54 protein-coding genes and 2 tRNA genes (2 of these 56 running past the window's edge) are annotated in these 55526 nt (G+C 70.6%); 34 read left to right on the top strand and 22 right to left on the bottom strand.

Annotation, left to right across the window (positions count from 1 at the left end; genetic code table 11):
• On the bottom strand, window positions 1–53 hold the start of the coding sequence (locus FHY05_RS08670) for a 3-hydroxyacyl-CoA dehydrogenase NAD-binding domain-containing protein (protein ID WP_183943954.1). Its footprint begins 1966 nt before the window's first position; only the first 53 of its 2019 coding nucleotides appear in the window; the start codon lies at window positions 51–53; its stop codon lies beyond the left edge, outside the window.
• Between the two features lie 237 nt (window positions 54–290).
• Here FHY05_RS08670 and FHY05_RS08665 point away from each other — a divergent pair, with 237 nt between their 5' ends.
• The 5 genes from FHY05_RS08665 (at window position 291) to FHY05_RS08645 (ending at window position 4363) form a co-directional block, all read left to right on the top strand.
• Complete coding sequence (locus FHY05_RS08665) at window positions 291–2051, top strand: class I adenylate-forming enzyme family protein (protein WP_409321661.1); 1761 nt, start codon at window positions 291–293, stop codon at window positions 2049–2051.
• A 28-nt stretch (window positions 2052–2079) separates the two neighbouring features.
• Window positions 2080–2820 carry a Crp/Fnr family transcriptional regulator gene (locus tag FHY05_RS08660; protein ID WP_260181405.1) on the top strand — a complete coding sequence of 247 codons (741 nt, stop codon included), beginning with the start codon at window positions 2080–2082 and terminating at the stop codon, window positions 2818–2820.
• Between the two features lie 45 nt (window positions 2821–2865).
• Window positions 2866–4080, top strand: coding sequence for an AI-2E family transporter (locus tag FHY05_RS08655; protein ID WP_183943952.1), 1215 nt, complete (start codon window positions 2866–2868; stop codon window positions 4078–4080).
• 53 nt (window positions 4081–4133) lie between these two features.
• A tRNA-Asp gene (locus FHY05_RS08650) sits at window positions 4134–4210 on the top strand.
• Between the two features lie 76 nt (window positions 4211–4286).
• Window positions 4287–4363, top strand: a tRNA-Asp gene (locus FHY05_RS08645).
• Between the two features lie 234 nt (window positions 4364–4597).
• Here FHY05_RS08645 and FHY05_RS08640 read toward each other — a convergent pair.
• From FHY05_RS08640 to FHY05_RS08625, 4 genes are all read right to left on the bottom strand, one after another.
• Window positions 4598–4804: a DUF2842 domain-containing protein gene (locus tag FHY05_RS08640; protein WP_183943951.1), complete on the bottom strand. Its 207-nt coding sequence runs from the start codon at window positions 4802–4804 to the stop codon at window positions 4598–4600.
• Window positions 4801–5352 carry a 5-formyltetrahydrofolate cyclo-ligase gene (locus FHY05_RS08635; protein WP_183943950.1) on the bottom strand — a complete coding sequence of 184 codons (552 nt, stop codon included), beginning with the start codon at window positions 5350–5352 and terminating at the stop codon, window positions 4801–4803. The genes FHY05_RS08640 and FHY05_RS08635 overlap by 4 nt, the downstream gene beginning before the upstream one ends.
• A gap of 185 nt (window positions 5353–5537) precedes the next feature.
• Window positions 5538–5843, bottom strand: coding sequence for a cell division protein ZapA (locus FHY05_RS08630; protein ID WP_183943949.1), 306 nt, complete (start codon window positions 5841–5843; stop codon window positions 5538–5540).
• Window positions 5843–6157: a hypothetical protein gene (locus FHY05_RS08625; RefSeq protein WP_183944057.1), complete on the bottom strand. Its 315-nt coding sequence runs from the start codon at window positions 6155–6157 to the stop codon at window positions 5843–5845. The genes FHY05_RS08630 and FHY05_RS08625 overlap by 1 nt, the downstream gene beginning before the upstream one ends.
• Between FHY05_RS08625 and gap the strand changes: the two genes are divergently transcribed.
• The 3 genes from gap to FHY05_RS08610 are packed head-to-tail and all read left to right on the top strand — an operon-like array spanning window position 6156 to window position 8819.
• A complete protein-coding gene (gap, locus tag FHY05_RS08620; protein ID WP_183943948.1) occupies window positions 6156–7157 on the top strand; it encodes a type I glyceraldehyde-3-phosphate dehydrogenase in 1002 nt (333 codons plus the stop codon). The two genes, FHY05_RS08625 and gap, sit on opposite strands and share 2 nt — an antisense overlap.
• 1 nt (window position 7158) lies before the next feature.
• A complete protein-coding gene (locus FHY05_RS08615; protein WP_311732414.1) occupies window positions 7159–7704 on the top strand; it encodes an MOSC domain-containing protein in 546 nt (181 codons plus the stop codon).
• The gene (locus FHY05_RS08610) at window positions 7629–8819 is read left to right on the top strand and encodes a phosphoglycerate kinase (RefSeq protein WP_183943947.1); all 1191 of its coding nucleotides are present in this window, start codon (window positions 7629–7631) and stop codon (window positions 8817–8819) included. Before FHY05_RS08615 ends, FHY05_RS08610 begins: the two co-directional genes overlap by 76 nt.
• A gap of 117 nt (window positions 8820–8936) precedes the next feature.
• Here FHY05_RS08610 and FHY05_RS08605 read toward each other — a convergent pair whose 3' ends face one another.
• From FHY05_RS08605 to FHY05_RS08590, 4 genes are all read right to left on the bottom strand, one after another.
• Window positions 8937–9386, bottom strand: a complete 450-nt coding sequence (locus FHY05_RS08605) for a MaoC family dehydratase (protein WP_183943946.1) — start codon at window positions 9384–9386, stop codon at window positions 8937–8939.
• 71 nt (window positions 9387–9457) lie between these two features.
• Window positions 9458–10795, bottom strand: coding sequence for an ectonucleotide pyrophosphatase/phosphodiesterase (locus FHY05_RS08600; protein WP_183943945.1), 1338 nt, complete (start codon window positions 10793–10795; stop codon window positions 9458–9460).
• A gap of 83 nt (window positions 10796–10878) precedes the next feature.
• Window positions 10879–12357, bottom strand: a complete 1479-nt coding sequence (locus FHY05_RS08595; protein ID WP_183943944.1) for a hypothetical protein — start codon at window positions 12355–12357, stop codon at window positions 10879–10881.
• Between the two features lie 52 nt (window positions 12358–12409).
• On the bottom strand, window positions 12410–12790 hold the full coding sequence (locus tag FHY05_RS08590) for a hypothetical protein (protein WP_183943943.1): 381 nt from the start codon (window positions 12788–12790) through the stop codon (window positions 12410–12412).
• Here FHY05_RS08590 and FHY05_RS08585 point away from each other — a divergent pair.
• Complete coding sequence (locus FHY05_RS08585; protein WP_183943942.1) at window positions 12789–13046, top strand: hypothetical protein; 258 nt, start codon at window positions 12789–12791, stop codon at window positions 13044–13046. The two genes, FHY05_RS08590 and FHY05_RS08585, sit on opposite strands and share 2 nt — an antisense overlap.
• 66 nt (window positions 13047–13112) lie before the next feature.
• On the opposite strand, the gene ychF is transcribed toward FHY05_RS08585, so the two are convergent.
• Window positions 13113–14213: a redox-regulated ATPase YchF gene (gene ychF / locus FHY05_RS08580; protein ID WP_183943941.1), complete on the bottom strand. Its 1101-nt coding sequence runs from the start codon at window positions 14211–14213 to the stop codon at window positions 13113–13115.
• Window positions 14214–14316: 103 nt separating this feature from the next.
• Between ychF and FHY05_RS08575 the strand changes: the two genes are divergently transcribed.
• Both FHY05_RS08575 and FHY05_RS08570 read left to right on the top strand, forming a co-directional pair.
• Window positions 14317–14913, top strand: a complete 597-nt coding sequence (locus FHY05_RS08575; RefSeq protein WP_183943940.1) for a TetR/AcrR family transcriptional regulator — start codon at window positions 14317–14319, stop codon at window positions 14911–14913.
• Between the two features lie 85 nt (window positions 14914–14998).
• A complete protein-coding gene (locus FHY05_RS08570; RefSeq protein ID WP_183943939.1) occupies window positions 14999–16060 on the top strand; it encodes a hypothetical protein in 1062 nt (353 codons plus the stop codon).
• Between the two features lie 98 nt (window positions 16061–16158).
• Here the strand turns inward: FHY05_RS08570 and FHY05_RS08565 are convergent, their stop codons facing one another.
• The 5 genes from FHY05_RS08565 to FHY05_RS08545 all read right to left on the bottom strand — a co-directional run bounded on the left by FHY05_RS08565 (window position 16159) and on the right by FHY05_RS08545 (window position 22710).
• The gene (locus FHY05_RS08565) at window positions 16159–17691 is read right to left on the bottom strand and encodes an efflux transporter outer membrane subunit (RefSeq protein WP_183943938.1); all 1533 of its coding nucleotides are present in this window, start codon (window positions 17689–17691) and stop codon (window positions 16159–16161) included.
• On the bottom strand, window positions 17691–19271 hold the full coding sequence (locus FHY05_RS08560; RefSeq protein WP_183943937.1) for an MDR family MFS transporter: 1581 nt from the start codon (window positions 19269–19271) through the stop codon (window positions 17691–17693). Before FHY05_RS08560 ends, FHY05_RS08565 begins: the two co-directional genes overlap by 1 nt.
• Before the next feature lies 1 nt (window position 19272).
• A complete protein-coding gene (locus FHY05_RS08555; RefSeq protein ID WP_260181404.1) occupies window positions 19273–20454 on the bottom strand; it encodes an HlyD family secretion protein in 1182 nt (393 codons plus the stop codon).
• 202 nt (window positions 20455–20656) lie between these two features.
• Entirely contained in the window at window positions 20657–21571 is a 915-nt protein-coding gene (locus tag FHY05_RS08550; RefSeq protein ID WP_183943936.1) for a family 43 glycosylhydrolase, read from the bottom strand.
• Window positions 21568–22710: a cellulase family glycosylhydrolase gene (locus FHY05_RS08545; protein WP_183943935.1), complete on the bottom strand. Its 1143-nt coding sequence runs from the start codon at window positions 22708–22710 to the stop codon at window positions 21568–21570. The genes FHY05_RS08550 and FHY05_RS08545 overlap by 4 nt, the downstream gene beginning before the upstream one ends.
• A gap of 245 nt (window positions 22711–22955) precedes the next feature.
• On the opposite strand from FHY05_RS08545, the gene FHY05_RS08540 reads away from it, so the two are divergent.
• Complete coding sequence (locus tag FHY05_RS08540) at window positions 22956–23675, top strand: FadR/GntR family transcriptional regulator (RefSeq protein WP_311732413.1); 720 nt, start codon at window positions 22956–22958, stop codon at window positions 23673–23675.
• Here FHY05_RS08540 and FHY05_RS08535 read toward each other — a convergent pair.
• Window positions 23623–24216: a molybdenum cofactor guanylyltransferase gene (locus FHY05_RS08535; RefSeq protein ID WP_183943933.1), complete on the bottom strand. Its 594-nt coding sequence runs from the start codon at window positions 24214–24216 to the stop codon at window positions 23623–23625. The genes FHY05_RS08540 and FHY05_RS08535 overlap by 53 nt on opposite strands.
• Before the next feature lie 225 nt (window positions 24217–24441).
• Here FHY05_RS08535 and FHY05_RS08530 point away from each other — a divergent pair, with 225 nt between their 5' ends.
• Both FHY05_RS08530 and FHY05_RS08525 read left to right on the top strand, forming a co-directional pair.
• Window positions 24442–25536 (top strand): M23 family metallopeptidase, encoded by a 1095-nt coding sequence (locus FHY05_RS08530; RefSeq protein WP_183943932.1) that lies wholly within the window; start codon window positions 24442–24444, stop codon window positions 25534–25536.
• Between the two features lie 2 nt (window positions 25537–25538).
• The gene (locus FHY05_RS08525) at window positions 25539–26027 is read left to right on the top strand and encodes a polymer-forming cytoskeletal protein (protein WP_260181403.1); all 489 of its coding nucleotides are present in this window, start codon (window positions 25539–25541) and stop codon (window positions 26025–26027) included.
• A 298-nt stretch (window positions 26028–26325) separates the two neighbouring features.
• Here FHY05_RS08525 and purB read toward each other — a convergent pair whose 3' ends face one another.
• Window positions 26326–27639 (bottom strand): adenylosuccinate lyase, encoded by a 1314-nt coding sequence (gene purB, locus FHY05_RS08520; protein ID WP_183943931.1) that lies wholly within the window; start codon window positions 27637–27639, stop codon window positions 26326–26328.
• Between the two features lie 82 nt (window positions 27640–27721).
• Window positions 27722–28411, bottom strand: a complete 690-nt coding sequence (gene radC / locus FHY05_RS08515) for a RadC family protein (RefSeq protein ID WP_183943930.1) — start codon at window positions 28409–28411, stop codon at window positions 27722–27724.
• Window positions 28412–28509: 98 nt separating this feature from the next.
• On the opposite strand from radC, the gene FHY05_RS08510 reads away from it, so the two are divergent.
• The 12 genes from FHY05_RS08510 (at window position 28510) to leuB (ending at window position 41102) form a co-directional block, all read left to right on the top strand.
• Window positions 28510–31608 (top strand): YdbH domain-containing protein, encoded by a 3099-nt coding sequence (locus FHY05_RS08510; RefSeq protein WP_311732412.1) that lies wholly within the window; start codon window positions 28510–28512, stop codon window positions 31606–31608.
• An 8-nt stretch (window positions 31609–31616) separates the two neighbouring features.
• Window positions 31617–31805, top strand: a complete 189-nt coding sequence (locus FHY05_RS08505; protein WP_132909268.1) for a YnbE family lipoprotein — start codon at window positions 31617–31619, stop codon at window positions 31803–31805.
• 5 nt (window positions 31806–31810) lie between these two features.
• The gene (locus FHY05_RS08500; RefSeq protein WP_409321657.1) at window positions 31811–32191 is read left to right on the top strand and encodes a YdbL family protein; all 381 of its coding nucleotides are present in this window, start codon (window positions 31811–31813) and stop codon (window positions 32189–32191) included.
• Window positions 32192–32353: 162 nt separating this feature from the next.
• Window positions 32354–32686: an AtpZ/AtpI family protein gene (locus tag FHY05_RS08495; RefSeq protein WP_132909436.1), complete on the top strand. Its 333-nt coding sequence runs from the start codon at window positions 32354–32356 to the stop codon at window positions 32684–32686.
• Between the two features lie 28 nt (window positions 32687–32714).
• The gene (locus FHY05_RS08490; protein WP_132909269.1) at window positions 32715–33503 is read left to right on the top strand and encodes a F0F1 ATP synthase subunit A; all 789 of its coding nucleotides are present in this window, start codon (window positions 32715–32717) and stop codon (window positions 33501–33503) included.
• Window positions 33504–33545: 42 nt separating this feature from the next.
• Complete coding sequence (locus FHY05_RS08485) at window positions 33546–33773, top strand: F0F1 ATP synthase subunit C (protein WP_019515901.1); 228 nt, start codon at window positions 33546–33548, stop codon at window positions 33771–33773.
• A gap of 63 nt (window positions 33774–33836) precedes the next feature.
• A complete protein-coding gene (locus FHY05_RS08480) occupies window positions 33837–34331 on the top strand; it encodes an ATPase (protein WP_183943928.1) in 495 nt (164 codons plus the stop codon).
• On the top strand, window positions 34324–34941 hold the full coding sequence (locus tag FHY05_RS08475; protein WP_183943927.1) for a hypothetical protein: 618 nt from the start codon (window positions 34324–34326) through the stop codon (window positions 34939–34941). The genes FHY05_RS08480 and FHY05_RS08475 overlap by 8 nt, the downstream gene beginning before the upstream one ends.
• 384 nt (window positions 34942–35325) lie before the next feature.
• Complete coding sequence (locus FHY05_RS08470) at window positions 35326–37143, top strand: DUF885 family protein (RefSeq protein ID WP_183943926.1); 1818 nt, start codon at window positions 35326–35328, stop codon at window positions 37141–37143.
• A 189-nt stretch (window positions 37144–37332) separates the two neighbouring features.
• Window positions 37333–39252 (top strand): excinuclease ABC subunit UvrC, encoded by a 1920-nt coding sequence (gene uvrC, locus FHY05_RS08465; RefSeq protein ID WP_183943925.1) that lies wholly within the window; start codon window positions 37333–37335, stop codon window positions 39250–39252.
• A 38-nt stretch (window positions 39253–39290) separates the two neighbouring features.
• Window positions 39291–40022, top strand: coding sequence for a DNA repair protein RecO (recO, locus tag FHY05_RS08460; protein WP_183943924.1), 732 nt, complete (start codon window positions 39291–39293; stop codon window positions 40020–40022).
• 27 nt (window positions 40023–40049) lie between these two features.
• A complete protein-coding gene (gene leuB / locus FHY05_RS08455) occupies window positions 40050–41102 on the top strand; it encodes a 3-isopropylmalate dehydrogenase (RefSeq protein WP_183943923.1) in 1053 nt (350 codons plus the stop codon).
• Between the two features lie 167 nt (window positions 41103–41269).
• Here the strand turns inward: leuB and FHY05_RS08450 are convergent, their stop codons facing one another.
• Window positions 41270–42511: a glycosyltransferase family 39 protein gene (locus FHY05_RS08450; RefSeq protein ID WP_183943922.1), complete on the bottom strand. Its 1242-nt coding sequence runs from the start codon at window positions 42509–42511 to the stop codon at window positions 41270–41272.
• Between the two features lie 190 nt (window positions 42512–42701).
• On the opposite strand from FHY05_RS08450, the gene FHY05_RS08445 reads away from it, so the two are divergent.
• Genes FHY05_RS08445 through FHY05_RS08430 form a run of 4 tightly spaced genes read left to right on the top strand, consistent with a single transcriptional unit; the run spans window position 42702 to window position 45635 of the window.
• Complete coding sequence (locus tag FHY05_RS08445; RefSeq protein WP_183943921.1) at window positions 42702–43907, top strand: PLP-dependent aspartate aminotransferase family protein; 1206 nt, start codon at window positions 42702–42704, stop codon at window positions 43905–43907.
• A gap of 14 nt (window positions 43908–43921) precedes the next feature.
• Window positions 43922–44320, top strand: coding sequence for a Co2+/Mg2+ efflux protein ApaG (gene apaG, locus FHY05_RS08440; RefSeq protein ID WP_183944045.1), 399 nt, complete (start codon window positions 43922–43924; stop codon window positions 44318–44320).
• Complete coding sequence (locus FHY05_RS08435) at window positions 44317–45108, top strand: LysR family transcriptional regulator (RefSeq protein ID WP_183943920.1); 792 nt, start codon at window positions 44317–44319, stop codon at window positions 45106–45108. The genes apaG and FHY05_RS08435 overlap by 4 nt, the downstream gene beginning before the upstream one ends.
• Window positions 45060–45635 carry a GNAT family N-acetyltransferase gene (locus tag FHY05_RS08430; protein ID WP_183943919.1) on the top strand — a complete coding sequence of 192 codons (576 nt, stop codon included), beginning with the start codon at window positions 45060–45062 and terminating at the stop codon, window positions 45633–45635. Before FHY05_RS08435 ends, FHY05_RS08430 begins: the two co-directional genes overlap by 49 nt.
• Before the next feature lie 289 nt (window positions 45636–45924).
• Here the strand turns inward: FHY05_RS08430 and FHY05_RS08425 are convergent, their stop codons facing one another.
• The 3 genes from FHY05_RS08425 to FHY05_RS08415 form a co-directional block, all read right to left on the bottom strand.
• Window positions 45925–46539, bottom strand: coding sequence for a hypothetical protein (locus FHY05_RS08425; protein WP_183943918.1), 615 nt, complete (start codon window positions 46537–46539; stop codon window positions 45925–45927).
• A gap of 75 nt (window positions 46540–46614) precedes the next feature.
• Window positions 46615–48045, bottom strand: a complete 1431-nt coding sequence (locus FHY05_RS08420) for an AMP nucleosidase (RefSeq protein ID WP_183943917.1) — start codon at window positions 48043–48045, stop codon at window positions 46615–46617.
• Window positions 48046–48256: 211 nt separating this feature from the next.
• Complete coding sequence (locus tag FHY05_RS08415) at window positions 48257–48736, bottom strand: peroxiredoxin (protein WP_183943916.1); 480 nt, start codon at window positions 48734–48736, stop codon at window positions 48257–48259.
• A gap of 97 nt (window positions 48737–48833) precedes the next feature.
• Between FHY05_RS08415 and FHY05_RS08410 the strand changes: the two genes are divergently transcribed.
• The 4 genes from FHY05_RS08410 to FHY05_RS08395 form a co-directional block, all read left to right on the top strand.
• Window positions 48834–49394, top strand: coding sequence for a YqgE/AlgH family protein (locus FHY05_RS08410; RefSeq protein ID WP_183943915.1), 561 nt, complete (start codon window positions 48834–48836; stop codon window positions 49392–49394).
• Between the two features lie 126 nt (window positions 49395–49520).
• On the top strand, window positions 49521–50951 hold the full coding sequence (gene ahcY / locus FHY05_RS08405) for an adenosylhomocysteinase (RefSeq protein WP_409321655.1): 1431 nt from the start codon (window positions 49521–49523) through the stop codon (window positions 50949–50951).
• Window positions 50952–51119: 168 nt separating this feature from the next.
• Entirely contained in the window at window positions 51120–54110 is a 2991-nt protein-coding gene (locus FHY05_RS08400; protein WP_183943914.1) for a TonB-dependent siderophore receptor, read from the top strand.
• A gap of 117 nt (window positions 54111–54227) precedes the next feature.
• Window positions 54228–55526, top strand: the 5' portion of a protein-coding gene (locus FHY05_RS08395) for a PAS domain-containing sensor histidine kinase (protein ID WP_183943913.1). The gene runs 1038 nt beyond the window's last position; 1299 of the gene's 2337 nt are visible here — the first part of the coding sequence; the start codon lies at window positions 54228–54230; its stop codon lies off the right edge, out of view.

Here is a 55526-nt window from a genome sequence, read left to right as displayed (position 1 = left end):
ATGACGAGCACGTCGCCGTGGCGCTCGGTGCGGATCGGGGAAGAGGCGGTCATGCGTGCGTTGCTCCTGGAGCCGGTGTGGGTGCTGGTCGGAATGGGTCAGCGAAGGCGCGGGCGGGCCTCGCGCTGCGTCAGACCGTCGCGCCGGATGGCGCGGCTGGGCTGCGTCAAACGTCTGGCGCACCGGCGTGTCATTGCCTTGCTGGCCATACCTCACCTTCTAAGCGTCTGGCGCTGTATCGCCTTGAGCACGTCGGAAATCAACTCTAGTCTAGTCCTGCGGCGAACCCGATGTTCGAGCGACGAGAGGTGGCGATGGGCATCGAGGACAGGCAGGGCGCCGGCTGGCCGGCGCGGTCGCACGATGAGGTGCGCGCGCTGCTCACCGCGCCGGGCGGCCTCTTCGAGATGGAGACGGTGACGATCCGCGGGGTGCCGACCCGCACGTGGAAGAACGCGCCGCCGACGCTTCGCGCGCTGCTGGACGCCAGCCGAGCGCACGACGAGCGCTTGATGACGATCCATGAGGACGAGCGGGTCAGCTATGCCGCGCATGCGCGGGCGGTGGCAACGCTCGCCGCCGAGCTCGCGGCGCGGGGGGTGCGCGCGGGTGACCGGGTCGCGATCGCGATGCGCAACCTGCCCGAATATCCGGCGGCGCTGTTCGCCATCACTGCGTTGAGCGCGATCGCGGTGCCGCTCAACGCCTGGTGGAGCGGCGAGGAGCTGCGCTACGCGCTCGACGATTCGGGCGCGCAGACGCTGATCGTCGACGCCGAGCGGCACGAGCGGCTGATCCCGCTCTACGGTCTGCTGCGGCACCTCCGCGACGTGCTGGTGGCTCGCGCCGCCGGTACGCTGGCACGGCCGGCCGTCGCGCTCGAGTCGCTGATCGGCGCGCCCGCGCGCTGGGGGTCGCTGCCCGAGCGGAGGCTGCCGGAGGCGGTGCTCGCGCCGGACGACGCCGCGGTGATCTTCTACACCAGCGGCACCACGGGAAGGCCCAAGGGAGCGCTGGGTACCCACCGTAATCTCACCACCAATATCATGAGCAGCGCCTATGCCGCGGCGCGCACCGCGCTGCGCCGGGGCGAGGCACCCCCGCCGTCGACGCCGCGCGTCATGCTGACCGCCATACCCCTGTTCCACGTCACTGCCTGCTCGGCGGCGTTGATGGGCGCGGTCGCGAGCGGCTCGACCTTGATCTTCATGCGCCGCTGGGACCCGGTCGGTGCGATGGAGCTGATCCAGCGCGAGCGGGTCGCGGTCACCGGCGGCGTCCCGACGATCGCGTGGCAGCTGCTCGGCCACCCGGAGCGCGGGCGCTTCGATCTCTCCAGTCTCGAGTCGATCGCGTACGGCGGCGCGCCGGCCGCGCCGGAGCTGGCGCGTCGGCTCCACGAGGAGCTCGGCGTCTGGCCGCAGAACGGCTGGGGCATGACCGAGACGATGGCGACGGTCACCTCACTCGCGGCCGAGGACTATCTCGCGCGGCCGGAGAGCGCCGGCCTGCCGGTGGCGGTGGCAGACGTGATCGTCACCGACGAGGGCGGCGCCCCGCTGCCGCCCGGCGCGGTGGGCGAGGTGCGTGCGCGCGGTCCGATGGTGGTGGCGGGCTATTGGAAGCGCCCCGACGCGACCGCAGAGACCTTCGTGCAAGGCTGGGTTCGCACGGGCGACCTCGGCCGCCTCGACGACGACGGCTTCCTCTACATCCTCGATCGCGCCAAGGACGTGGTGATCCGCGGCGGCGAGAACATCTACTCGATCGAGGTCGAGAACGTGCTGCAGGCGCATCCCGCAGTGAGCGAGTGCGCCGTCATCGGCGCGCCGCATCGCGTGCTCGGCGAGGAAGCGGTGGCGGTCGTGCGGCCGGTCGCCGGCTGCCATGTCGAGGAGGCCGAGCTGCAACAATGGGTGCGCGAGCGGCTCGCCGCCTTCAAGGTGCCCGCGGCCGTCCGTTTCACCGCCGAACCGCTGCCGCGCAACGAGAACGGCAAGATCCTCAAGCGCGAGCTCAAGGGCTTGTTCCGGGAACGTTTCGCGGCGTAGGGCTATTCCCCTTAACGGCGGGGGGACGATGATGCGCGTAACTCGGGATTTCCTGCGCGGGCGCGGCCGCGAGTCGATGAGCGAGGCCGACAAGGACGTCCTTGAGCGCGCGGTCGATCGCATCGACACGCTGCCCGCGCGTACGATCGTCACGCGACGCGGCGACCGGCTTCGCTACAGCACCCTGCTGCTCGACGGCGCGATGTGCCGCTACATGGACGCGCGCGACGGCTTTCGCCAGCTCGTCGCCTTGCAGGTGCCGGGCGACTTCGTCGACCTGCACGGTTACCCGCTGCACCGGCTGGACCATGACGTCGGCACGCTGACCGAGGCACGCGTGGCGGTGATCCCGCATGCGGCGATCGACTCCATCGTCGCCGATCATCCCCGGCTGGCGCGAATCCTGTGGCGTTCGACCCTGCTCGACGCTGCCCTGCATCGCGAGTGGATCTTCCGTATCGGCCGGCTCGATGCCGCCGGACGGATCGCGCATTTCCTGCTCGAGACCTATCATCGGCTCAAGGCGACCGGACGCGGCGGCGACGGCGTGTTCGAGCTCGCGCTGATCCAGCAGGACCTCGGCGAGGCGTGCGGGCTCACCAGCGTCCACGTCAACCGCACGCTGCGGCGGCTGCGCGAGGAGAAACTGGTCGAGGCGGTGCGCGGCACGGTGACGATCCTCGATGAGGTCGGGTTGGCCCGCGTCGGCGAGTTCGATCCCGATTACCTCTACCTCGAGGAAGGACCCTGGCAGGCCGCTGCCGCCTGAACCCCAGCGCTCTCGCGCCGCTTTCCTCTCACTAGGTTTTCCTCGATGGCCGATCACCCGCCGACGTCAGCGCCGGTCACGCTCCCGCCCGACGCCGCCGCTCTGTCGGCGGAGGGGCACCCGCAGGTGGTGTTGCGGCGCGACCGGCTGCTGGCGGCCCTGACGCTGACCGCCGGGATCGGGCTGATGCTCGGCCTGCCGTTCGCGCTCAAGGCGGGCGCCGAATTCTTCATGCCGACCGCGGTGGCGCTGGTGGTTGCGCTCGCGCTGATCCCGTTGCTCGAGTGGCTCGAGCGGCGCCGGCTGCCCTCGGCGGTGGCGGCGCTGGTCTGCGTGCTGCTGTTCCTGGTGATCGCCAACGTCGCGCTCGCCGCGATCGTCGTGCCCGCGACCGAGTTCTTCCGCCTGCTGCCGTCGCGGATCGGGCGCATCCAGGACAATCTCGCGCCGCTGCTCGATCTCTATTCCAGTCTGGAGAAATACGCCAACCGCACGCTGCGCCAGATCGCCAGCACGCCCGTGCGGCCGTCACCCACTGCCGCGGTGGCGCCGCCCAGCTCGATCGTCGAGCTCGCCGCCACCTCGGCGCCCGCGGTGATCATCCAGGTCTTCTACGCGATCCTGGTCGCCTTCTTCTTCCTGTCGGGGTGGACGCGCACGCGCGAGCGCATGATCACCGAGCGTGCCAGCTTCGGCGGCGCGATGGCGACCGCGCGCGTGCTGCAGGAGATGGTCGACGACGTCTCCTCCTATCTGGGCACGATCACGATCATCAACGTCGCTCTCGGAGCGATCATCGCGGGAGCGCTCCACCTGCTCGGCATGCCGTTCCCGCTCATGTGGGGCGGCATCGTCGCGCTGCTCAATTACATCCCGTATTTCGGCCCGGTGGTGGCGGCGCTGCTGCTCGCGGTAGGCGGGCTGATGACCTTCAGCGACGTGTGGACCGCGCTCTCGGCGCCCGCGATCATGTACGGCGCGCATCTGATCGAGGCGAACGTGGTCACGCCGCTGATCGTCGGTCACCGGCTCACCATCAATCCGGTGATGATCCTGATCTCGATCTCCTTCTGGGGTTGGGTGTGGGGCACGGTGGGCGCGCTGCTGGCGGTGCCGATCCTCATCATCGTGCAGACCATCCTGTCGGCCGCGGGACGCCCCGATATCGCCGGCTTCCTGTTCGAGCACGGTACGCTGACTCGCACCCGTGAGGGGCGCCCCGGCGTGCTCGCGCGGCGCGGCGAGAAAGACGCCGAATAGCCGTTGACAGCCCCCGGCGTGCCGCCTAGTTGGCGCGCCTCACGCTTCTGCAAGCGGGTGTAGCTCAGTTGGTTAGAGCGCCGGCCTGTCACGCCGGAGGTCGCGGGTTCGAGCCCCGTCACTCGCGCCACCCCTCGGGGAGGCCGCAGATCCAAGCATGACCGTCGAACGTCGCAGCGGGCCGGTTCGGTCCGGCGCGGCATGTTGCGGGTGTAGCTCAGTTGGTTAGAGCGCCGGCCTGTCACGCCGGAGGTCGCGGGTTCGAGCCCCGTCACTCGCGCCACGGTCGGTGGTATTGGTCCTACGCGGCAGCGCCTTCCCCACACGCCTTCCGAGCTTCATGCTCATTCCCATATACCGAATCCCCGCGCCGGCCGGGATCCAGACGCGCGGGCGCGTCAGCCCCAGCGCGAGCGCGGCGCATCGGGATGCGCGTCTTCGCGGAAATGCCGAATAGGGGCGAACCGCTGCGCGGAAGGACGCGTGAGGTGGAAGACGTCAGCGTCGCGCCGTCACCTCACCGCCAGCGCCCGGTCTCCATCCAGCGCAGCAGCGGCTTGAGCGGCGTGATCCAGACGATCCCGGTGACAAGATAGAAGCCGAGCTGCGCCAGCGCGGGCCAGCGCCCGATCACGCCGGAGAGCGAGGCGATCGCCACGCACCAGAGCGCGATCAGCAGCAGGATGGCGAGCATGCCCACCGGCTTGCGCCACGACGGCGTCATCGCGCCGCCTTCGCGAGCCAGCCGCGCTCCGTGACGATCGCGTCGAGCGGGGCGTCCCAGGGGTCGGGGGTGATCGAGTCGAGCTGCTGCACGCTCCATGCGATACCGATGCGGCGTGCCGCGGGATAGGTCGCGAAGGCGCGGTCGTAATGGCCCGCCCCCTGGCCGACGCGGTTGAGCGCGGCGTCGAACGCCACCAAAGGGGTGAGAACGATGTCGGGGACGAGCGACGGGAGTGTTCCGACGGGCTGTCTCAGGCCGAACGGCCCTTCCGAGAGGGCGTGCTCGGCGGCCCAGGCGAGGAAGCGGATCGGCGTGGCGCGATCGACCACGTGCGGCAGCGCGAGGCGGCAGCCGGCGGCGACGGCGGCGGCCTCCAGCTCGCACGGATCGGCCTCGCTGCCGACCGGCGCGTAGCTCGCCACCACCAGGCCGGGCGCGAGCAGCGCGACGAACTCGCGCGGGCAGGGCAGCGCAGGAGCACCCGCCGCGACGAAGGCGTCGCGCGTGGCCCGCGCGGCGGCGCGGAGCGCGCGCTTGTCAGTCATCGAGGCAAAGGGGGCGGGTGGCGGGACCGCCATGGCCGTTGGCCGATGTATCCACTGACGCCCAGTACGTCAGGTGGGGATCATGTACGTCGGACCAGGATCCGGGCAGGGACAACCCCCATGGAAGATGAATAGCCTCAGGGATATGTATAAGCTCGTACCGGGCAGAACCCGCCGAGCCCTACTTAGGACGTCGGCGGCGCCTGCTCAAGGGCCGCGGCGAGCTTCTCGAGCCGTTCCGACAGGCGGTCGAGCGCGATCCCCTCCGGCGTCTCGGGTGGGGGTGCCTCGCGCGCCTCGATCAGCGCGTCGGCCACCATCAGCGCGGCGAGCAGCATCGTGCGATTGACCCCGCCCGCGCCGGCGGCGCGGCGCGCGTCGTCCCAGCGCTCGTCGATCAGCGCGGCGGCCTGCATCAGCCGCGCCTCGCCGCCGTCGCGACAGCCCAGGTCGTAGCTCGTCTCGCCGATGCGCAGCGTCACGCGTGCCATCAGTCCTGTCCTCCGCGCGCGATGATCTCATCGAGCGCGGCGACCGCCTCGCTCATCTTCTCGCGGAGCGCGTCGTGGCGGCGCGCGAGCGTGGCGGCCGCGGCGAGGCGCTGTTCCAAGACGCGTTCGACGCGGGTGATGGCGGCATCGAGCCGGTCGATCGCTGGGTTGTCCATGTTGAGAGGCGATAGGATCGCGCGCGCGCGCCGACAAGATGGCGCGGAGACGAGTGGATGCACCGCAGCGGTTGACGGCCGCGCGCCGTCCGGCGCAAAGACCCGCGCGACACCGAACTTACGCGGAGACAGGCGCATGACCAAGGTAGCGATCAACGGCTTCGGACGGATCGGGCGGCTGGTGGCGCGCGCGCTGATCGAGCGGGGCAGCGACCTCGAGCTGGTGGCGATCAACGATCTCGCCGACACCAAGTCGAACGCGTGGCTGTTCAGCCGCGACAGCGTCCATGGCAAATATGCGGGTACGGTCGAGGCCGACGGTCAGGACATGGTGATCGACGGCAAGCGCATCCGCGTCACCGCCGAGCGCGATCCCGCCAACCTGCCGCACCGCGAGCTGGGCGTCGACATCGTGCTGGAGTGCACCGGCTTCTTCACCGATCGTGCCAGCGCGCAGAAGCATATCGACGCGGGCGCCAAGAAGGTGCTGATCTCGGCGCCCGCCAAGAACGTCGACCTCACCGTGGTCTACGGCGTCAACCACGACAGGCTCGAGGCCGGGCACACGATCGTGTCCAACGCGTCGTGCACCACCAACTGCCTCGCGCCCGTCGCCAAGGTGCTCAACGACGCGATCGGGATCGAGCGCGGCCTGATGACGACGATCCACGCCTACACGAACGATCAGAAGATCCTCGACCAGATCCACAGCGACCTGCGCCGTGCCCGCGCGGCGGCGATGAACATCATCCCGACGACGACCGGGGCGGCGCGCGCGGTGGGCGAGGTGCTGCCCGAGCTGAAGGGCAAGCTAGACGGCTCGGCGATCCGCGTGCCCGTGCCCGACGGCAGCCTCGTCGACCTCACCTTCACGCCGAAGCGCGACACCAGCAAGGAAGAGGTCAACCAGCTCCTCAAGGCCGCGGCCGAGGGCGCGATGAAGGGCGTGCTGCATTATTCGGACGAGCCGCTCGTCTCGATCGACATCGTCCACACGCCCTATTCGTCGACGGTCGACAGCCTCGAGACCGCGGTGATCGACGGCAAGCTGGTCCGCGTGGTCAGCTGGTACGACAATGAGTGGGGCTTCTCGAACCGCATGGTCGACACCGCGACCGCGATGGCGAAGCTCGGCTGAGGTGGAGCGCGGGGGCGGGACGGGCGTGCTGCTCGGCATCGCGCGTCACGCCCGCCCGCGCGCGCCGGTCGAGACGGTCGCGCGCGCCGAGGTGTCGCTCGCGCGCGGCGTCCACGGCGATTTCCGCGGGGCGATGCGCGGCAAGCCGTACAAGCGCCAGGTCACGCTGATCGAGCGCGGCGACTGGGAGGCGGCGATGCGGCTGGTCGGTCACACGATCGACTGGACCGAGCGGCGCGCCAACCTGCTGGTCGACGCGCTCGACCTGCCGCAGCGCGCCGGCGCGGTGCTCCGCATCGGCGCGGACGTGCTGCTCGAGATCACGCGCGAGTGCGACCCGTGCGAGCGGATGGAAGCGCTCGCCCCCGGCCTCAAGCAGGCGATGACGCCCGACTGGCGCGGCGGCGCCTGCGCGATGGTGATACAGGGCGGCACGATCGCCGTCGGTGACAGGATCAGGATCGAGGACCCATGGCCAAGTCTTTTCGAACGCTCGACGACATCGGCGACGTCGCCGGCAAGCGGGTCCTCGTCCGCGAGGATCTGAACGTCCCCTTCAAGGACGGCCACGTCACCGACGACACGCGGCTGCGCGCCACCGTCGCGACCGTCGCCGAGCTCGCCGACAAGGGCGCGATCGTGCTCGTGCTGGCGCATTTCGGCCGCCCCAAGGGGCAGCCCGCGCCCGAGTTCTCGCTCGCGCAGATCACCCGGCCGTATGAGACCGTGCTCGGTCGGCCGGTGCGCTTCGTCGACTGGGCGGGCGCCGCCGAGGCGGTCGCCACGCTCCAGCCCGGCGACGTCGCGGTGCTGGAGAACACGCGCTACTTCGCCGGCGAGGAGAAGAACGACCTCGAGACGATCGACCGCATCGCCGCGCTCGGCGACCTCTACGTCAACGACGCCTTCTCGGCCGCGCACCGCGCGCACGCCTCGACCGCGGGGCTGGCGCAGGTGCTCCCGGCCTATGCCGGCCGCGCGATGGAGGCCGAGCTCGACGCGCTGGAGAAGGCGCTCGGCGCGCCCGAGCATCCCGTCGCGGCGGTGGTCGGTGGCGCCAAGGTCTCGACCAAGCTCGACGTGCTCAAGCACCTCGTCGGCAAGGTGGATCATCTCATCATCGGCGGCGGCATGGCCAATACCTTCCTCGCCGCGCGCGGCGTGAACGTGGGCAAGAGCCTGTGCGAGCACGATCTCACCGGCACCGCCGAGGAGATTCTGGAGGCCGCCGACCGCGCCGGCTGCACCGTCCACCTGCCCTATGACGTGGTGGTCGCGACCGAGTTTCGCGCCAACCCGCCGGTGCGCACCGTCAACGTCCACGAGGTCGCCGCCGACGAGATGATCCTCGACGTCGGTCCTGCCGCGGTGGAGGCGCTGGGCGACGTGCTCAAGACCTGCCGCACGCTCGTGTGGAACGGCCCGCTCGGCGCCTTCGAGACGCCGCCGTTCGACGCCGCGACCGTGGCGCTGGCGCGCACCGCGGCGGCGCTGACCAAGGAGGGCAGCCTCGTCTCGGTCGCGGGCGGCGGCGACACCGTCGCGGCGCTCAACCAGGCAGGGGTGGCCGAGCAGTTCAGCTTCGTCTCGACCGCTGGCGGTGCCTTCCTGGAGTGGATGGAAGGCCGCGAGCTGCCGGGCGTGGCCGCGCTCCAGCGGTAACGAGGCTGAGGCGAGGGTAACGCCTCGCGCCGCCGTGCGCCTGCGGTTGCGGGGGCCAGCCGCGGGGGCGTCGCTCCGTCGTGCTGGGCTCCTGCGTGCGCAGGAGCATGGCGACCCTCAACCGGTCGGCCGCGTCGCGATCAGCGCGTTGGACACCATCGTCAGCACCGCGACGTCGTGCTGGTTGAAGGCGGTGAGGCGGCTCTTGTAGATCCCCATCTCGGGTCGGGAGCGTGAGACGCGCTTGTCGAGCACCTCGGTCTCGCAGCGTAGCCGGTCGCCCGGATAGATCGGCGTGAGCCAGCGCAGCTCGTCGATGCCGGGCGAGCCGAGCCCGGCCTGCTCGATCGCGCGCAAGTGCTCGACCAGCATCGCCATCACCATCGCGCAGCTGTGCCAGCCGCTCGCCGAGAGCCGACCGAAATGCGTCGCCGCCGCGGCCTCGTCGGAGAGATGAAATGGTTGGGGATCGAACTTGCGCGCGAACTCGATCACCTCGTCACGCGTGACGGCATAGTCGCCGAAGCGGGCGGTCGCGCCGACCGCGATGTCCTCGAAATATTGCACCCGCGCCGCTCTCCTCTCGCGATCTCATATCGCCAGATCCCCGTCCTTGGTTCAAGCGGCTGCGGCGCTCGTCAGCGCCGCAGCACGCGGCGGAACGGCGCGACGTCGCCGTCCAGCCCGACGCCGGCGGGCAGGCCGAGCAGGTCGCGCAGCAGCGGCGCCACGTCGGTGTTGTCGAAGGTCGGCAGCCGCTCGCCCGCGGCGAAGGACGGCCCGTTGGCGATGAACAATGCGCGCATGTCCGGTGAGTCGTTGTCATAGCCGTGCGCGCCGCGATGGGTGGCCTCGTCGGTCGCGTTCCTCGCGAGGATCCAGCCGCCCGCGGCACCGTCCTCGGCCAGGCAGAGGAAGGCGGGCACGCGCGCGTTGCGGCCATAGCGGAAGCGCGCCGGCAGCGCCTCCTTGCGCCAGCATGCCATGTGCGGGTGCGGGCGCAGCAGCGCCTGCGCCACCGCCGCGTCGCGTCCAGGCAGCGGCGCGAACGTCGCATAGGGGCCGCTCTCGACCACCCGCGCGTCGGTCGCCGGGACGATCGACTCGATCGCGATGCGCCGCTCGGGCGCGATCGGCGCCATGCCATGGTCGGAGACGATCACGAGGTTGGCGGACTGACCCAACGCGGCGAGTCCGTCCACCAGTCGACCGACGCTCGCGTCGACAGCGGCGACCGAAGCCAGGGTTCGCTGGTCAGTAGGGCCGTAATCGTGGCCGGCGGTGTCGACCTCGTCGAAGTAGAGCGTGACGAACCGCGGTCGTGCCTCTGGCGGGCGCCGCAGCCAGTCGACCACCGCCTCGACTCGCTGTCGGTCGCTCACCGCCTCGTTGTACTGCTGCCAGTCGCGCGGGCGGACGCCGGCGCGCTCGTGCGGGCGGGCGGGATCGCGCATGCCGCCCCAGGCGACGTTCGAGCCCGGCCAGAACATCGTCGCGGTCGGCATGCCGGCGCGCTCGGCGGTGACCCACAAGGGTTCGGCGGCGTTCCACCAGAACGGATCGTCGGTTGCCATGGTGAAGGTCTCGCCGGGCCGCGCCTTGTCCTCCATTCGATTGGCGACGATCCCGTGCCGGTCCGGCACCAGCCCGGTGACGAGCGTCCAGTGATTGGGGAAGGTCTTGGACGGGAAGGAGGGCCGCATCGCCGCGCTGACCCCGCCGGCAGCGAGCGCCGAGAGCCGCGGGGTGACGCCGCGGGCGAGATAGTCGGGGCGGAAGCCGTCAATTGAGACGAGGATCGTCACCGGGGTGGGGACGGGCGCGCGCGCCGTCGGTGCCGCGGCACCCGCGTGAGCGGCGGGAGACGGGGCAGGCGACGCGGGCGCGGTCACCGGCGGCAAGGACGGCGGCGTATAGGGATAGGCGCAGGCGCCGAGGGTGAGGAGCGCGGCGGCGAGAAGCGGGCGTAGCGTCATGCCGGGCGCTTACGCCGCTGCGATGACGGGGAAAAGTCTCGCGGCGACGGAGCCCGCCGTCGCGAGACGAGGGGCCGCGGCCGCTAGAGGCCGACCGCGAACTTGGCGAACAGCGTCCAGCTCACCGGCGAGTCGCCATAGACGGCGTCGAGCGCCGCCGGCTTGGCATAGGCCGCGACCGTGCCGCCCAGCGCGACGCCGAGCGGCCCGACGATCGGCAGCCGATAGGCATAGCCCGCCTCCGCCTTGGTGACGCGGAAGCGCCGGTCGTGGAGCGAATCGTCGTGGTCGGGGAAGAGTTCGTCGTTGGCGACATTCTCCACCCGCGCGAAGACCGCGTGCCGCGGGGTCAGCTCGTAGGTCGCCTCGGCGAGGAAGGCGTCGAGCACCTCGCCGGGCTGGCGATCCTTGCGCGACCAGGCCAGCGTCGTCGCCAACCCGGCGCGGGCATATTGCACGCTCGCGGTGGTACGATCCTCGTCCTCGCCGGGATGGAGCGCCTCGGGCTCCTTCAGCCGGCCGTGGCTGACCTGCAGTGCGACATAGGGCGAAGGCGTCCAGGTGCCGCGCACGCTCCACGAGTCGAGCCGCACGGGATCGAAGCCCCAGCGCCGCTCGTCGGGCTCGCGGCCCTTAAACCACGAACCCTCCAGCTGGACCTTGGGCGCGGAGACGCCCGCGGTGAGCACGCCATAGGTGATGTGGGTCGAGTCGAACCAATGGTGCGTGATCGGCGACATCGGGAGGTAGCGTGCCGAGCCGCGGTGCATGAAGGCGCTCGGCCCCAGGGCGGGCTCGCCGACGGGGGCGGCGTAGACGAACAGGCTGGTGTCGCCGCCGAGCCGATAGTCGAGCCGCGCGGCCAGCTCCATGAACAGGTCGTGCGGGTGCTGGCGGTCGACCAGCGCGCGGCCGTTCGCGGTCTCGCCGGTGGCGAGGAGGTTGGGGTAGCCGCGCGCGCCCATCGCGGGCTCCAGGCTCCCCATGCCGCGGAGCTGGAGGTGAACCCGATCGGTCAGATCGTTGTCGGCCATGATCATGGCCATGGATTGCACATAGGCGCCGTCACCGCCGCGCGGACCGCCCTGATCGGTGACCATCGTCCAGGCGTAACCGTGCGCCATCAGCATCCAGTCGCCGACGTGAAGCATCGCCCCGCGCATCGGCCCCTCGCCGGCGGGGTTGCGCGCGGTGCCGCTGCCGGGCGTGTACCAGCCGGCGGCGGTGCCCATCGTCATGCCAGGCATGGCGGCACCCTCGGGCGCGTGGGCCAGAGCGGCGTCGGATGCGTCGCGCCACCTGGTCGGTGCGGTGAGCGCCGGCACCATGTCGTCCATGCCGGCGTGATCGTGGGACGTGCCTGAAGCGTCCGGCGTCGTGCCGGCATGACCCAGCGCGTGATGATCCATCGCGCGATGATCCATCGGATCGGCGTCGCCCGGACCGGGGTCAGGCGTGGGCGAGGGCTTCTGTGCGGAGACGGGCGGGTGGTGCTGCGCCGACGCCAGCGTCGGGCACAGGGCAGCGGCCGCGGCGGCGGCACGCAGGGTGTGGCGGAACATCGATATTCTCCGGTTGCAGACATGACGGACCGGGGCGCATCGCCCCGGTGGTTCACGCCGCGCGCGGAGGCGGGGAGAGCGGCACCAGCAGCGCGCCGGCGGTCATGCTCGCGCGCATCGGCGGCCGCTGCCGCTCGGCCGGGCGCCACGGTGACACGACGATGCCGCCCGCGAGATCGAGTGGCGGCACGCAGCCGAGGCAATCGTGCGCCGCCGCCGACGCGGGGGCGGCGGGCCGGTGCTCGTGGTGCTGGACCGGCGCTGACATCGCGACGGTGGGCTCGTGGCACGCCGGTGCCGCCGTCGCGGGGAGCGCGAGCAGCAGCGCGAGGAGCGAGACGAACAGCCGGAGCATCGCCGCGGCCCTAGCCGCTCGCACGCGCTCGCGCCAGCCGGCGGGAACGTGCGGCGCGCTGGCGCTTTGTCCCGTCATGCGCGCATTCCCTCTCCTGCTTCTCCTCTCCCTGGCGGCCTGCGGTGGCGGCGGCAAGGAGAATGGCGGCAACCAGGCCGCGCCCGCGCCCAGCCCGACCGGGCCGGCGCCCAAGACACCGGTGATGCAGATCACGCCCGCACCGGGCAACGAGGCGGAGTGGATGGAACCGCGCGACGCGCCCGGCGCCCCGACCAGCGCGCCCTACGCCAACCTGCTCGACCAGCCCGTCGTGAAGGGCCCGCCCGCCAAATAGCGGTATGTGACAGCAGGTCCACGGCGACGCGACCGACCACCACCAGCGCGACCGCCGGCGGCGAGGTCACACGTTGAAGCGGAACAGCATGACGTCGCCGTCGTGGACGACATATTCCTTGCCCTCCTGCCGCAGCTTGCCCGCGTCGCGCGCGCCCGCCTCGCCGCCGCAGCTGACATAATCGTCGAACGCGATCGTCTCGGCGCGGATGAAGCCGCGCTCGAAATCGGAGTGGATCGCGCCGGCCGCCTGCGGCGCCTTGGAGCCCGCCTCGATCGTCCAGGCGCGCGCCTCCTTCGGGCCGACGGTGAAGAAAGTGAGCAGGTGGAGCAATTCGTACCCGGCGCGAATCACGCGCGCGAGTCCGGTCTCCTCCAGCCCGAGCTCGGACAGAAACTCGCCCCGCTCGTCCGCGGGCATGGTCGCGATCTCGGCCTCGATCGCGGCCGAGACCACCACCGCCTGCGCGCCCTCTGCCCTGGCCTTGGCGAAGACGCGCGCGGAGTAATCGTTGCCCGCCGCGGCATGCTCCTCGTTGACGTTGCAGACGTACAGCACCGGCTTGGCGGTGAGCAGCTGCGCCTGATCGAGCACGCGCGCCTCCTCGGCGTCGTTCGCCTCGGTCAGCCGCGCGGGCTTGCCGTCGCGGAGCAGGTCGAGCGCGCGCCCGAGCACGACCGCGGCGAGCTTGGCCTCCTTGTCGCCCTGCTGACCCTTCTTGGCGAGGTTGGGAACGCGTTTCTCGAGACTCTCCAGGTCGGAGAGCATCAGCTCGGTCTCGACCGTCTCGGCGTCGGCGATCGGGTCGACGCGATTGTCGACGTGCTGGATGTCGTCGTTCTCGAAGCAGCGCAGCACGTGGACGATCGCGTCGACCTCGCGGATGTTGCCGAGGAACTGGTTGCCCAGGCCCTCGCCCTTGCTGGCGCCGCGCACCAGACCGGCGATGTCGACGAAGCCGAGCTGAGTCTCGATCACTTTGGCCGACTTGGCGATCTCGGCCAGCTTGGCGAGCCGCGGGTCGGGCACGCCGACGTTGCCGACGTTCGGCTCGATCGTGCAGAACGGATAATTGGCGGCCTGCGCCGCGGCCGTCTCGGTCAGCGCGTTGAAGAGGGTGGACTTGCCGACGTTGGGCAGGCCCACGATGCCGCAGCGGAAACCCATGGGAAGAACCTGTGTGATGGGGAAAGCGCGCCAGATAGGCGAGGGGCGCGTCGCTGGCTAGGCCATGCTTTCCCCGTTGCCGCGCAGCCTCTAACAGGGGCTCATGAGCGACGAGATCAGCGTGGCGGCGGCGCGCCCCCTGCGGCGCGACGCGCAGGCCCGCCGCGACGCGCTGATCGAGGCGGCGCGGCTCTGCTTCGCGCGCGCGGGCTATTTCGTGCCGCTGGAAGACATCGCCGACGCCGCGGGCGTGGGGCGCGGAACGTTCTACCGCAACTTCAAAGACCGCATGGCGCTGGCCTTGGCAGTGTTCGAGCAGGAGGTCGAGCGCATGCAAGCGCGGCTCGATCCCGCGCTGGCGCTCGACCAGGCGCTGGCGCAGGTGGTGCTGGAGGGCGCCGACGCCGCGACCTTGTTCGCGCGGCTCGCGCTCGATATGCCGCGCGACGGCGCCGATCGAGCCGCCTTCGATGGACTGCGCCGCCGCCTGGAGGAGCTGTTCGAGCCGGTAGCGGCGCGCGCGCGCCGCGACGGTATGCTCGCGCCGGAGCTGGGCGCGCGCGACCTGGTACTGGCGATGCGGATGTTGAGCGGACTGCTGCTCAAGCATAGCAGCGCGGCGGAGCGACGTCAGCAGGTCGAGGATGCGGTGCGACTGCTGCTGGCCGGACTTAGACCGCGACCAATACCAACACCTTAGAAGTCAAGTCGCGATCGGGTCTCGAGCCCGCCCCTCGTGCCTCGACGAGTGTCCCGTGGGCGGCCCCGTCAGATCGGTGAATCTAGTGGCCGCGATCCGACCGCGGACGTGGCGAAGTCCGCTATATAGTTGGACAGCTACGGAGTACCTCGCGCGGCATTGTCCGTTTCTGGTGTTCGTCGATCGTGCTCCGCTGCGTTGGCAACCCCGCCGCGGGCCGGGGACGAATCGGGGAGCGACCATGAGCATCGTGACAGCAGTGAGCGCCGCACGACCGGTGCAGCACGTTCCGGATTATAGTGACCCTTCCGCCTTCGCCCTCGCGCGCGGCGACTGGGGGCGCGCCTCCTATGCCACGCTGTCGGAATCGGCGTCGCGGCCGTCGCGGCTCGCGGCCAGTGGCATGGCGGCGACGGAGACGCCGTTGACCCACCGCGACGACGGCGAGGCCAAGCGCCGCCTCCAGGTGATGGAGGAAGTGGCGGTGCGGATGGCCAAGCTGGCGGTGTCGAACCGCAGGCAACTGGCCGCTCGCGCGCTGGCGGCCCTGCGGCAGAAGCTGGCGCTGCTCAAGATGCAGGCGATGGCGGCGATCCTCCGCGGTGATCGAGGCGCGGCGCTCGCGCTGGCGGACGAACTCGAAGATCTCGCCCGCGCCATCAGCGCCGCCGAGCGTGACTGCGCCACCGCCGGGCGTAGTGGCGCCGACGTGGTCGCCTCGGTGCCGATCGTGGCGCCGCAAGCGTCCCACAAGGACGAGTCGCCGCCGCTTGCCGGCGAGGCAGCGGCCGAGATGTCGCTCCGGTCGGCGCCGATGGCGCTCGATGATCCCTCGAGCGACGCGGAAGAGGTCGCGCGCGCGGCGGCCGCGGTGCGCGGCATCGCAGGTGAACGCAACCTGCGTGGGCTCGGCGCGACGCTGGTGAAGCGCTCGTCCCGGCTTCTCCCGCTGTTCGACACGAGCGACGGTCCCGATGCGGTGGCGGGCGAGGCGGCCAGCCTGATCCGTTCGCTACGACGCGCCGGTCATCGCGGCGAGCGGCGGCACGCGGCGGCCGACGTCGGCGCGCGGATGGAGGCGAGCGCCATCGCCGCCTCGTTGGGACCCTCCGGGCTGCTCAGCGTGGCGGAGGTCAGCATCGCGTGAGACGTTGTCCCGGCGCGTTGCGCCCGTGATCGACGACGACGCTCTGAGAAGGTCGGCCGCCGACACGATCCGTCCACGCGCGATGACGAGGCCCGGCGTCAGCCGCGACCGGCCGGCTCGCTCGCGTCGCCGGGCACCGATCTCTCACCGTCGGCGGGCGGCGGTTCGCTCCACCCCAGCCCGAGGCTCTTCTGCACCGCGATGTAACTGTCGGTGAGCTGCGCCCTCGCCTGCGCCACCGCGATGGCGGCCGAGAGGCGCTGGCGCTCGACATCGAGCTGGTCGATCACGTTGCTCGTGCCGGCGGCGACGCGCTGACCGTTGAGCGTCGCGGCTCGAGCGGCGGACTGTTCGGCGCGGAGCAGCTGCGCATATTGCAGCCGAATGTTGCCGAAGCGCGAGAGGCTGGTCTCGGCATCCTGCAACGCCTCCAGCACGCGCTCGCGGTATTGCGCCGCGGCGAGGTCGCGCTGCGCCTTCGATTGGTCGATCGCAGCGCGGGTGCGGCCGAAATCGAGGAACGACCAGCTCAGCATCGGCGCGACCAAGGCGGTGAGCTTGTCGGGATCGACCACGTCGCCGATGTTGGTGCCGCCGAGCCCGAAGATGCCGAGGAAGCTCAGCGACGGAAACAGCTTGGCGGTGTTCACCCCGATCTGGGCAGTGCTGGCGGCGAGCGCGCGCTCGGCCGAGCGGATGTCCGGCCGGTGCGCGATCAAGGCGGCGGGGTCGCCGATCGGCACCTCAGCGGGCGGCAGCGGCACGGTCCCGGCGGCGGTGAGCGTCTGGTCGAGCGCGCCGGGGGTTCGACCGGTCAGCACCGCGAGCTGGTCGAGATATTGCGCGACCTGTGCGCCCAGCGGGATGCGCTGCGCGTCGGTGCTCTCGAGCTGGTTCTGCAACCGCTCGACCTGGAGCTGCGACGCCGCGCCCGCGGCGTAGCGCTGCCGGGTGAGCTCGAGCTGGCGCTGTTGCAGCCGGCTCGACTCGGCGTTGAGCCGCACACGCTCCTGCACGTCGCGCAAGCCGACATAAGCCTGTGCCACCTGCGCCGAGAGGCTGACCTGCGCGTCGGCGAGGTCGGCGAACCGCTCCTCGACCGTGGCGCGGGCGCCCTCGACTCCGCGGCGGCGCGCGCCGAAGAAGTCGGGCTCCCAGGAGGCGGTACCGCCGAGATTGTAGAAGTCGACGGCGCTGCTGCTGGATCCACCCGATGACCCGGCATCGCCCGCGTCGTTGCCGCCACTGCCGCCACTGCCGCCGAGCGCGGTGCCGGGCAGGCGCGCGTGGAGATAGGTCGCGCTCGGGCTGATGCTCGGCAGCTGGTTGGCGCGCTGGGTGCGCAGCCGCGCACCGGCCTCGCGGATGCGCGCCTCCGCCGCGTCGATGGTCGGGCTGTGCGCGAGCGCGTCATCGACCAGCGCGGTCAGCGTCGCGTCGCCGAGCCCCTCCCACCAGCGCGCCACGCCCGGTCCGGGGCGGAGCGCCGGGTCGCCGGCACGGACGAAGCTGCCGCGCTGCACGGCGTCGGCAGCGGTCGCAGGCGGGCCGTGATAGTCGGGGCCGACGGTGCAGGCGCCGAGCAGAGCCAGCGGCAGCAGCGCGAGAGCGGGGGAGGGAGCGTTTCGCATCAATGTGTCGCCGCCGGAGGGGCGCCCTTGGGTAGCGGGCGGAGGAACAGCACGAGCGGCAGCACCGCCAGCGTCCCCATGCCCATGATCCAGAAGATGTCGTTGTAGGTCATCACCAGCGCCTGGCCCTGGATCTGCTGGCCGAGCGCACGCAGCGCGGTCGACCGGCCACCCAGCGACTGCGCGGTGCCGTTGATATAGTCCTGCACCATCACCGAATTGGCGTTGAGCGTCTCCTCGATGCGGCGGCTGTGGAACCAGCTGCGCTGGTCCTGGATCACCGAGATGCCGGCGAGCGCGAAGCTGCCGCCGAGATTGCGCGCCGAGTTGAACAGCCCGGACGCGTCGCCCGCCTCCACCGGGGGCACCGAGCGCACCGCCGCCTGGCTGAGAAACAGCATCGCCAGGATCTGCCCGACGCCGCGCAGCAGCTGCGACTCGACGAAGTCGGCGCCGACCGCGTCGATCGTCAGCGTCGAGTCGAGCAGCGCGGAGACGCCCATGATCACCAGACCGGTGCCGACCGCTATCCGCACGTCGACGTGGCGCAGCAGGATCGGCACAATCGCCATCATGAAGAAGCTGGGGATGCCCGACAGCAGCACCACCTTGCCCGATTGCAGCGCGTTATAGTCCGCGATCGCGGCGAGGAACTGCGGGATCGCGTAGGAGGTGCCGTAGAGCACCACACCCACCACCATGCCCATCATCGCGACGGAGCCGAACTGGCGATCGAGCAGCAGCCGCAGCTTGATGATCGGCCGGCGCGCGAGGAACTGGCCCGCCATCAGCAGCGCGAAACCGAACAGCGAGGTGGCGGCCATGTAGCGGATCAGCTCGGATGAGAACCATTGCTCGCGCTGGCCCTCCTCGAGGAAGACGGTGAGCCCGCCGAGCCCGAGCGCCAGGCCGAGGATGCCGAGCCAGTCGGCCTCGCCGATCAGGTGCAGCTGCGCCTTCTCGTGCTTGAGCCCGACGAGCAGCAGCACGACGAGGACCGCGCAGATCGGCAGGTTGATGAAGAAGGCGTAATGCCAGCTGATGTTCTCGGTCAGCCAGCCACCAACCAGCGGGCCGAGCACCGGGCCGAGGATCGCGGTCATGCCGAAGGCGGAGATGCCGATCGGCTGCTGCTCGCGCGGAAGCCGCTGCGCGATGATGGTCTGCGCGGTGGGGATCATCGCGCCCCCGGTGAAGCCTTGGCCGATGCGCCCGACGATCATCTGCGGCAGCGTGTCGGCGGTGCCGCACAGCACCGAGAAGACCGTGAACAGCACCGCCGCGATCAGCAGGAAGGTGCGCAGCCCGAGCAAGCGGGTGAGCCAGGCCGACATCGGGATGATGACGATCTCGGCGACGAGATAGGCGGTCGCGACCCAGGCTCCCTCGGTACCGCTGGCACCGATCTCGCCCTGGATCGTCGGCAGCGCCGAGTTGACGATCGAGATATCGAGCGTCGCCATGAAGGCGCCGAGGGTACCCGCCGCCACCGCCAGCCACGCGGCGAGATCGGCGCGCTGCGGCGCTTCCCGCGTCGAGACAGGGGAAGCGCCGCGGCCCGGTGCGGCCGCGCTCGCCATCTCAGCGCTCCCGCTGGTTGAGCTGCTGCTGGCGCTCGCGCAGGCGGTCGATCTCGTCCTTGGCCGAGATCGTGTCGACCGTCGCGGTCACCGACAGGCCCGGCACGAGCAGGCGGCGCACCTCGGGCGTGGCCTCCAGCTCGATCCGCACCGGCACGCGCTGCGTGATCTTCGTGAAATTGCCGGTCGCGTTCTGCGGCGGCAGCAGCGAGAACTGCGCGCCCGTACCCGGCGAGAAACTGGCGACGCGGCCCTTGAGCGTGATCCCATCGAGCGCGTCGACCTTGATCTCGACCGGCTGGCCCGGGCGCATCAGCGCCAGCTGCGTCTCCTTGAAGTTGGCGGTGACGTAGAGCTTGTCGAGCGGCACCAGCGACATCAGCCGGGTGCCGGTCTGCGCATATTGGCCGACCTCCACCGTCTTGTCGCCGATGCGGCCGGCGATCGCGGCGCGGATCAGCGTCGCGCCGACGTTGACGTTGGCCGAGGCGAGCTGCGCGCGCGCCGCCTGCGCCTGCGCCAGTCCCTGGCGGATCTGGGTCTCGTACGAGGCGACGCGGCGGCGCTGCATCTCGACTGCGGCGGCCTGGGCGCGCGCCTGGTCCGCTGACTGACGCGCGGCGAGCTCGAGCGAGGCGAGCTGCTCGCGGCTCTCCGCGCCGGAGGCGGCGAGCGGGCGGTAGCGCCGCACCTCTGCGGCGTCGTGCGCCGCGCGCGCCTGCGCGGCGGTGAGCTGCGCCTGCGCCTGATCGATCGCGGCATATTGCTCCTCGACCTGCGCACGCGCGCTGTCGGCCTGCGCGTTGGCGACCGCGATCTGCGCGTTGGCCTGCTCGGCCTGCGCGCGCGAGTCGCGTGGGTCGATGCGGACCAGCGGCTGGCCGGCGCGAACGTCCTGATTGTCCCGCACGAAGACCTCGGCGACATAGCCCGCGACGCGTGGCGCGACGATCACCATGTCGGCGCGCACCTGCGCGTCGTTGGTGTCCTGCAGATACTTCCCGTGGCTCTCGTAGCGCAGGTACCAGATCGCGATCCCCGCCAGCGCGCCGAGCGCCAGCGCGATCAGGATCGTCTTGGCACGACCGCTCATCCTGCGCTTCGCGGGCGCTTGCCGCTCCCCGTCATCGCTGTCGGCTTCCTCTCCAGGCATGTCGTTCTCGTGCGCAGCCTGTTCAGCCATGTCGTCTCGTCCAGCAGCAGCAGACCGCCCGCGGAGGCATTCCGCGGGCGGTCGGCGAGTCGTTGTAAGCGGACAATATGTCCGGTTGTCGGCGTTGACAAGGGCGCGCCATCGCGGACGTAACGTCGCGGCGGGAGAAAGGTGGCGGGTGAGGGCAAGATCTTGCCCGGGACGGGGAGGCGCTGAGGAGTCGCCGAGAAGCCTAGGGCGTCATCCGGATCGGCGCGATGCGACCGTCGGGCAGGTAGCGGATCGTCTCGATCGCGACCTGGCGCTCGCCGCGGTAGGGACCGTCGCCGCTGACATGCTCCCAGCGATGATAGGCGATCTTCCAGCGCCCGTCCGCCGGATCGCGGAAGAAGCTGTGGTGTCCCGGCCCCTTGTAGCGCGCATCGCTGGCGAGCAGCCGCCCGCGATAGGTCCAGGGACCGACCACGCTCGGCGCGGTCTCATAGTGGATGGAATAGTCGCCGTGATTGTAGCGGCCGTGGCTGTACGACAGATAATAGGTGCCGCCTCGCTCGTGCAGATAGGCGCCCTCGGTGAACTCGGGCGGTGGCGTCACCGGCAGCTCGCGCGCGATCGAGACGCGGTCGGGCGCGAGCTCGAACATCCGCAGGCGCGCGCCCGCGCTGCCGCCCGCGAGCAGGTAGGTGCGGCCGTCGCGGGGGTCGGCGAACACCGCCGGGTCGATCGCCTCGAAGCCCGCGCCACCGGTGAGCAGCGGCCGGCCCGAGTCGACGAAGGGGCCGTCGGGGCTGGTGGCGGTGGCGACGCCGATGCGGCTCGGCGTCGGGTTCTGCGGCCCGATCGAGTAATAGAGATAATAGCGCCCGTTGGCCGCCAGCATGTCGGGCGCCCAGAGGAAGTGGCGCGGCGCGCCGTCGGGCGCCCAGCGGATATCGGCGAGCGCGATCAGCGGCGGCCCGGTGCGCCAGCGGCCGCGCTCGCGCACCCAGCCGCGCAGCGTGTCGCCGCCGCCGGTCGGCAGCAGCCGCACCGTGCCTCGCTCTACCAGCACCGCGGGGTCCGCGCCCGCGAACAGCGGGTTGTGCGCCGGCGTGGCGCAGCCGGCGAGCAGCGTGGCGGCGAGCGCCAGCGGCGCGCGGCGCCTCACCGCGGCGCGCCGTTGGCCTCGGTCGTCAGCCGCTTGATCAGCGCGACCTCGGCCGCCCGATAGGGCGTGCCATCGGCGCGCAGCACCTCGTGGAACCACACCGTCGGCTCCTCGTAGGTGTAGGGCTTCTTCCAGCTGTCCCACGGCATGCGGGTCTGCGTCTTGCCGTCGACGAAGCCCCAGTTGAACATCGCGACCCTCAGTTTCTTGCCGAGCGGCAGCGAGCCGTCGAAGGTGGAGCCGTTGCCGCGCGCCATATACTCGCTGCACAGCACGGGGCGGCCGTAGCTCGCCATCTGGCGCGCGCGCTTCTCCCACTGCTCGGGCCAGTTATAGTCGTGGAAGCTCATCACGTCGGACTGCGCGACCTGGATCTTCTCGACCGCGTCGAGCGTGTCCTGCCGGTCCCAGCTCTCGCCGATCCACAGGCCGCTGGTGAGCGGCTGGGTCGGGTCGACGCTGCGCGCCCAGTCGAACACCTGGCCGAGCAGGCCGGCGACCAGCGCGGTCTTGCGCGGGGTGGGCTTGTAGTTGCCGCCGCCCGAGTTGTTGGGCTCGTTCCACACGTCCCACGCGACGACGCGCTTGTCGCGCGCGAAGGTGCCGACGACGTCCTTCACATAGGCCTCGAACTTGCCGTACTGGCTGGCATCCGCGAGCCGCGCCGCGCCTGGCGCCTGCATCCAGCCGGAATTGTGTACGCCCGGGATCGGCGGCCGCTGCGGTCCGGCGACCGGGTCCGGGTCCCAGCAGCTGTCGAACAGCACGAACATGACGCGGATATGGTGCCGCTCCGCGATGTCAAGGAATTGCCCCATACGCTGCTTGAGCCCGGCGGCGTCGTTCTCCCACAACATGTTGTGGAGATAGACGCGCATCACGTTCATCCCCATCGCCTGGGCCCAGCCGAGCTCCTGGTCGATCTGGCCGGGATTGAACGTGTCCGCCTGCCACATCTCGAACTGGTTGATCGCGGAGCGGTTGGTGTAATTGGCGCCCACCAGCCAGGGCTGCCCGCCGTACCAGCGGTTCGCCTCGTCCTTCGACCACATCGCTCGGGCGTCGGCAGGCGACGCCCCCGCTAGGCCCGTCAGGGCGGCCAGCGCAGCCGTGCCGGCGAGCAGCAGATGCCGGATCATCTCGTCTCCTCTCTTATTTTCTCGCCCAGGAATAAGGCTTTGCCTGGCTTATCGCACCCTAAACGTGCCTGTGGTAAGCGAAAAGTAGTATAATCATATCAAAGCTTTGCTGCTGGTGCTGACCGCCCCGCCTGTCCCAGGCTGCGCACGCGCCAAGCATGATTAATCTTCTCGATACCGATCGTCCTCGCTAGGATCGTCCGTTGGGCCGATCAGGGCCTGACGTCAGCTACGGGGCTCCGCCAGTGCAGCATGAACTCGGTCGCAACCTCACCTATGGCCTTCAGGAGGTGCTCGGGCGCGCGATCGTGGTCGGCGATTATGCCGACCGACCTTTCCCGAATGAAGCCGAGATCGTCAAGGCGCACGGTGTCAGCCGCTCGGTCACGCGCGAGGCGGTCAAGATGCTCGCGGCCAAGGGCCTGCTCGGGGCGCGGCCCAAGCAGGGCACGTTCGTGCGCCCGCAGGACGCGTGGAACCTGTTCGATCCGGACGTGCTGCGCTGGTTGCTCGAGCGCAAGCTATCGATCGAGTTGCTGCGCCAGTTCAACGAATTGCGCATCGCCATGGAGCCGGAGGGGGCGGCATTGGCGGCGCAGCGCGCGACGCCCGAGCAGCAGGCCGCGGTCAGTGCGGGGCTGGAGCGGATGCGCGCCGCCGAACGCGGCGAGGACGACACGCTCGACGCCGACATCGCCTTCCACGTCGCCGTGCTGCGGGCCTCGAACAATCCCTTTTTCACGCGGCTGCGCGACATCGTCGAGACCGCGCTGCGCACCTCGATCCGCTTCACCAACCGGATCTCCGGGCGGTCGGCCAGCATCGCCGAACATACCGCGGTGCGCGATGCGATCCTGGCCCGGGACGCCGAGGCGGCGCGCGCGGCGATGCGCGTGCTGATCGTCAACGTGCTCACCCTGATCGATCAGGTCGAGGCGAAGGAGCGTGAGGCCGCGGCGCCTTGAGCCGCGCGGCCGAGCCGCTCGCGAGTCGTATCAGGTCGTCGGGTGTGTTGACGTTGGCCAGCACGAGGCCGGGACAGACCGGGACCACCCCGGCCCGCGCCGCCCAGCGCCGGATCGAGCGCTCGCCGCCCTCGGCGAGGTGGGCCGCGAGCGGCTCGGCCAGCGTGACGGGCCAATAACCCACCGTCGGGGCCTCGGCCGCGTGCGCGGCGCCCGCCGCGCGCAGCGCGGAGACGAGCGACTCCGGCAGCATCGGCGTGTCGCAGGCGGTGGTCAGCACCGCGTCGAAGCCCGCCCCCGCGGCGTGCGCCAGTGCGCCGGCGATGCCGCCGAGCGGGCCGAGCCCCGGGTGCGGTCGATCGCGCACCACCGGCACCGGTGCCTCGCCGCGCCCGACCACCACCGATGCGCTGACGTGCGGCGCCAGGCTCGCGAGCGCGTGATCGAGGAGCGCGGTCCCGTCCAGCGGCGCGAGAGCTTTGTCACTGCCGAAGCGGCGGGCCTGGCCGCCGGCGAGGACGGCACCGAGGATCCTGGTCATCGCATCCTTGTCGCGCGTCACGGCGCCGGAGGAAAGCGTGTTCGACACGTCAACTACGCGAGAGTTCCTCCGCACCATCGAGAGTAAGTCGCTGGTAGAAGGGTAATCCTCGTCAAGTCGGCGCGAACCACTGGCCCGATCTGGCGAGAATGGCGCGTGACGCATTGGCTTGTTCCGGTGCCCATTGTTAGTCGCGGGGCGAGATCAACCGCGGGATGGCGTCTTTTGTCGGAGAACGGCTCGTGGCGGGCGATCGCGGCATGGTCGCGACAGACCTTCGTGGACCGCGAGTTGTTCCTCCGCTCCGACGGTCGTGTCCGTTTCATCCGGATCACGCGGCGGACGCAGCTGCGCGCCGTGACCGTCGGCGCGCTGGTGCTGCTGACGTGGGGCGGCGGGACGCTCACCGCGGTGATATGGGGCCTGCGCGCGCCCGCGCCACGCCGCGCCGAGCCGCGCGTCGCGGTGCTCGCACCCGCACCGGGCGCGGCTCGCCCGCCGCGGACCGCACCGTCCCGCGCCGCAGCGCATGATCCGGTGGCGCTCCGCGAACTGCTGCGGCGCCAGCGGCTGATCGAGCAACTCGTCGCCTCCAAGCTGGGGCAGCCGCTGGTCCAGGACGGGTTGGACCGGCCGGTGCGGGGGGCGGACGATACGCTCGGCGCGCTCGACGCCGCGCAGCAGGCGTTCGCGCGCGGGCTCGGCACGTCGTTCGACGCCGACCGGGTGAAACGCACCGCGGCGCTGCGCCGGCTCGGACTCGACGCCGAGCGCCTCGCCGCGCGAGGCCGGCGAGCGGAGGGAGGGCCGCTGATCCCTTGGCCCGACGACGGCACCGCCGTGCCCGCCGCGCTGGAGGCGCTCGCCGCCGCGGTCGTTCACTGGGCCGCGGTCGGGCAGGGTGCCGCCGCGGTACCCTCCGGCCGCCCGACGCGCGGTTCGAGCCAGACGAGCAGCTTCGGCGTGCGCGCCGATCCCTTCACCGGCCGCCCGACCTTCCACGCCGGCCTGGATTTCCGCGGCCGCTACGGCGAGCCGATCTACGCCGCCGCGGCGGGGCGGGTCAGCTTCGTCGGCGAGCGCGCGGGCTATGGCCGGCTCGTCGAGATCGATCATGGCGACGGTATTGCGTCGCGCTACGGCCATCTCTCCGGCGCCGACGTCAGCGTCGGCGAGCAGGTGGTGCGCGGCCAACGCATCGCGCGGATGGGCTCGACCGGCCGATCCACGGGGACGCACGTCCACTTCGAGGTGCGCCTCCGCGGCAGTGCGGTGAACCCGCAACCGTTCCTCGCCTTCGGCGACACGAAAGGAAGATGACCATGTCGATGTTCGGCAGCCGGCATGCGCCGCCTCCGCCGCCGCCGCCCACGCGTGCCGCCGCGCTGGTGCCGCCCGCGCCAGCGACCGGCGCCAAGCACACGCCCTTCTCGCTGATCGGCGGCGACGTGGTGGTGACGGGCAACGTCTCGGCCACGGTGGACATCCATATCGACGGCCGGATCGACGGCGATCTGGAATGCGCCGCGCTGGTGCAGGGCGCGGAGAGCGTGATCCGCGGCAATATCGTCGCGAAGGCGGCGCGCATCGCCGGCCAGGTCGAGGGTAGCATCAACGCCGACAATCTCGTGATCGAACGCAGCGCGCGCATCTTCGGCGACTGCCGCTACGGCACGCTGGCGGTCGAGAACGGTGCGCAGGTCGAGGGACGCTTCTCGGCGCAGAGCACGATCGTGGTGCCGCCAGAGCTCACCGCGCCGGCCGAGGAATACGCCGAGGAGATCGAGGAGGAAGAACGCTACCTCGATTGAGCGCCGGTGCGGTTCCCCCGTGCGAGGGCAGGGCGGTTGCCTGTGACGATAGGATGCACCGAGCGATCGGCGCGCTGCCGTCGTCCCGGACATGATCCGGCAGCCATGGGGCCCGAGAACACCGGCGGAGGCGTGGGCGGCAGCGTGGTTTCCGGTCCGGTCCGGCCCGGCGCGACGGGACGGTTCCGGTGCGCGGACGCCGCACGAGCCGGCATCGGCGAAAGCCAGGGGCGTCCGGGGCGGAGCGGGCGAAGGGCGCCACCGGCGAGCCATCGGGCTGCGGTGGCGCCGCGCGAGGCTAGGCGCCGAAGACGCGCGTGAAGATCGTGTCGACGTGCTTGAGATGGTAGCCGAGGTCGAACTTGTCGTCGATCTCGGCCGCGGAGAGCGCCGCGGTCACCTCGGGGTCGCCCTTGAGCAACTCCTGGAGCGACAAGGCCCCGTCCGACTCCCACACCCGCATCGCGTTACGCTGCACCAGTCGGTAGGCGTCCTCGCGGCTCACGCCCGCCTGGGTCAGCGCGAGCAGCACGCGCTGCGAGTGGACCAGCCCGCCCATGCGGTCGAGGTTCTTCTGCATGCGCTCGGGATAGACGAGCAGCTTGTCGATGACCCCGGTCAGCCGCGCGAGCGCGAAGTCGAGCGTGATCGTGGCGTCCGGCCCGATGTAGCGCTCCACCGACGAGTGCGAGATATCGCGCTCGTGCCACAGCGCCACGTTCTCGAGCGCGGGCGTGACGTAGCCGCGCACCATGCGCGCCAGTCCGGTCAGGTTCTCGGTGAGCACCGGGTTGCGCTTGTGCGGCATCGCCGACGAACCCTTCTGCCCCGGCGAGAAATATTCCTCGGCCTCGAGCACCTCGGTGCGCTGCAGGTGGCGCACCTCGGTGGCGACGCGCTCGATCGAGCCGGCGATCACGCCGAGCGTCGCGAAGAACATCGCGTGGCGGTCGCGCGGGATCACCTGCGTCGAGACCGGCTCGACCGCGAGGCCGAGCGCGGCGGCGACATGTTCCTCCACGCGCGGATCGACGTTGGCGAAGGTGCCGACCGCGCCCGAGATCGCGCAGGTGGCGATGTCGGCGCGCGCCGCGATCAGCCGGGTCCTGCAACGGTCGAACTCGGCATAGGCCTGCGCCAGCTTGAGCCCGAAGGTGACCGGCTCGGCGTGGATGCCGTGGCTGCGCCCGATCGTCGGCGTGAGCTTATGCTCGCGCGCGCGGCGCTCGATCACCTCGAGCAGCCGGCCGAGATCGGCGAGCAGCAGGTCGGCGGCGCGGGCGAGCTGTACCGCGAGCGTGGTGTCGAGCACGTCGGACGAGGTCATGCCCTGGTGCATGAAGCGCGCCTCGTCGCCGACCTGCTCCGCGACCCAGGTGAGGAAGGCGATGACGTCGTGCTTGGTCACGGCCTCGATCGCGTCGATCGCGGCGACGTCGATCGCTGGCTTGGTCGCCCACCACGCCCAGAGCGCGTCGGCGGCGCTCTGCGGCACGACGCCGAGCTCGGCGAGCTTCTCGGTGGCGTGCGCCTCGATCTCGAACCAGATCGCGTAGCGCGCCTCGGGCGTCCAGATCGCGGTCATCTCGGGGCGGGAGTAGCGGGGGATCATGCGCGCGGTCCTGGAGCGAGGCGGGAAGATGCGCGGGCGGGTAGCAGCGCGCGGCGTGAGGGGCAAATGGCGCGGCGCTCGCTCAGATCAGCCCGCGCGCGCGCAGGCTCAGCTGGCCCGATCCAGCGACGATGACATGGTCGTGGACCGCGATGCCGAGCGGTCGTGCCGCGGCGACGATCGCGCGCGTGATGTCGATGTCGGCGCGGCTCGGCGAGGGATCGCCCGAGGGATGATTGTGGACCAGGATCAGCGCGGCCGCGCCGGTGTCGAGCGCGCGCTTGATCACCTCGCGCACGTGCACCGCGGCCTGGTCGATCGTGCCCTGTGCCATCACCTCGTCGCGCACGATCATGTTGCGCGTGTTGAGGTGCAGCACACGGAACCGTTCGATGGTGTCGTGCGCCATATCGGCATGAAGATAGTCCGCCAGCGCCTGCCAGTTCGACAGGATCGGCGCGGCGGTCGCGCGTTCGCGCAGCAGTCGGATCGCGGTGGCACGCGCGATGCGCAGCGCGGCGACGCTCACCTCGCCGAGCCCCTCCACCCGCGTCAACGCCATGGCGTCCGCTTCCATCAGGGCGTTGAGACTGCCGAAGCGACGCAGCAGGCCCTTGGCGATCGGCTTGGTGTCGACCCGTCGCAGCGTGAGGCCGAGCAGATACTCGATCAGCTCATAGTCGTGCAGCCCATCGGGATCGAGGAGCAACCGCTCGCGCAGCCGCTTGCGGTGGCCCTGGACGTCGCTCGCGGCGGTCTCTTCGTCGACCATCGCGGGTCGCCTAGGCGAGCGCGCGATCGTGCGCAATTGCGCGTGGCGGGCGCGCCGGCCTATGCTGGCGATCGAATGACGCGCGACGGAGATCCGAGGTGACCAGCGCGCGCCGTCGCGCCCTGATCGCGGTCTCCGGGCTGGCGCTCGCCGGGGGGACGACCCTGTGGCTGTCGCGCGTGCCGATCGCGACTCACGTGATCGACCGCGAGCTGGCGCGCCGCGGGGTCGCCGGCCGCTACGCCATCGAGGACCTGGGCTTCGGCCGCCAGCGCCTGACCGGCGTGGTGATCGGCGACCCGCGCGCGCCCGATCTGGTCGCGGACTGGGTGGAGACCGAGACCGACATCGGTCTCGCCGGGCCGAAACTGGTCGGCGTGCGCGCGGGGCATGTCCGCCTGTCGGCGCGGCTGGCGGACGGCAAGCTGTCGCTCGGCGCGATCGACCGGCTGCTGCCGGCGGGCGCCGGCGGCGGCTTCGCGCTGCCCGCGATCGACCTCGACGTCGCCGACGCGCGGATCGCACTGACGACGCCGCAGGGTGACGTCGCGCTGCGGCTGAGCGGGCGCGGACGGCTCGACGGCGGGTTCAGCGGTCGTCTGCTCGCGGCCGCGCCGCGGCTGATGGCGGGCGGCTGCGCGCTGCGCGGGCTCGACGCGCGCGTGTCGGTGCGGGTGGTGGAGAAGGCGCCACGGGTCGTCGGTCCGGTCACCGCCGCGGCGCTCGACTGTGCGGGCGGGCGGCTGGTCGCGCCGACGGTCACGCTGGACGCCGCGCTGTCGCCGGCGCTCGATCGGTGGCGCGGCAGCGCGCGGTCGGGCGCGGCCAGCGCCACGGCGGCAGCAGGCCGGCTCGACGAGCTGGGCGGCACCGTCAGCTTCGCCGGTGACGCGCGGCGCAGCGGCGGCACGCTGACCCTCACCGCGGCGCGGCTGCACGCGGCGGCGGCGAGCGGCGGCGCGACCCGCTTCACCGGCACGTGGCGGCTCGCCGGACGCGGCGCGACAATCGCCGGGCGGCTGGACGCCGCGGCGGTGGCGCTCGCGACGGGTGAGCGGGCACGGCTGCGGGTCGTGCGCGACGCGACGATCGGCACGCCGCTGGCGCCGCTCGGCGCCGCGCTCGCGCAAGACCTGGACGCCGCCGCCCGGCGAATGCGCATCACCGCTGACCTCGCGTTGGCGAGCGGCGCGACGACGCTGCTGACGATCGACCGCGCCGAGATCGTCGCGGCGAGCGGTGCGCGAGCGGCGCTCGACGATGGTGGGATCGTGCTCGGCCATCCTGCCGGCGCGCGGCTGGCTGGCCGGCTGAGGCTCGGCGGCGGCGGGCTGCCCGCGACCGCTCTACGGCTGACGCAGGCGGCGCCCGGTGCAGCGGTCGGCGGCACCGCGACGATCGCGCGCTACGCCCGGAACGGCGCCGTGCTGGACCTCACCCCGCTCACCGCCTCGCCCACGCGTGCGGGCGTGCGGTTCCGCACCAGCGCGACGCTCTCCGGGCCGCTTCCCGGCGGACGCGTCGAGCGGCTCAGCCTGCCGCTCGACGCGCTCCTCGGCCGCGGCGGTGCGCTGACGCTCGCGCCCGGCTGCGCGCCATTGCAATTCGATCGCCTCGTCGCGTCGAGCCTGGCGCTCGAGCGAACCGCGCTGACGCTCTGCCCCCTCAACAGCGCGCTGGTCCGCGTCGCGGATGGGCGGGTGAGCGGTGGGGCGCGGATCGAGCATGTGGCGCTGCGTGGTATGCTGGGCGGGACGCCGCTTCGGCTCACCGCGTCCGACGCGCGGCTGCGGCTCGCCGACCGCGGCTTCGCGCTGAGCGACGTCGCCGCGCTGATCGGCGCATCCGATCGCGTGACCCGGATCGACGCCGCGCGGCTCGATGGTACGCTCGGCGCCGCCGGCGTGACGGGGCGCTTCAAAGGGGCGGGCGGCGCGATCGCGAACGTGCCGCTGGTGATGAGCGCCGCCTCTGGGCAGTGGCGCTTCGCCGGCGGGGGGCTCGCGCTGGACGGCGCGCTCACCGTCGCGGACGAGGCGACACCGGCGCGGTTCGAGCCGCTAGCGGCGCGCGACGTGACGCTCACGCTGCGCGACGGCGCCATCGCCGCGGCGGGCACGCTGCACGAGCCGGGCACGGGCACCACGGTCGCCGACGTGACGATCGCGCACCGGCTCGCCGCGGGCACGGGTAGCGCGCACCTCGCGGTGCCGGGGATCACGTTCGGCGACTCGCTCCAGCCCGACAAGCTGACCCGGCTCACCTTCGGCGTGATCGCCGACGTGCGCGGCACCGTCAGCGGCGCGGGCGACATCGCCTGGAGCCCGGACGGCGTGACCAGCACCGGCCGCTTCACCACGCCGGGCACCGATCTCGCCGCCGCGTTCGGTCCGGTCGAGGGCGTGGCGGGGACGATTCGCTTCACTGACCTGCTCGCACTGGAGAGCGCGCCCGACCAGGTCGCGACGGTGCGCTCGATCAACCCGGGCGTTCCCGTGACCGACGGACGGATCATCTACCAGACGCTGCCGAACACGCGCGTCCGCGTCACCGAGGGGCGGTGGCCGTTCGCGGGCGGGACGCTGACGCTGGAGCCGACGCTGCTCGATTTCGGCACCGACCAGTCGCGCCGGCTGACCTTCCGCGTCGATCGGATGGACGCGGGCAAGTTCCTGCAGCAGTTCGACTTCAAGAATCTGAGCGCGACCGGCACCTTCGACGGCGTGCTGCCGATGCTGTTCGACGCGAGCGGCGGCCGGATCGAGGATGGACGGCTGGTCGCGCGCGCGGGCGGGGGCAGCATCGCCTACCTCGGCGAGCTGACCGAGAAGGACCTCGGCTTCTGGGGCAATCTCGCCTTCCAGTCGCTGCGCTCGCTGACCTATCGCGACCTGGCGGTGGAGATGAACGGGCCGCTCGCGGGCGAGATGGTCACCGGCGTGCGCTTCGCCGGGATCCGGCAGGGGCAGGGGGAGAAGAGCAACTTCCTGCTGCGTCGCCTCACGCGGCTGCCGATCCGCTTCAACATCACCATCCGCGCGCCGTTCCGCGGGCTGATCGACTCCGCGGCGAGCTTCTACGACCCGCAACGGCTGGTGAAGCGCAATCTCCAGGCGCTGATCGAGGAACAGAACCGTCGCGGCGGCACCGTTCAGCCGCCCGCAAGCGCCCCCGTGGCAGAACCGAAGAAGGATTGACGAACCCGATGCGCCTCCCGATCTTGACCGCGATGACGACGGCGACGCTGGTGGCGGCCACCGCGGGGTGCGTGAACATCTCCGCGCCCGACAAGCCGATCCAGATCAACCTCAACATTAACGTGACCCAGGAAGTGGTGTATCGCCTCGACAACGAGGCGAAGACATTGATCCAGCAGAACCCGGGGATTTTCTGAAGGTGATGACGATGAAGGCCCTACTGACGCTCGCCGGTGCGGTGACGCTCGCCGGCCTCTCCACCGCCGCGCTGGCGCAGCGCGATCCCGCTTATGCCGCGGCGCGCTCCGCCGGGCAGGTGGGCGAGCAGCCCGACGGCTATCTCGGCGTGGTCGGCGGCGGCAGCGCGGAGCTGCGCGCGCTGGTCAGCAACATCAACATCCAGCGCAAGGCGGCCTACACGCAGAAGGCGCAGGCCAGCGGCGCGACGGTGGAACAGCTCGCCTTCACCAGCGGCTGCAACCTGATCGCGCAGACGCAGCCGGGCGAGAAGTACAAGGCGCCCGACGGCAGCTGGCAGACGCGCGGGGCCGGCGCGCCGCAGCGTGACTCGCGCTGCGTGTGACGCGCGATCGCGACAGGGCGCCGCGCAACCTCCGTTAACCCCGCGTCCACACAGGTTGACACCCCCGGACCCCCCGGCTAACCGGACGGCGCCTTGGCGGGGCTGCTCGCCGCTCGCGCGCACTCTCTCCTGGTCAACGAACTTCAGGGCGAGGGTGGCGGCGTGGCGGAGAACGGCCCCGGACAGGATTTCCACGACGCGGCGGACCCGCGCCTGACTTCGCTCGACGATCGGTTGAGACAGGCGCGCCGGGACGAGGCGGTTCGCACGGGGGCTGTGCGCGACGGGGGTGATGCGGGCTACGCGCTCGGCAACCGCGTGCTCGCCGCCCTCATCGGAAGTCTCGTCGGCTCGGCGCTGATCGGCTGGCTCCTCGACCGCTGGTTCGGCACCACGCCCTGGGTACTGATCGTGATGCTGTTCCTCGGGATCGGCGTCGCCTTCAGGCAGATCATTCGGTTGACGACCAAGCGTCCGGACGACCCGGGCGCTTGATCTATGTTATAGGCGCAGGGACCAGCACGTGGCGGCAGAAGGCGGCAAGATCGATCCGATGCACCAGTTCCTGATCGAGCCCGTGCTCGGTCAGCGCTGGATCGTGGGCGGCTATGACGTGTCGTTCACCAACTCCGCGCTGTGGATGGTGATCACGCTCGTCGTGCTGTGGCTGTTCATGCTCGGCGGCATGAAGCGCGAGCTCGTCCCGGGCCGCTGGCAGGCGGCGGTCGAGGGCTTCACCGGCTTCGTCCAGAACATGCTGACGTCGAACGTCGGGCCCGAGGGCAAGCGCTTCGTGCCCTACGTCTTTTCGCTGTTCATGTTCATCCTGTTCGCCAACATCCTGGGCCTCATGCCCGTCGGCATCGTGCCGGGCTGGCACCCCTTCACCGTCACCAGCCACCTGACCGTCACCGGCGTGCTGGCGATCATCAGCTTCTCGATCGTGCTGATCGTCGGCTTCGGCCGGCACGGCTTCCATTTCTTCAGCCTGTTCGTGCCGCACGGTACGCCGGCGCTGATGGTGCCGCTGATCTTCGTGGTCGAGCTGATGAGCTTCCTGGTGCGCCCCTTCTCGCTGGGCCTGCGACTGTTCGTCGCGATGACCGCGGGGCACATCCTGCTCAAGGTGCTCGCCGCCTTCGTGATCAACGGCATTAACCTCGGGCCGGGCTATGCGGTGCTGATCACCGTGCCCAGCTTCGTGCTGATGCTGGGCATCACGCTGCTGGAGCTGCTGGTCGCGGCGATCCAGGCCTATGTCTTCGCGCTGCTGACCAGCGTCTATCTCAACGACGCGGTCAACCTGCACTGAGTTTCCACACCAACCTTTGTTTTCTGAACGGGAGTTACTGACATGGACGCAAACGCCGCCAAGCTGCTCGGCGCCGGTCTCGCCGCGATCGGCATGGGCATCGCCGCGCTGGGCGTGGGCAACGTGTTCGCCGCCTTCCTCGAGGGCGCGCTGCGCAACCCGGGTGCCGCCGACGGCCAGCAGGGCCGCCTCTTCATCGGCTTCGCGGGCGCCGAGCTGCTCGGCCTGCTCGCCTTCGTGACGATGATCATCCTGGTGTTCGTCGCGTAACTTGACGCCGACGGACCAGCCCCGCCCGACCACCGGGCGGGGCCGCAAGGATAGCGGATCACCATGCCTCAAATCAGTCAGATCGCCGCCACCTACGCCTCGCAGATCTTCTGGCTGCTCATCACCTTCGGTCTCCTGTATTTCGGGATCGGCAAGCTGATGGTGCCCAGGGTGCAGGGCGTGATGGACCTGCGTGAATCGAAGATCGCGCAGGACCTCGCGAGCGCGGAGAGCGCGCGCGTCACGGCGGACACGACCGAGGCGGCGTGGAACGCCGACATGGACGCCGCGCGCGCCGCGGCACAGGCCGAGGTCGCCGCCGCCAAGGCGCGCGCCGCGGCCGCGACCGAGGCGCAGCTGCGCCATGCCGATGCCGACCTCGCGGAGCGAGTCGCGCACCACGACGTCGCGGTGGCGAACGCCAAGGCGGCGGCGATGGTGAACGTTCAGACGATCGCGACCGAGGCGGCGCAGGAGCTCGTGCAGCGCCTCGCCGGGGTCGCCGTCCCCACCGAGGCCGCCAACGAGGCGGTGCGCAGGCAGCTGAACCATGGCTAACGCTCCCGCCCAACCGACCCAGGGTCCCGCCTCCGAGGGGATGGAGTCGCACGACCTCGCCAATGGCAGCGGCTATGCCGCTTCGACCGAGCATGGCGGCGCGGGCGACCATGCCGCGCCGACCGCGCTCGGCTTCAACGACACCGGCTGGGTCGGCATCGCCGCTCTGGTGGTGCTGATCGGCATGGTGCTCGTCCGCGTGCCCAAGACGATCGCGGCGATGCTCGACAAGCGCATCGGCGAGATCCGCCGCCAGCTCGACGAGGCCGCCGCGCTGCGTCGCGAGGCGGAGGCGCTGCGCGACGAATATGCCGCGCGCGCGCGTTCGGCTGAGGCAGATGCCGCGAAGATGCGCGAGAATGCGCATCACGAGGCCGCCGAGATCGTCGCCAAGGCCAAGGCCGATACCGAGCAGCTGATGGACCGCCGCGCGCGCATGGCGGAGGACAAGATTGCCGCCGCCGAGCGCGCCGCGATCGCGGAGGTCCGCGCCCGCACCGCCGAGGCCGCCGCCGCCGCCGCCGCGGCGCTGATCGCCGAGCGCCACGGCGCTGAGAGCGACAAGGCGCTGGTGGACCGCGCCATCGCCGGGGTGGGTCGGCTCAACTGAGCGGGTAGGGGCGTCTCGCGCGTCCCTCCTCCACGAGCGTGCTCCTGCGGACGCAGGGGCGCAGAGCCACGAAGCGCATCGCCCGCGATCCTGGGCTCCGGCGTTTGCCGGAGCACGGCGGCGAACGCGTCGGCCGAGCGCGTGTCATCCATGGCGACCTTCGGGAAGGCGCTCCTTCGTCCCCCCATCCGGCGTCATCCTGAACTCGTTTCAGGATCAACGGTGCGGCGTTCTCAGCTGCCGCGGCACGCGCGGTACGGTGGATCCTGAAACAAGTTCAGGATGACGGAAGGTGGATGGTGCGAGCACGCACTTCGGTGCATCACCGCGCCTCGCTCTGCCATGACGAACCGCTCACCACCATTCCACACCCGAGGTGACCTGATGTCGCGCCCGTTCGCCGTCGTCCTGCTGCTCGCGTCCGGCCTGACCGCGCCGCTGCCCGCGCTCGCCCAGACGGCCCCCGCCGCCGTCGCTCCGGGCGACTCCGCCGAGGACGCCAAGCTCAAGGCGCTGTTCGCCGCGAGCGACGAGGCCTCGCTGAAGCGCAACCCGGTCAACGCGCTGTTCCGCGGCGACCTGCGCTACGCCGACCGGCTCGGCGACCCTTTCTCCGACTCGTACATCGCCGCCGAGCGCGCCGCGGCGCGGGGCGACCTCGCCGCGCTGAGCAGGATCGATCGCGCCAAACTCACCCGCACCGACCAGATCGCCTATGACGTCTTCCAGCAGCAGAGTTCGGTCACGCTGCGCGGGCTCGCCCCCGATCTCGTCGCGCTCAACATCGTCCGCCCGCTCGACCACTTCTACGGGCTGCAGACCTTCTACCCCGAGCTCGCCTCCGGTCAGGGCGCGGCGCCGTTCAACACCGTCGCCGACTATGACAACAATCTGAAGCGCAACGCGCGCTACGCCGAGCTGCTCGATCAGGCGATCGCGCGCTTCCGCGAGGGCATGCGCGCGCGCATCGTCCAGCCCAAGCTGGTGGTGCGCAACATGATCGCGCAGTTCGACCATCTGCTCGAGGGCGGCGCCGCGGACTCGCCGCTGTACGGCCCGGTGAAGGCCTTCCCCGCGGCGATCCCGCCGGCCGACCAGGCGCGGCTCCGTGCCGCCTACACGCGCCAGATCACCGAGGTGGTCAATCCGACGCAGCGCCGCATGCGCGACTTCCTCGAGAAAGAATATCTGCCGGTCGCACGCGACAGCGTCGGCCTCTCGGCGATGCCGGGCGGCGACAGGCTCTACGCCTACCTCATCGAATCGAACACGACGCTGCCGCTCTCCGCGGAGAAGGTCCACCAACTCGGCCTCAGCGAGGTGGCGCGGATCACGCGCGCGATGGAGGCGCAGAAGGCCAAGGTCGGTTTCACCGGCTCGCTCGCCGACTTCTTCACCTTCCTGCGCGAGGACAAGAGCTTCCAGCCATCGTCGAAGGAGCAGCTGCGGCTCGGCTACGAGGCGATCGGGCGGCGGATCGACTCGCGCGTGCGCGAGCAATTCTCGCTCATCCCCAGGACCGCGCTCGAGATCCGTCCGGTACCCGCGTTCAAGGAGAAGACCGACGCGGGCGGCTCCTATCAGTCGGGCACGCCCGACGGGTCGCGACCTGGCGTGTTCTACTACAATACGTACGACCTGCCGGTCCGTTACATGTGGGAGATGGAGACGCTGTACCTGCACGAGGCGGTGCCGGGGCATCACTTCCAGATCAGCCTGGCGCAGGAGAATGAGGCGCTCCCCGCCTTCATGCGCTTCGGCGGCAACACCGCCTATGTCGAGGGCTGGGCGCTCTACGCCGAGACCTTGTGGCCCCAGCTGGGCATGGAGACCGACCCCTATCAGCGCATGGGCGGGCTCAACGACGAGATGCTGCGCGCGATGCGGCTGGTGGTGGATACCGGCATCCACACCAAGGGTTGGACGCGCGATCAGGCGATCGCCTACATGCTCTCGCACTCGCCGATGGCGCGCACCGACGCGACCGCCGAGGTGGAGCGCTACATCGCGATCCCGGGGCAGGCGCTGGCGTATAAGATCGGGCAACTGACGATCTCGCGGCTCAAGGCAGACGCCGAGGCCAAGCTGGGGGATCGCTTCGACGCGCGCGCCTTCCACGCGCAGGTGCTCGACACCGGCGCGCTGTCGATGCCGGTGCTCGAGGCCAAGATCGGCGACTGGGTGACGCGCGGGGGGAAGTAGCGGGCGCACCTCCCACCTCTTCTGCCGTCATCCTGCGCTCGTTTCAGGCGCCACGCGTCCCGAACGTGCCCCGGCGCCTGGAGATGCGGCACCCTGGATCCTGCAACGGGTTCAGGATGACCCCGGTGAGCATGGGACGAGGCGCCACCCCCGTTGTCCCGCGCCGCGCCAGCCCCTAGATCGCCCGCGATGAACGGCAGTTACGGCCCACCCGACCGCTTCAACGAAGAGCAGGCCACCTTCACCATCCGCGGCGCCGACACCCCCGACCTCAAGGCGGGTGAGGCGGCGATCCGCAACGTGCTCAAGACGCTGCCGCTCAAGCCCGGCGTCTATCGCATGCACGATGCCAAGGGCGACGTGCTCTACGTCGGCAAGGCGCGCGCGCTGAAGAACCGCGTTGCCAATTACGTCCAGGTCGAGCGGCTGCCCAAGCGGCTTCAGCGCATGGTGTCGCAGACGCGATCCATGACGATCGTGACGACGAACAACGAGGCCGAGGCGCTGCTGCTCGAGGCGCAGCTGATCAAACGCTACCGGCCGGCGTACAACGTGCTGCTGCGCGACGACAAGAGCTTCCCCTTCATCCTGCTGCGCGCCGACCACGACTTCCCGCGCATCCAGAAGCACCGCGGCGCGCGCCGTGCGAAGGGCGATTACTACGGCCCCTTCGCCAGCGCCGGGAGCGTCAACAACACCCTCAACGCGCTGCAGAAGTTGTTCCTGCTGCGGAGCTGCACCGACGGGTTCTTCAAGACGCGCGATCGCCCCTGCCTGCTCTATCAGATCAAGCGCTGCTCTGCCCCGTGCGTCGGGCGGATCGACACCGCGGGCTATGCCGATCTGGTGAGCGACGCCAAGAAGTTCCTCGCCGGCAAGGCCACCGACGTCCAGGCCAAGCTGGGCGCGCAGATGCAGGCGGCGGCGGAGAACATGGACTTCGAGCTGGCCGCGGTGCTGCGCGACCGGCTCAAGGCGCTCACCTTCATCCAGGGCACGCAGTTCATCAACGCGGAAGGCGTGGGCGACGCCGACATCTTCGCGCTCGCCTGCCACGAGGGCCTGATCGGGATCGAGGCCTTCTTCATCCGCGGCGGCCAGAACTGGGGCCACCGCAGCTTCTTCCCCGCGCACACCGCCGACGTGCCCGAGGACGAGGTGCTCACCCAGTTCATGATGCAATTCTACGAGGAGGTGCCGCCCGCGCGGACCATCCTGATCGACCGCGTGCTGCCCGAGGCCGAGCTGCTGACCCAGGCGCTGTGCGAGCAGGCCGGGCGCAAGGTGGAGCTGACCGTGCCCCAGCGCGGCGTGCGCAAGCGGCTGCTCGACCAGGCGAGCCGCAACGCCAAGGAGGCGCTGGAGCGACGTCTCGCCGAGAGCACCACCCAGGCGCGGCTTCACCGCGAACTCGCCGAGCTGTTCGAGCTGGGTGACTCACCCGACCGGATCGAGGTCTATGACAACAGCCATATCCAGGGCACCAACGCGCTCGGCGCGATGGTGGTCGCCGGGCCGGAGGGGTTCCGCAAGGGCCAGTATCGCAAGTTCAACATCAAGCAGGCCGCGACCGACGACGATTACGCGATGATGCGGGAGGTCCTGCAGCGCCGCTTCGCGCGCGCGCTGGAGGAGAATCCCGATCGCGACGGCGAGACCTGGCCGGACCTCGTGCTGCTCGACGGCGGTCGCGGGCAACTCAACGCCGCCAAGGCGGTGCTGGAGGATCTCGGGATCGAGGACGTGTGCCTCGTCGGCGTCGCCAAGGGGCCGCACCACGGCCGCGAGGGGCGCGAGGTGTTCCACCTGATGGACGGGCGCGAGCTGACGCTGCCGGTCAACTCGCCGTTGCTCTTCTACCTCCAGCGGCTGCGCGACGAGGTCCATCGCTTCGCCATCGGCGCGCACCGCGCCAAACGCGCCAAGGCGATCGGCGCCAGCCCGCTCGACGAGGTGCCCGGCATCGGCCCGGCGCGCAAGAAGGCGCTGCTGATGCACTTCGGCACCGGCCGCGCGGTGCGCAACGCCAGCCTGGAGGATCTGCGCAAGGCGCCGGGGGTGAGCGCGGCGGTGGCGCAGCAGGTCTACGACTTCTACCACGCGCGCTAGGGCTGTCGGCGGCGCGGGCGGCGCCCTATCTCGCTGTCATGCACCTCGCCGCCGACGCTTTGGTCCTCTCCGCCCGCGCGCTCGGCGAGCATGGCGCGGTGGTACGCGGCTTTACCCGCGACGACGGGGTTCGTCCGGGCTTCGTGCGCGGCGGTCACTCGCGTCGGCTGCGCCCGTCGCTTCAGCCCGGCAACGTCATCCGCGGGGATTGGCGCGCGCGCAGCGACGAGCAGCTCGCCGCGCTCACCGTCGAGCTGGTGCACAGTCGTGCGCCGCTGTTCGCCCAGCCGCTCCCCGCCGCCGCGATCGAGTGGCTGTGCGCGCTCACCGCCGGCGCCTTGCCCGAGGCGCAGCCCTATCCGCGGCTCCACGACGCGCTCGCCGCGGTGTTCGACGCGATCGAGGCGGCGCCGAGCGCGCAGGGATGGGCGGGCAGCGTCGCGCGCTACGAGCTGCTGCTGCTCGCCGAGCTCGGCTTCGGGCTTGACCTGAGCGGCTGTACGGTCACCGGCGCGCGCGACGATCTCGCCTATGTCAGCCCCCGCAGCGGCGCCGCGGTGAGCCGCGCCGGCGCGCTCGGCTATGAGACGCGGCTGCTCGCGCTGCCGGCGTTCCTGCTGTCGGGCGGATCGGCGACATGGGAGGAGGTGCTCGCCGCGCTGGCGCTCACGGGGCATTTTCTCGCGCGCGACGTGCTGGTCGATCGCCGCCGCGACCTGCTCGCCGCGCGCGAGCGGCTGGTGGCGCGGCTCGCGCGGGCGGTTGCGTGAGCGCGCGCGTCGCGCCATGCGGTGGGTATGACCGACTCCACCCTGATCGCGATCCTGCCCGGCGACGGCATCGGCCCCGAGGTGACGCGCGAGGCGCGCCGCGTGCTCGAGGCGCTCGACCTCGGCCTCCGCTTCGAGGAGGCGCCCGTCGGCGGCGCCGCCTATCGCGCCACCGGCCACCCGCTGCCCCCTGAGACTCTGGCGCTCGCCGATCGCGCCGCGGCGGTGCTGTTCGGCGCGGTCGGCGATCCGGCGTTCGACTCGCTCGAGCGCGCGCTGCGCCCCGAGCAGGCGATCCTCGGTATCCGCAAGCATCTCGGTACGTTCGCCAACCTGCGCCCGGCGCGGATCTTCCCCGGCCTGGAGGACGCCTCGACGCTCAAGCCCGAGGTGGCGCGCGCGATCGACCTGGTGATCGTGCGCGAGCTCAACGGCGACGTCTATTTCGGCGCCAAGGGCCGCGGCAGCACCCCGGAGGGCAGGCGCGAGGGCCACGACCTGATGCGCTACGACGAGGACGAGGTGCGCCGCATCGCGCGCGTCGGCTTCGAGACCGCGGCGAAGCGGCGCGGCAAGCTCTGCTCGGTCGACAAGGCCAACGTGCTCGAGACCTCGCAGCTGTGGCGGGACGTGGTCATCGAGGTGGCGGCGGATTATCCGCAGGTCGAGCTGACTCACATGTACGTCGACAATGCGGCGATGCAGCTGGTGCGCAACCCGGGCGCGTTCGACACGATCGTGACCGGCAACCTGTTCGGCGACATCCTCTCCGACCAGGCGAGCATGTGCGTCGGGTCGATCGGCATGCTGCCCTCGGCGGCGCTCGATGGCGCGGGCAAGGGATTGTACGAGCCGATCCACGGGTCCGCGCCCGATATCGCGGGGCAGGGCAGGGCCAATCCGTGCGCCGCGATCCTGTCGGCGGCGATGCTGCTGCGCCACTCGCTCGGCCAGGACGCGGCGGCGGACCGCGTCGAGGCCGCGGTCGCGGCGGCGCTGGCGCGCGGGCTGCGCACGCCCGACATGGGTGGCGACGCGTCCACGGCGGCGATGGGCGAGGCGGTCCTGGCGGGACTGTGAGCCTTTCACTCCTTCCCGGCAAGAAGAGGGGAACCGCCGGGCGCACGCCGGTGACGACAGGTTCCCGCTGCAGATGGCTCGTGCGGAGAGCCCCCTTCACCAGCCTGTGGCTGGTTCCCCTTCCGGTGCCGGGGTGGTGAGGTCTCGCGGCGTGAGGTGCCTCGCCCTCACACCCAGCTGGCGAACCAGGTCCAGCGGTGGAACGCCGCGGCATGCGCGAGCGGCGCGGCGGTGAGCACCGGCAGGAAGTAGAGCGTCAGCGCGAACGCCAGCAGCAGATACGCCTCGTCCCACCACCCCAGTCGGTCGCGCCAATGGTCGAGCGCCACCGCCAGCGCGACGCTGAGGAAGACGCTCGCCGGATAGTAATAATAGTAGAAGCCCAGTGACTTGGGGATCACCGCGAAGATCCCGACCGCGAAGGTCCACAGCACCGCGGGCGCGAGCAGCCGCGCCGCGCCGCACCTCACCCAGCCCGCGAAGCAGGCCGCCACTGCCGCCAAGCCGCCCCACATGACCGCCGGGTTGCCGAGGAGGATGATGCCGCGTTGCGCGCCGTCGACCGGCTCGTACAGGTACCAGATCGGCCGGATCAGCAACGGCCAGGTCCACCAGTTCGACTGATAGGTGTGGTGCGGCAGCTTCTGCGTCTGGCGCAGGTACATGTCCCACTGAAACGGCAGCAGCCGCGCGACCGTCATCGGCTCGTTCGCGTAGTAGAAGGCGGGCAGGAAGGTGAGGAAGTACATGACCACCGACACGCCACCCAGCAGCGCCAGCGCGCGGGTCGGGCGGAGTCCAGGCCAGCGTCCGGGTCGCTCGCGCTTCATCAGCACGAAGGTCACCGCTGCGGCCGCCACGTAGGGCGCGGCAACCCATTTGCACGCGGTAGCGAGTCCGAGCAGCGCCGCGCCCGCCGTCCAGCGCACGGCGCTGCCGTCGCGCATCGCCGCGGTGAGCAGCACGATACCCCACAGCAGGAAGGCGAGCAGGAACGTGTCCAGCATCGCGATCCGCGCCTGGACATAGACGGTGAAGCCCAGCACCGACAGCAAAGCGCCGATGAGCGCGGCGCGCGTGCGCCCGGTGAGCAGCCAGGTCAGCGCGAACACGCCGGCGACCGTCGCGCTCCCCGCCACCGTCGACATGATCCGCCAGCCGAGCGGCGTGTCGCCGCACACCCGCAACCCCAGCGCGATCAGCTCCTTCGCCAGCAACGGGTGCTCGATATTGGCCGGGCCGGTCAGGTCGCGCAGCGCGCGTGCGGCGGGGAGATAGTGGACCTCGTCGAACACCGGCTTGTCGGGCACGGTGACGCGGAACAGGAACAGCAGCTCCGACGCGAGCGCGACCGCCGACGCGAGGAGCCAGGGGCGGGGAGTCGTCACGGTCTCGTCACGCGCGGCCATCAACTTCCCCGTTCGTGCTCCCGCGCACGCAGGAGCCCGGGGCCGCGAGCGTGGCGGGTCATCAGCCTGGGTTCCTGTTGGCGCAGGAACACCCGGCTTCCTTGCGTCAGCCTCGCCGCGGCGACAAGCCCGCCGTCAGCTCCGCGCTGCCCCTTGTCTCATCGCCCCGCGGGGGGCAAAGCGTGCCGCCATGAAGCGGCGCAGCGGACAGGACCGGTCGGTCACCCAGAATTGGCGTCCCGCCACCCTCGCGGTGCGCGGTGGCACCGCACGTTCCGAGTTCGGTGAGACCTCGGAGGCGATCTTCCTCACCTCGGGGTACAGCTACGACCGCGCCGAGGACGCCGCGGCGCGCTTCGCCGGCGAGCAGGAGGGAATGACCTATTCGCGCCTGCAGAATCCCACCGTGGAGATGCTGGAGCGACGAATCGCGCTGCTCGAGGGCGCCGAGGCGTGCCGCACCATGGCGACCGGCATGGCGGCGATGACCGCCGCGCTGCTGTGCCAGCTTCAGCAGGGCGACCATGTCGTCGCCGGGCGCGCCGCCTTCGGGTCGTGCCGGTGGCTCGTCGACACCCTGCTGCCGCGTTTCGGCATCCAGTCGACCACGGTAGACGCACGTGACGCGGGCGCGTTCGAGGCGGCGGTGCGACCCAACACCAAGGTCTTCTTCTTCGAGACGCCGGCCAACCCCACCATGGACGTGGTGGACCTCCGCGCGGTATGCGGCATCGCGCGCGAGCGTGGGATCGTCAGCGTCGTGGACAACGCCTTCGCCACACCGGCGCTGCAGCGCCCGCTCGAGTACGGCGCCGACGTGGTCGCTTACTCCGCCACCAAGATGATGGACGGGCAGGGGCGCGTGCTCGCCGGCGCGGTGTGCGGCAGCGAGGATTTCGTCACCAACACGCTGTTGCCCTTCACGCGCAACACCGGCCCGACTCTCAGCGCCTTCAACGCCTGGGTCGTGCTCAAAGGGCTGGAGACGCTCGACCTGCGGATCCGGCGCCAGTCGGAGAATGCCGTCGCGGTCGGGCAGTTCCTCGAGGGTCGCGTGCCGCGCCTGCTCCACCCCGGCCTGCCGAGCCACCCGCAGCACGCGCTGGCGATGGCGCAGATGGAAGCGGCCGGGCCGATCTTCGCCTTCGAGGTAGCCGATCGCGCGCAGGCACATGCGCTGCTCAACGCGCTAGAATTGATCGACATCTCGAACAACATCGGCGACTCCCGGTCGCTGATGACTCATCCCGCCTCTACCACCCATTATGGCGTTTCGCCCGAGGCGCGCGCCGAGATGGGCGTCACCGAGGGGCTGCTCCGCCTCAACGTCGGGCTCGAGGACCCGCGCGACCTGATCGACGACCTCGACCACGCGCTCCGGCAGGTCGGCCTGTGAGCGGCGCGATCGGCATGGAGGCATTGTTCCCGCTCGCCGCCACCACCGGCACGGTGACGGTGCGCGTGTCGGTCAGCTATCTCCCCGAACAGTCCGAGCCGGCGCGCGGGCGCTGGTTCTGGGCCTATCATATCCGGCTCGAGAATGACGGCGATGGCGCGGTGCAGCTGCTCACGCGCCACTGGGTGATCACCGATGGGAACGGCGCGCGCCACACCGTGGAGGGCGAGGGCGTCGTCGGTGAGCAGCCGCTGATCGCGCCGGGCGCGAGCTACGACTATGTCTCGGGCTGCCCGCTGGCCACGCCGAGCGGCGCGATGCAGGGCAGCTACCGCATGATCGCGGAGGACGGGCAGCTGTTCGACGTCGCCATCCCGCGCTTCGCGCTGACCGCGCCGGCGGTCGCGGAATGAAACGCACCCACCTGCCGCTCAACGGCCTGCGCGTGCTCGACGCGGCGGCGCGCCATCTCTCCTTCACCCGCGCCGCGGACGAGCTGGCGGTGACCCCCGCCGCGGTCGGTCAGCAGATCCGCGCGCTGGAGGATACGCTGGGCGTCGTGCTGTTCCGCCGCACCACCAAGGGGCTGGAACTGACGCCGGAGGGCGAGGCCGGGCTCGCCCCGCTGCGGCAGGGCTTCCTCGAGTTCGAGGAGGCGGTGCGCGCGATGCAGGCGGGCCAGTCGTCCAAGTCGCTGACGATCGCGGCGCCGCGCGACGTCACCGAGAAGTGGCTCCTGCCACGCCTCGCCGAGATCGCGGTGAGCGACGCCGAGCTGCGCTTCGCGCTGGTCGCGGCCGACGACAACGTTGACTTCACCGAGGCCAACCTCGACCTCGCGATCCGTTGGGGCGAGGGCCCCGGCGCCCTGGAAGGCGAGGCGATCGAGAGCGAGGGCCTGGTCACGGTCGAGCGCGCGGGCGGCGGCGCGGCCGCGCTGATCCACTGGCCCGGCGCGCCTGCCGGCGAGGGCGGGGCGCAGGTGCGGGTCGGAGATGCCGGGCTGGCGATCGACGCCGCCGCGGCCGGTCTGGGCCGCGCGACCGTCCCTGAGCTGCTCGCGACCCGCGATATCGTGGCAGGACGGCTGGTCGTGGTCGGCGAGGCGATGCCCTCGCGGCTCGGCTACTGGCTGATCGCCCCGACGCCGCAATGGCGCCAGCGCAAGGTGCAGGCGCTGGTCGAGGCGCTCGGCGGGTGACGCCGCGGCTCGCGACCGCGCGGCTGGTGCTGCGCGCGCGCGTGCCCGACGACGCCGAGGCGCTGTTCGCCGCGATGGGCGATGCGGCGGCGATGACCTGGTGGTCGCACGCGCCGGCCGAGTCGGTCGCGGCGCTGCGCGAGCGCTTCAGCGCCCATGACGGCGGCAACTGGCGCACCTGGGCGATCACGCGCGAGGGCGACGTCGCCGCGATCGGATTCGTCGCCGCTGGAGAGAAGCGCGCCGGCGTGGTCGAGATCGGCTACCTGCTGGTGCCGGCGGCGCAGGGTCGCGGTTATGCGCGCGAGGCGGTCGGCGGCGTCATCGACCGGCTGTTCGCCGAGGGGTATCGGCGCGTGTTCGCCGACACCGATCCGGACAACGCCGGCTCCAACCGCCTGCTCGAGTCGCTCGGGTTCCGGCGTGAGGGGCTGCTGCGCGCCGAGTGGGAGACGCACATCGGCGTGCGCGACACGGTGCTGTGGGGGCTGCTCCGGGACGAGTGGCGCGGGGTCACACCCTTGTAGGCCAGTCCGGCGACGCTGTTCTTACTTTTGCCACCCGGCGAGGAGGGCCTCTGCGAAACTATTCGACGGCCGTCGCCCCGGCGCGGAGGCGAGATCCACGTGGCCGCGAGCGCGACGGTATAGCCGCACGCGGCACGCTGGGCCGTGGGTCAGGCGCCGGGATGACGAGGTGGTCGCGCGACCTCCCGCTGGAGCCGAAGGCAAGTTGGGCGCCTTTGGTGATCATAAGGCGGTCTTCCGACTTCGCCCCGGCTCGCGCCGGGGCGTCAGGTGGGTGATCGCCAGCGCCTCACTCCGGAACGGTATTCTCGTCGGCGATTTTGGCCTCGAACGACTTGCTCGAGTCCGTGCCGTCGGGCTGGTGCGCGCCGCCGTGCTTGGTGTTCGCCTCGCTCTCGGGCTTCCCGCCCGCCTTGCTCGCCGGCTTCGGCGCCGGATGCGCGGGCTGCTTCGGCGTCGAACTGCGCAGCGACAGAAGCGCCGCGGTCGCTGCCGCGCCGATCGCCGCCACGCCGCCCGCGATCGCCGCCGCGCCCCATTTGCCGCCGACCTTGTTGGTCGCGCGCGACGCGGCCTTGCCGGCGCCACGCGCGCCGCGGGTGGCGCTCTTGCGCGTGTCGGCAGCGGCGCGGGTGGCGCGCTTGCGCGCCGCGCCGGCGGTCCGCGCGACGCTCTTGGTCGCGGCGGTCACCGCCTCGCCGGCCTGCTCGAGCGTCGATGGCTCGGGCGCAGCCTTCGCCGCGGCGCGGCGCTTAGGAGCGGGCGTCTCGCCCGCGGTCTTGCGCTTCGCCGTGGGCTTGCTCGCCGTGCTCGCGCTGGCCTTGCGCGGCGCGCGGCGGCGCGGCGTCGCCGGCTTGGACGAGGCCGGCGCGGGGGTCGGTGTATCGCTGCTGTCGTCGGCCATCATCTGCTCCCTGGCGAAATGGTACGGCCGCGTAACGCGCGGCCGCCGCTTCGTTTCCCAGGTGCTGGCCCGCACTCAGCGGAAGGGCGGTTCGTTGAAGGCGCGCAACTTGCGGCTGTGCAACTTGGCGCCCTCGCGGCGCAGCTCCTCGCACGTCTCGATGCCGATCCGCATATGCTCGCTGATCGCGCGCTCGTAGAAGCGGTTGGCTTGGCCGGGCAGCTTGAGCTCACCGTGGAGTGGCTTGTCCGAGACGCACAGCAGCGTTCCATAAGGTACGCGGAACCGATAGCCCTGCGCCGCGATCGTGGCCGATTCCATGTCGATCGCGACCGCGCGGCTGAGCGAGAAACGTAGCGCCGAGCGCGCGTAGCGCAGCTCCCAGTTGCGATCGTCGGTGGTGACGATGGTGCCGGTGCGCAGCCGCCGCTTGAGCGCGTCGCCCGACTGGCCGCTGACCGTCTCCGCCGCGCGCGCCAGCGCCTGCTGCACCTCGGCGATGGCGGGAACGGGGATCTCGGGCGGCAGCATGTCGTCGAGCACATGGTCGTCGCGCAGGTAGGCGTGCGCGAGCACATAGTCGCCGATCCGCTGCGAGGGGCGCAGCCCGCCGCAGTGGCCGATCATCACCCAGGCCTCGGGCCGCATCACCGCGAGATGATCGCAGATCGTCTTGGCGTTGGACGGGCCGACGCCGATGTTGACGAGCGTGATGCCGGTGCGATCGTCCGCCATCAGGTGGTAGGCCGGCATCTGCAGCCGCCGCCATGCGCTGTCGTCGAGCATCGCCGGATCGTCACCGGCCTGGAACAGCACGCCACCCGGTCCCGACAGCGCGGTGAAGCGACTGTCACCGCCGACCTGACTCGCGCCCCAGCGCACGAATTCGTCGACATAGCGGTGATAGTTGGTGAACAGCACGTAGCGCTGGACGTGCTCGGGCGGGGTGCCGGTGTAATGGCGCAGCCGCGCCAGGCTGAAGTCGGTGCGCAGGCCATCGAACAGCGCCAGCGGGCGCGTGCCGTCGATCGAGGCCCAGAGGCCATCGGCGATCTCGTCGCCGATATAGGCGAGCTCGGTGGTCGGGAACCAGCGCGCCAGCTCGGCCGCGGAGACGGTGTCGAGGCTCAGCGCGTGGCCGGCGTCGATCACGTAAGGGAAGGGGATCTCCTGCGTCCCCGCTATCGCGCTGACGGTGACGTCATAGTCCTCGATCAGCAGGGTCAGCTGTTCGACCAGATAGTCGGCGAAGACCGCTGGCTTGGTGACGCTGATGCGATACTCGCCGGGGCTGACGAGCCGGCCGAAGGAGCGCAGCGGCGTGGGACGGTCGTCGCCGCCCGCGAAGCGCAGCCGGATCTCGGGATACGCGAAGGAGCCGTCGCGCCGTGCCTCGGCGGCGGGCGGCGTACCCTCGGCGATGTAGAGGGAGATCGCCGCCTTCAGCCGGTCGACCGACGCGCTGTAGAGGCGGTCGAGTTCCTGTACGATGTCGTTCGCTGTCATTCCCGACGGTTACATTTGCCGTGTGACCGCGGCAAGTCGGGGCAACGCGTCCCGCGCCGAGGAGCATCCTGATCCTCCCCGGCGCGGGGAGAGGGACCAGCCGCAGGCCGGTGGAAAGGGTGTCCGCAGGCGTGGCGCCGCCTGGAGCGCCCCGTCCACCACCTTGCTGGCGCGCGGCGCTCCCCTCCGACGCGCCGGGAAAGATCGGGATCTACAGCAGCGTCAGCAGATGCTCCGCCGAGCTGACGCGGAACTCGCCCGGCGCCTCGACCTCGAGCGACTCGACGACCCCGTCGTTAACCACCATGGCATAGCGCTGGCTACGCGTGCCCATGCCGTATCTGCTGCCGTCCATCTCGAGCCCGATCGCGCCGGCGAAGTCGCCGTTGCCGTCGGCCAGCATCGTCACGCCCTCGGCGCCGTTCTGCTTCGCCCAGGCGGCGAGGACGAAGGCGTCGTTGACCGCGGTGCAGGCGATCTCGTCGACGCCCTTGGCACGCAGTTCCCCGGCCTTGTCGAGGTAGCCGGGCAGGTGGCGCGCCGAGCAGGTCGGGGTGAAGGCGCCCGGCACCGCGAAGAGGGCGACGCGGCGACCCTTGAAATACTCGGCGGAGTCGACCGGCTCGGGTCCGTCCGCGGTGACCTTGGTGAGGCGGACGGACGGCAGGGTGTCGCCGACGCTGATCGTCATGAGCGGGTCTCCGGTACGAGGTTCCCGCGGGTGTCGCAGCCGACGCGGGTGATTTCAAGCTTTGGCAAGCGCCGTCGCAGGCACTAGGCTGGCGCGGATGGAGCAAGCCAATTATCTCACCGGTCAGTTCCTGCTCGCGATGCCGGGGATCGGTGATCCGCGCTTCGAGCATTCGGTGATCGCGATCTGCAGCCACGACGAGAGCGGCGCGCTCGGCGTCGGCGTCGGCGCCGTGGTCAACGGCCTCGGCCTGCACGACGTGCTCGAGCAACTCGAGATCGCGCCGGGCGAGGCACCCGACGCGCCGGTCCATTTCGGTGGGCCGGTGGAGACGCGGCGCGGCTTCGTGCTCCACTCCAGCGACTGGGGGGGACATGACACGCTCGACGTCGCGGGTCGATGGGCGCTGTCGGGGACACTCGACGTGCTGCGCGCGATCGCGGCCGGGAACGGTCCGTCGCGCTGGCTGGTCGCGCTCGGTTACGCGGGCTGGGCGCCGGGGCAGCTCGACGCCGAGATGACTCGCCACGGCTGGCTCAACGTCGCCGACTCGCCCGAGATGCTGTTCGACACGCCCGTGGAGCAGCGTTGGACCCGCGGTTTCGCCGCCGCGGGCGTCGATCCGCGGCTGCTGTCGAGCGAGAGCGGGCACAGCTGATACGCTCTAGCGACACGATATAAAGATATCTTTATATTTGATCGCCGGCCTGTAGCCGGCTAAGGCGCGCGGATGCCGATCGGTGCTTCGCGCCTTGGTCGGCCCTATCAGTCTGGAGACAACGCCGTGGCAACCGCCCCAGTGTCTGACCGCACGCTCGACACCAACGATTATGTCATCAAGGACATCGGCCTGGCCGATTTCGGCCGCGCCGAGATCAAGATCGCCGAGACCGAGATGCCCGGCCTGATGGCGCTGCGCGACGAGTTCGGCGCCGCTCAGCCACTCAAGGGCGCTCGCATCACCGGCTCGCTGCACATGACGATCCAGACCGCGGTGCTGATCGAGACGCTGACCGCGCTGGGCGCCGACGTCCGCTGGGCGACCTGCAACATCTTCTCGACGCAGGACCATGCCGCCGCCGCGATCGCCGCCGCTGGCATCCCGGTGTTCGCGGTGAAGGGCGAGACGCTCGCCGATTACTGGGACTATGTCGGCTCGATCTTCGACTGGGACGACGGCACCGGCCGGACCGCCAACATCATCCTCGATGACGGCGGCGACGCGACCATGTTCGCACTCTGGGGCGCGAAGCTCGAGGCGGGCCAGAGCTTCGGCGAGCCGGAGAATGAGGAAGAAGTCGAGTTCCAGCGTTCGGTCAAGGCGTTCATCGCCAAGAAGCCGGGCTATCTGACCGAGACCGTCAAGAACCTGAAGGGCGTGTCGGAAGAGACGACGACCGGCGTCCACCGCCTGTACGAGATCGCAAAGAAGGGCGAGCTGCCGTTCCCGGCGATCAACGTCAACGACTCCGTGACCAAGTCGAAGTTCGACAATCTCTACGGCTGCAAGGAGTCGTTGGTCGACGCGATCCGCCGCGCCACCGACGTGATGCTGGCCGGCAAGGTCGCCACCGTCGCCGGCTTCGGCGACGTCGGCAAGGGTTCGGCGGCCAGCCTGCGCAACGGCGGCGCGCGCGTGCTCGTCACCGAGATCGATCCGATCTGCGCGCTGCAGGCGGCGATGGAGGGCTATGAGGTCGTGACGATGGAGGAAGCGGTGAAGCGCTCCGACATCTTCGTCACCGCGACCGGCAACGCCGACGTCATCACCGCCGATCACATGAAGGCGATGAAGCCGATGTCGATCGTCTGCAACATCGGCCACTTCGACTCGGAGATCCAGATCGCCGCTCTGTCCAACTACAAGTGGACCGAGGTGAAGCCGGGCACCGACCTCGTCGAGTTCCCCGACGGCAAGCAGATCATCGTGCTGGCCAAGGGCCGACTGGTGAACCTGGGCTGCGCGACCGGCCACCCGTCGTTCGTGATGTCGGCGTCGTTCACCAACCAGACGCTGGCGCAGATCGAGCTCTGGACCAAGGGCGAGAACTACAAGAACGAGGTCTACGTCCTGCCCAAGCACCTCGACGAGAAGGTCGCGGCGCTCCATCTCGAGAAGCTCGGCGTGCAACTGTCGCAGCTGAGCGAGAAGCAGGCCAAGTATATCGGCGTGCCGGTCGCCGGCCCGTTCAAGCCGGACCATTATCGCTACTGATCGCTGTCGCGATCGCGAGAAAGGGGGGCGGTACCGCGAGGTGCCGCCCTTCGCGCATGTTGCTGCGGCGCAACACCGTGGCTGAATAGCACATTAACCCTTGCGACGATGATGCCGAGATGTCCCTAATGGGACAGAAGGGCTGCGGCTTCGGAACAGGGGAAGGCGATGACGATCTCGCATTGGCGGAGCGGATGTGCGCTGGTCGCGCTGGCGGCGGCTGGGCTCAGCCTGCCGGCGCACGCGCAGCAGCAGCCGCTCGAGACGGCGACCCAGCAGGACGCACCGGACGCGGCGCCGACCGCGGCGGATGCCGCGCAGGCCGATGATCCCGGCGATATCGTCGTCACCGGCTCGCGCATCGCCCGGCCCGAGATCGACTCGCCGACCCCGGTCACCAGTTACTCCTCGGCGTCGTTGCAGCAGTCCGGCCGAGTCAACGTCACCGACTTCCTGACGCAGAACCCCGCGCTGATCGGCTCGTCGACCAGCGCGAGCCAGTCGGGATCGACTGCCGACAACGGCGCTGCCGGCGTCAACCTGCTCAACCTGCGCAATCTCGGTGCGGACCGGACCCTGGTGCTGGTCGACGGCCGTCGACACGTCGCCGGCCTGCCCGGCACCGCGTCCGTCGACATCAACACTATCCCGGCCGACCTGATCGAGCGGATCGACGTCACCACCGGGGGTGCTTCGGCGATCTATGGCGCCGACGGCGTGTCCGGCGTGGTCAACTTCGTGCTCAAGCGAGACTTCGAAGGGCTGGTGGCGCGCGCGCAGACCGGCATCTCCGAATATGGCGACGCCGGCGGACGGTTCGCGTCAGTCACGGGCGGCAAGAATTTCGCCGGCGGCCGCGGCAATATCGCGCTCAACTACGAGTTTCGCGACGACGACCGGGTCAGCTCCTTCGCGCGCGAGCGCACGGGTAACCCGCTGCGCACCTACGGCATCGTTCGCGATGACGCGGCTGGCAGCCAGTATACGCGCGTGCGGACCAATGACCTGCGCTATGCCGATAGCTCGCGCGGCGGTGCCGTCGACCTCGACCTCGACGAGATCCCAGACTTCAACGGCGACGGCAGCGTCTACGATCGCGGCCGGCTGCTACCCGGTACCGGCTTCACGCAGGGCGGCGATAGCACGCCGCTCGCCGGCTATCAGGGCGATCTCCAGCCCAAGAACCGCATCCATAACGTCAACCTGCTCACCAGTTTCGAGGTCTCGCCGGCGCTGCGGCTCTTCGCGCAGGGCAAGTATACGAACACGCACAGTTACACCGTGTCGCAGCCGAGTTTCGACTTCTTCACTTACCTCGCGCCCGACAATGCTTTCCTGATCGATCGCTTCGGTGCCGACGCGGCGGCGAACGGCGCCTACATCTCGCGCGACAATTTCGATTTCGGCGTTCGCGGGGAATCGTCCAAGCGCGAGACCTATCGCTCGGTCGTGGGGGCGGACGGGCGGATCAGCGACCATGCGCGCTACGAGATCTCGTACACCTACGGCCGGACCGACAGCCGCTTCCTGTCCACCAACTACCGCATCAGCGATCGCTATTACGCGGCGCTCGACGCCGTACGGGACCCCGCGACGGGACAAATCGTGTGTCGCTCGAACCTGGATCCGACCGCCAATATCGATCCGAACAACTATGATTCGCCGGCGACGACCTTCACGCCGGGTGCGAGCAGCGGGTGCCAGCCGCTCAACGTCTTGGGCGAGGGATCACCCAGCGCCGCGGCGCTGGCGTTCGCTCAGGCCGACATGGTCAATTACTACCGGGTCCAGCAGCACGTCGTTTCCGGCTCGATCAGCGGCGATTTCGGCCAGTTCTTCGAGCTCCCCGGCGGTCCCGTCGGTTTCGCGCTCGGCGCCGAGTATCGGAAGGAGAGCAGCCGCTTCACGCCCGACCCGCTGGTCGAGGCGGGGGCGCTGCTGAACTTCTCGCAGACCTCGCGCGAGAGCGGCAGCTTCGACGTGAAGGAGGCGTTCGGCGAGCTGCGCGTGCCGCTGCTCAAGGACCTGCCTTTCGCGAACACGCTCGAGCTCAACGCGGCGCTTCGTGTCTCGGATTACAGCACCGTCGGCAACACGACGACGTGGCAGGTCAGCGGCATCTGGGCGCCGGTGCGCGACATCCGTTTCCGTGGCGGCTATTCGGAAGCTGTGCGCGCGCCCAATATCACCGAGCTGTACGCGCCGGTGAGCGGTGCCTATTCCTTCATCGATGACCCGTGCGATCCAGAGAACTTGCCTGAGGGCACGCAATACAGAGTTGCCAATTGTCAGGCTGCGCTGACCGCGGCCGGTCTGTCACCGGCTCAGATCGCCGCGTTTAACCCGGTCAACGATCCGGCGGCCACGGTCAGTCTGCCGGGCCGCTCGGGCGGCAACCGCACGCTGCGGGAGGAGACCGCCAAGACCTGGACCGCCGGCGTGGTGTTGTTGCCGCGCTTCGCGCCCGGCCTGTCGATTACCGCGGACTGGTACAACATCAACCTGACCAACGCGGTGAACCTGCCCACTGCGCAGCAACTCGCCGACCTCTGCGTCGACCAGCCGACGCTCGACAATCCATATTGCGCCAACGTCTCGCGCAGCGGTGCCACCGGCTATGTCAGCGATTACCTGCTTCAGCCGCAGAACGTCGCCGCGTTCCGCACGCAGGGCCTCGATCTTCAGGTCGCGTATAACCTCGATGCCGGCGATCTCGGACGATTCAATCTCAAGCTCGTCGGCAACTACCTCGATCGTCTTGATTTCGTTCCGACCCCCGGGGCCGAGCGCGAAGACCAGCTCGAGCTGCCGGAACTGCCTGCGCCGAAATACGCGGGTACGTTCGATCTGACGTGGACGAAGGGCGCGGTGACGCTCAACTACGGTATCAATTATTCCAGCAAGGTCCGACGCTTCACCCGCGACCAGGTCAGCGCCAACCCCGACATCGCTGCGCCGGAGTACCTCTACTACCGCGAGCGCTGGGAGCATGATATTCAGGCGTCGATCGCGGTCGAGAAGGGGTTCAGCTTCTACTTCGGCGCCAACAATCTCACCGGCGCTGGCGTGGAGCCCACCGGCTACAGCCCATTCTCTTACTCCTTCTTGGGCCGTTATTATTACGCCGGTGCTCGGATCGCGCTCGATCGGCTGTTCTGATCGGGAGAGCGGGCGGCCGCCGCGACGCCCGTTTTTCCTCGCCCAGACGCTTTTCCGGCGCGAAGGGCTTGCTAAATCACGGGACATGCCGTCCCTGCGTGCCATGGTGCAGCGTCCATGATCACGATCGCGCCCGCTACCGCGGTGATCGTCGGCACCGTCGTGGCGCTGCTGCTGGTCGCCGGTGCGGTGCTGCTGGCACTCGGGCTGCGCGCGCGCGCCGCCGCGGCGGGCGCGATCCGTGGGCGCGACGCGCTCGAGTCGCTGCTGGCGGTGGCGCCGATGCAGCCGGTGGTGGTCCACCCTGACGGGCGGGTCGAAATGGCGCGCCGCGTCGCCGACTGGCTGGGCCTCTCGGGCGTGCCGTCCTATCTTCAGGAGCTGGAGGCGGCGGGCTGGGGCATGGACTCGTCCGATGCCGAGGCGATGGCGCGCGAGCTGTCGGCGTGTCAGCGCTCGGCGCGCGGCTTCACGCGCAGCCTGCACGCGCGCGACGGTCAGCGCACGCTGACGGTGCAGGGCGAGCGACGCGGCAGTGCCGTGATCCTGTGGTTCTACGACTCGACCGTCAGCGAGGGCGAGCGTCGCCGGCTGCGCGCCGAATATGCCGAACTGTCCGACGCGTTCGACGCGCTGACCGGACTGGTCGAGGCGGCGCCCTTGCCGATGTGGTACCGCGACAGCGACCTGCATATCGCCATCGTCAATTCGGCCTATGTCAGCGCGGTCGAGGGCAGCGACGCCGCCGACGTGGTCGGGCGCGGACTCGAGCTGGTCGACGGCTCGGGGCAGGGCGGCCCGAGCGCGGGCGCCGCGGTCGCGCTCGCTGACGGGCGACCGCAGCAGCGCGTGCTGCCGGCCACGATCGGCGGCGCGCGGCGCTCGCTGCGGATCCACGACGTGCCGCTGCCGGTCGGCGGCGTCGCGGGCTATGCGATCGACATCGAGGAGCTGGAGCAGAGCCACGCGCGTGAACGGCGCTTCGCCGACGCGCAGCGCGCGATGCTTGACCGACTATCCGCCGGCGTGGCCCAGTTCGGCCGCGATCGCAGCCTGGTCTTCTGCAACCAGCCGTTCCGGCGCATGTTCGCCATGAGGCTCGAGTGGCTCGCCGACCGACCCGAGTTCGATCGCGTGCTCGAGCGGATGCGCGAGGCCAACCGCGTTCCCGAGGTGCGCGATTTCCCCGGATGGAAGGCGGAGCGGCGCGGCTGGTTCGTCGACGCCGAGGGCGCGATCGAGGAGAACTGGCACCTGCCCGGCGGCACGCACCTGCGCGTCGTCGCGCAGCCGCTGCCCGACGGCGGCCTGCTGCTGATCTTCGAGGATCGCACCGAGCAGGTCCAGCTCGCCAGCGCCCGCGACACGCTGCTGCGCGTCCGCACCGCGACCTTCGATAATCTGTTCGAGGCGCTC

The organism is Sphingomonas sp. BK580 (assembly GCF_014194975.1).
In the GTDB taxonomy this organism is placed as follows: domain Bacteria; phylum Pseudomonadota; class Alphaproteobacteria; order Sphingomonadales; family Sphingomonadaceae; genus Sphingomonas.
Note: the sequence above shows the minus strand (reverse complement) of the source record. Positions and strands in the feature narration are given on the sequence as shown.

Bases quoted from the DNA above. Each gene is read 5' to 3' on its own strand.
- FHY05_RS08655 (WP_183943952.1), top strand. From the start codon at position 2,866: ATGGCCGATCACCCGCCGACGTCAGCGCCGGTCACGCTCCCGCCCGAC.
- ychF (WP_183943941.1), bottom strand. From the start codon at position 14,213: ATGGGTTTCCGCTGCGGCATCGTGGGCCTGCCCAACGTCGGCAAGTCC.
- radC (WP_183943930.1), bottom strand. From the start codon at position 28,411: ATGGTCGACGAAGAGACCGCCGCGAGCGACGTCCAGGGCCACCGCAAG.
- gap (WP_183943948.1), top strand. From the start codon at position 6,156: ATGACCAAGGTAGCGATCAACGGCTTCGGACGGATCGGGCGGCTGGTG.
- FHY05_RS08500 (WP_409321657.1), top strand. From the start codon at position 31,811: ATGACGATGAAGGCCCTACTGACGCTCGCCGGTGCGGTGACGCTCGCC.
- FHY05_RS08610 (WP_183943947.1), top strand. From the start codon at position 7,629: ATGGCCAAGTCTTTTCGAACGCTCGACGACATCGGCGACGTCGCCGGC.
- FHY05_RS08545 (WP_183943935.1), bottom strand. From the start codon at position 22,710: ATGATCCGGCATCTGCTGCTCGCCGGCACGGCTGCGCTGGCCGCCCTG.
- FHY05_RS08565 (WP_183943938.1), bottom strand. From the start codon at position 17,691: ATGCGAAACGCTCCCTCCCCCGCTCTCGCGCTGCTGCCGCTGGCTCTG.
- FHY05_RS08445 (WP_183943921.1), top strand. From the start codon at position 42,702: ATGAAGCGGCGCAGCGGACAGGACCGGTCGGTCACCCAGAATTGGCGT.
- FHY05_RS08590 (WP_183943943.1), bottom strand. From the start codon at position 12,790: ATGACGGGACAAAGCGCCAGCGCGCCGCACGTTCCCGCCGGCTGGCGC.
- FHY05_RS08450 (WP_183943922.1), bottom strand. From the start codon at position 42,511: ATGGCCGCGCGTGACGAGACCGTGACGACTCCCCGCCCCTGGCTCCTC.
- FHY05_RS08435 (WP_183943920.1), top strand. From the start codon at position 44,317: ATGAAACGCACCCACCTGCCGCTCAACGGCCTGCGCGTGCTCGACGCG.
- FHY05_RS08625 (WP_183944057.1), bottom strand. From the start codon at position 6,157: ATGCGCCTGTCTCCGCGTAAGTTCGGTGTCGCGCGGGTCTTTGCGCCG.
- uvrC (WP_183943925.1), top strand. From the start codon at position 37,333: ATGAACGGCAGTTACGGCCCACCCGACCGCTTCAACGAAGAGCAGGCC.
- FHY05_RS08470 (WP_183943926.1), top strand. From the start codon at position 35,326: ATGTCGCGCCCGTTCGCCGTCGTCCTGCTGCTCGCGTCCGGCCTGACC.
- FHY05_RS08595 (WP_183943944.1), bottom strand. From the start codon at position 12,357: ATGTTCCGCCACACCCTGCGTGCCGCCGCCGCGGCCGCTGCCCTGTGC.
- FHY05_RS08425 (WP_183943918.1), bottom strand. From the start codon at position 46,539: ATGGCCGACGACAGCAGCGATACACCGACCCCCGCGCCGGCCTCGTCC.
- FHY05_RS08505 (WP_132909268.1), top strand. From the start codon at position 31,617: ATGCGCCTCCCGATCTTGACCGCGATGACGACGGCGACGCTGGTGGCG.
- leuB (WP_183943923.1), top strand. From the start codon at position 40,050: ATGACCGACTCCACCCTGATCGCGATCCTGCCCGGCGACGGCATCGGC.
- FHY05_RS08420 (WP_183943917.1), bottom strand. From the start codon at position 48,045: ATGACAGCGAACGACATCGTACAGGAACTCGACCGCCTCTACAGCGCG.
- FHY05_RS08660 (WP_260181405.1), top strand. From the start codon at position 2,080: ATGATGCGCGTAACTCGGGATTTCCTGCGCGGGCGCGGCCGCGAGTCG.
- FHY05_RS08575 (WP_183943940.1), top strand. From the start codon at position 14,317: ATGAGCGACGAGATCAGCGTGGCGGCGGCGCGCCCCCTGCGGCGCGAC.
- recO (WP_183943924.1), top strand. From the start codon at position 39,291: ATGCACCTCGCCGCCGACGCTTTGGTCCTCTCCGCCCGCGCGCTCGGC.
- FHY05_RS08480 (WP_183943928.1), top strand. From the start codon at position 33,837: ATGCCTCAAATCAGTCAGATCGCCGCCACCTACGCCTCGCAGATCTTC.
- FHY05_RS08485 (WP_019515901.1), top strand. From the start codon at position 33,546: ATGGACGCAAACGCCGCCAAGCTGCTCGGCGCCGGTCTCGCCGCGATC.
- FHY05_RS08475 (WP_183943927.1), top strand. From the start codon at position 34,324: ATGGCTAACGCTCCCGCCCAACCGACCCAGGGTCCCGCCTCCGAGGGG.
- FHY05_RS08430 (WP_183943919.1), top strand. From the start codon at position 45,060: ATGGCGCCAGCGCAAGGTGCAGGCGCTGGTCGAGGCGCTCGGCGGGTG.
- apaG (WP_183944045.1), top strand. From the start codon at position 43,922: ATGGAGGCATTGTTCCCGCTCGCCGCCACCACCGGCACGGTGACGGTG.
- FHY05_RS08630 (WP_183943949.1), bottom strand. From the start codon at position 5,843: ATGGCACGCGTGACGCTGCGCATCGGCGAGACGAGCTACGACCTGGGC.
- FHY05_RS08555 (WP_260181404.1), bottom strand. From the start codon at position 20,454: ATGGCTGAACAGGCTGCGCACGAGAACGACATGCCTGGAGAGGAAGCC.
- FHY05_RS08525 (WP_260181403.1), top strand. From the start codon at position 25,539: ATGTCGATGTTCGGCAGCCGGCATGCGCCGCCTCCGCCGCCGCCGCCC.
- FHY05_RS08415 (WP_183943916.1), bottom strand. From the start codon at position 48,736: ATGACGATCAGCGTCGGCGACACCCTGCCGTCCGTCCGCCTCACCAAG.
- FHY05_RS08400 (WP_183943914.1), top strand. From the start codon at position 51,120: ATGACGATCTCGCATTGGCGGAGCGGATGTGCGCTGGTCGCGCTGGCG.
- FHY05_RS08535 (WP_183943933.1), bottom strand. From the start codon at position 24,216: ATGACCAGGATCCTCGGTGCCGTCCTCGCCGGCGGCCAGGCCCGCCGC.
- FHY05_RS08585 (WP_183943942.1), top strand. From the start codon at position 12,789: ATGCGCGCATTCCCTCTCCTGCTTCTCCTCTCCCTGGCGGCCTGCGGT.
- FHY05_RS08600 (WP_183943945.1), bottom strand. From the start codon at position 10,795: ATGACGCTACGCCCGCTTCTCGCCGCCGCGCTCCTCACCCTCGGCGCC.
- purB (WP_183943931.1), bottom strand. From the start codon at position 27,639: ATGATCCCCCGCTACTCCCGCCCCGAGATGACCGCGATCTGGACGCCC.
- FHY05_RS08640 (WP_183943951.1), bottom strand. From the start codon at position 4,804: ATGACGCCGTCGTGGCGCAAGCCGGTGGGCATGCTCGCCATCCTGCTG.
- FHY05_RS08410 (WP_183943915.1), top strand. From the start codon at position 48,834: ATGGAGCAAGCCAATTATCTCACCGGTCAGTTCCTGCTCGCGATGCCG.
- FHY05_RS08560 (WP_183943937.1), bottom strand. From the start codon at position 19,271: ATGGCGAGCGCGGCCGCACCGGGCCGCGGCGCTTCCCCTGTCTCGACG.
- FHY05_RS08665 (WP_409321661.1), top strand. From the start codon at position 291: ATGTTCGAGCGACGAGAGGTGGCGATGGGCATCGAGGACAGGCAGGGC.
- FHY05_RS08635 (WP_183943950.1), bottom strand. From the start codon at position 5,352: ATGACTGACAAGCGCGCGCTCCGCGCCGCCGCGCGGGCCACGCGCGAC.